The organism is Gilliamella sp. W8126, from assembly GCF_016102185.1.
In the GTDB taxonomy this organism is placed as follows: Bacteria; Pseudomonadota; Gammaproteobacteria; order Enterobacterales; family Orbaceae; genus Gilliamella; species Gilliamella apis_A.
In genome coordinates this window covers 1-57671 of record NZ_JACFPE010000006.1, presented here as the reverse complement: position 1 = coordinate 57671, position 57671 = coordinate 1, and the positions used below count along the sequence as shown (strand labels likewise).

Genomic DNA, 57671 nt, shown 5'->3' with positions numbered 1-57671 from the left:
AGGACGCCAAAAGAAAGAAAGTTGTTTTTCAATTAACTTTTCGAACATTTCATATTTTTGTTGATCGTAACGAGCAACATTTACCGGTTGACCAAGAAACATTGGCTCTTTAAGTTGATCATTATGGACGTGTGAGAAGGTGCTGTAATTCATGCTCATAATCGAACTCCTAACAGAAATTTGTTAAGCTTTTTACTGTGCAGATAAGTAAAAAGTCGGAATAGTAGGGATAACTCAGTTGTTATCCGCTACTTTTATTTTTAGGGCTAAGCAGAACAATTAAATTTTGCATGCTCCGCCTTCACAACCATCATCACTTGATGAGACTTCAATATCACCTTGAATATCTTCAGCACCATCTCGTGTATTATGATAATAAAGGGTTTTTACACCATATTTATAAGCTGTTAATAAATCAGCTAATAGCTGTTTCATTGGTACTTTATCATTAGGGAATTTAGTTGGATCATAATTAGTATTGGCTGAAATTGATTGATCAATAAACTTCTGCATAATACCGACTAAATGCAAATAACCTGTATTATTTGGGATTTGCCAAAGTAACTCATATAAATCTTTTAATTTTTTATATTCAGGTACCACTTGTTTTAAAATACCATCTTTTGACGCCTTTATGCTGACATATCCTCGTGGTGGCTCAATACCATTAGTGGCATTTGATATTTGTGAGGAAGTTTCAGATGGCATCAATGCTGATAAAGTAGAATTACGTAAACCATAAGTTTTGATTGATTGACGTAAAGATTCCCAATCATAATGTAATGGTTCTTTAGTAAGTGTATCGATATCTTGTTTATAAGTATCGATAGGTAAGATACCTTGAGCATAGGTTGTTTCACTAAATAGTGGGCAGGCACCTTTTTCTTTAGCTAAATTATTTGATGCTTTTAATAAATAATATTGCATTGCTTCAAATGTGCGATGGGTTAAGTTATTGGCACTACCATCAGAATATTTAACTCCATGTTTAGCTAAATAATAGGCATAGTTAATTACACCAATACCTAATGTGCGGCGGTTTATTGATGACGTTTTAGCTGCCGGAACCGGATAATCTTGATAATCAAGCAATGCGTCTAGTGCACGAACGGTTAAATCAGCTAGCTCTTCAAAATCGTCAAGAGATTCAATTTTACCTAAATTAAAAGCAGATAACGTACAAAGTGCAATTTCACCTTTATCATCATTAACATTATTAAGTGGTTTAGTTGGTAGGGCAATTTCCATACATAAATTGGATTGATGTACTGGTGCCAGTTGAGCATTAAATGGGCTATGAGTATTACAATGATCAACATTTTGAATATAAATTCGGCCAGTTGATGCTCGTTCTTGCATTAATAATGAAAATAATTCAACTGCTTTAACTACGCGTTTACGAATATTAACATCTTGTTCATATTGATGATAAAGTGCTTCAAATTTGTTTTGGTCGGCAAAGAAAGCATCGTAAAGACCCGGCACATCTGATGGACTGAATAAAGAGATGTTTTCATTTTTAATTAGACGTTGGTACATTAATTTATTGATTTGTACACCATAATCTAAATGTCTTACTCGGTTTTCTTCAACGCCACGGTTATTACGTAGGACTAATAAACTTTCAACTTCTAAATGCCAGAGTGGATAAAATACTGTAGCTGCGCCACCACGAACACCACCTTGTGAACATGATTTAACTGCAGTTTGGAAATATTTATAAAAAGGGATACAGCCGGTATGAAATGCTTCACCACCACGAATGGAGCTACCTAATGCTCGTATACGACCCGCATTAACACCAATTCCAGCTCGTTGTGAAACATATTTTACAATCGCACCAGCTGTGGCATTGATAGAATCTAAGCTGTCATCACATTCAATTAATACACACGAGCTAAACTGGCGAGTTGGTGTACGAACCCCAGCCATTATTGGTGTCGGCAATGAAATTTTAAATGTCGAAACGGCATCATAGAAACGTTTGATATAATCTAAACGACTCTCTTTTGGATAGTTAGCAAATAAACACGCGGCAACTAAGATATATAAGAATTGAGCACTTTCATAAATTTCACCGGTTACGCGATTTTGAACCAAATATTTACCTTCAAGTTGTTTGACGGCTGCATAGGAAAAATTCATATCGCGCCAGTGGTCGATCATTTTATCCATTTGTTCAAATTCTTCTTGAGTATAATCTTCAAGAAGGTGTTTGTCATAGCGTTCGCTGGCAACAAGTTTTTTTACATGTTCATAAAGTGACGGAGGTGTAAATTGATTGTAGGCTTTTTTACGTAAATGAAAGATAGCTAAACGGGCTGCTAAATATTGATAATCAGGCGCATCTTGAGAGATAAGATCAGCTGCTGCACGGATAATAGTTTCATGAATGTCCGAAGTACGAATACCATCATAAAATTGAATATGTGAACGTAATTCAACTTGAGAAACAGATACATTATCTAATCCTTCCGCTGCCCAAGTGATTACTTTGTGGATTTTATCAAGATCGATAGGTTCTTTTTTTCCATCACGTTTAGTTACTAGCATTGATTTGTTCATTATTCATTTATCATCCATTTTTATGTTTTAATGGAGCGTATGATAATTGATAATTGTCAAAATATACAATATATAGTACCTATTAATCATTTTATTACTATATGTAGTATGCTTAATAAACAGTGATTGGTAATTTATTAACGAAAATCAATGATTACGGATAATATTTTTTGAATTGGTTTTTAATAGTAAAAACGATAATGATAGGTGCTATCAAAGAAAAATAAAAATTGCCAATGATAAGCTCTACCTATGAATAGATAGAGCTCTAAATATAAAATGACAAATTTAATTAGTATCGACCGCTATACATAAGCCATTTTTATCTTGGCTCTCTTTTTTGCAGTGATATTTACCATCATATGGATGTAAGTCACAAAATTTGTTCATTGTCGGATCATAGACCCAAATTCTTTTTCGTTTATTATTTTCTTTTAATGCAGGAGCCCATGAGTCTGGGTAGGATTCTTGTGTTGGATAACCCCATTCACTCATTAATGAACCTATTTCACGAGTAAATATTGCTTCTTTTCCTGCATTGAAATCTGCGTTACTCAGTTCATCTGCATTAGCAATACGATAATTACCTGGTAACTGCTCACATGCTTCGGCAATTTGTAATGCTTTTCCTATTGAACTAACACCCGTTCCTATGGTAGCTAGATCCCATCCAGAATACCATTGTGTTATAGTGAATCCATAACGGATTTTGTAACCATTAGTTTTATGAGTGCCTTCTAAAATGACTTCATAACCGGTATTGTTACCCATGATGTAATTCCAAGCTATCAAGGTATTTTTTGCATTATCAGTACCAAATCTTAGTGTGACAAAGTCGTTGCTCGCACTGATTATTGGTTCACTGACAAGTTCTTTCCCTTTTAACAGTTGCCAATCATATTGGTCGGCCATGCCTTTTTGAGCAAGCGTTAGGTCAAATTGCGCACCATAAAAAGCAGTAGTTGGAAAATTGCTTGATTCTGTATTTGATTGAATTAAGAAACCATAATTTTTATTCCATTGGTTTTTTTTGCCACTTTGGGCTTCATTTGGTTGTAACGAAGGTCGTGCATAACAAAATCCATTATCTTCCAATAAGGTATACATTTTAGATGGGCTATCAATAATGTTTTCATTAGGGTATTGATTTGAATTAGGTAGTCCATATTGAGTATATAATAGTACACCATCTGCTTCTAGTTTGATCTTATAAGGCGCATACCACCCTTTTTCTGATAATGAGCAAAATGTATCGCTATCTTCTGGTTCAAATTCAATAAGTTGATTTTTAGCATTGGTATAATACCATTTCATGGTAATTGCACTACTGGTATCGATTGCAGATAGTTGATCACCATCCTCATCAACAAATTGGCTATTATCAGGAAGTTTTATAGGAGCGACTTTGATGTTATTTTTAAATGGATAACTTGTTGAATATGGCATTTTTTTGACTTCATCACCGTAATAGTTCTTACCATCGGTATTTAGGCCAAAAAGATCAAAGTCTTTCATATTACTTTCTAATTTTGCTGATAATAATGGCTTATTACCATGAATAGCTTCAACGGTTTTTGAATCGAGCGAACCATAGCTAGAGGAAGATACTAGTAATAAAAGTAGCATTGACGATATTATCTTTACAGACATCTCGATAATTTGATTCACTGTTAAATTCCTTTTTATTCATGTTTTATCATTCTAATTTAGTAATTTATAAGTATTTGATAAAATGATATTTTTATTTTTTTTATGTTTTTGTGGCGCTGATTATAAAGCAAACAATCTCTTTAGTCGATCTCAAAGACAACTAATCATTATTTTACTTATAAATAAATATTCATGTTTTTAACATATATTTGATAAATAACAATATTTAAGATTTTGTCTTTCAATATTTGATAATTTATACAATTTAGTGATAATAATTACATGAACAATAAATAACCTTCATCTTATTGAGGTTATTTTCACCAATAGATTGCAAACTAATAAGTTATTTGTTAGTACTAATTATCCAAAATCATAAAAAACTATTATTGGATAGTTGGTTAATAGTTATTAAGCAGTCGTATCAAAAATTGCTAGTTATATTCAGCTACTGCTGTGCATAAGCCATTTTTTAAATCACTTTCAGCGACACAGTGATAAACTGCTTGATAAGTATGTAAATCACAGTATTTTTTTTGGTCCGGATCATATAACCAAATTCTTTTGTGTCTAAGATCTTGTTTATCATTGGCCGCCCAAGAGTTTGGGTATGCTTTTTGACTAGGGTCTCCCCATTCACTGAAAAGCGTGCCTATCTCTCGAGTATATTTAGCTTTAGCCGCCTGTAAGCTGGAATTAACCACTTCGTTAGTATAACTTATGCGATATTTTCCTCCACCAGCTAAGGCGCTACAGCTTTCATCCACTTTAGGCCCCGTTGTAACAGAGGCACCAGGTTCACCAATTTTATTTTCATCCCAACCGGTAAACCATTTAACGAGGGTAAATGAATATTGAATAGTGGTATTTTTTTGGGGATTTTTTCCTTCTACAATAACCGTATATCCATCACCAGATCCCATTATATATTGCCAAGCTTTTGCTGGATCTTTAGCATCTGGCATATCAAATGACACTGTGACCTCTTGAGTTTTATCGTCTTTGTTAACTTGTACCAACTCACTACCTTGTTTAATTGACCACTCATAATCTTTAGCCAATTGTGCATTAGTCAAATTTAACTGAAATCGCGCACCATAAAAACCGGTTGTAGGAAAGTTTTTGCTAGGATCATTTCTCGATTGTGGTAAAAAGCCATTATCTCGATCCCATTGTGATATTCCATTAGCTTTGGATTCTTTTGGTTTTATTTCTGGTTTAGCATAACAAATTCCGACATCATCCATAATGGTATAAGTTTTTGACGGTGGTGTTGTTACATCGTCATTAGGATAGACAAAGTAGTCAGGATGCCCATGAGTAGTTACTAATAATAAAGAATCAGCTGTCAATTTTACTTTGAACGGAGCATTTATATTTTTTTTGGCTAAAGAACAAAATGTGTCATTATCTTTTGGAACAAACGAAACTAATTTATTTTTTGAATTGGTATAAAACCATTCCATTTTAATATTGCCGTTTGCTTCAAATCCAATTAATTCATCACCATCAGCATCATGGAACTCATTTTCATTTGGATATTTCATTGGAGCAATTGCAACTTTATCTTTGAAAGGATAGTTACTCATGAGAGGTAAATGATCGACCTCCTCACCATAATAATTTTGATTGTAGACTTTTAAACCAAATAAGTCTAAATCGTCCATATTCATCTCTAACGGTAGTGATAAATGTGGTGGTGATCCTACTATCGTTTTAACCGTCGTTTGCGAAAGGCTAGCTTCTGAGGACTGGATTGATTGGAATAACAATACTAAATAAAACCATAGTGCTAAATATCTACTGCTCGTTAAGTAACTCACGGTATATTTCCTATATTTCATTTTTCTTTAATTATTTCTTAGAAAGGCTTTTTTTGCGTGCAAGATTTCACGAATGATTATAGGTTAAACGATAGTTTATAGCGAATGATTTATTGTAAATGATTGTTAATTTCTAAAATTAATATTGATTTTTTTTGCATTAACACTTTGTTAAATAATATTTTTTGTTTTTTATTTCTATCAATTCTACTTTAATTGTTGTTTGTTCTTTATGTGGATTAATACGCTTCGATTATTGCTAATTTAGGTTTTGACGAATAATCAATGCAATTTTATTTGGTAAAATATATTAAATTACATGTTAATTTTATTTCGATTTATAGCGTTGAATGCTACTCGCTTTATTTTGATCTTCTAACCACGCTAATTTTTCAGCGTAATTTTTTTCAGCCCCTCGTTGGCTGGGATAATAGTATTTAGTTGCCGCCATTTCTGGTGGAAAATAGTTTTCACCGGCAGCAAAGGCATTAGGTTCATCATGGGCATAACGATATTGAGCTCCATAACCTAAATTCTTCATTAATTGGGTTGGTGCGTTGCGTAGATGTTCTGGTACATCATAATCTGGCTGAGATGCTGCATCTTTCATTGCTTGGTTAAATGCAAGATAAACAGCATTACTTTTTGGTGCACAAGCAAGATAAACGATTGCTTGGGCGATAGCGCGTTCGCCTTCAGCTGGCCCCACTCGGGTAAAACAGTCCCATGCAGCTAGTGCTACTTGCATTGCTCTTGGATCGGCATTACCAACATCTTCTGAAGCTATTGCTAATAATCGACGGGCAACATAGAGTGGATCACCACCAGCCGAAATGATTCTGGCATACCAATAAAGTGCGGCATCAGGTGCAGAGCCTCTAATTGATTTATGTACTGCGGATATCAGATCATAAAAACGATCGCCTTGATTATCAAATCTTGCACTACGCTCGCCAATGACTTCTTTTAGTAATTCTGGTGTAAGGGCTTGGCCATCGGACATATCGACCAATAATTCAAGTGTATTTAGTGCTCGCCTTGCATCACCACCAACAAATTCGGCAATCTGTTGTTTAGTTTGTTCCGGTAATTTGATATTTAAGTTACCATAACCCCGATCAGTATCATCCATAGCTTGTTGTAAAATTTGCTCAATATCATTATTGGTCAGTGATTTTAGTAGATATACTCTTGCACGAGATAAGAGTGCTGAATTTAATTCGAATGATGGGTTTTCAGTTGTTGCGCCGATAAAGGTTACCGTACCATTTTCGACATAAGGTAGGAATGCATCTTGTTGACTTTTATTAAAACGATGGACTTCATCAACAAATAAGATGGTTCTAACACCAGATTGCTGGTTTATTTTTGCCCTCTCTATTGCCTCTCGAATATCTTTTATACCAGAAGTAACCGCTGAAATACGTTCAACTTTAGCGTTGGCATGATGGGCAATAATTTCTGCTAAGGTGGTTTTACCTGTACCAGGCGGTCCCCACAAAATCATTGAGTGCAGATGACCCGCCTCAATAGCTTTGGGTAGCGGTTTATCTTTACCCAGTAGCTGGCTTTGACCAATGTATTCCGATAAATTGCGTGGACGCATCCTTGCAGCTAAAGGTTTAAATTCATCTGAACCAAATTCAAAAGAGAGACTAGGCATGGTGTACTATATACCCGTAATTACAAAATATGGTTATTATATACCGCTTCACTAATAATAGTGAAAAAGAAAAGAAAATATCTTCCACAGCTAACGGAAAAACGGTAATATTTTGAACTAAATTAGTTATTAAAATAAATGATTATTGAATATATTTTATTACACAAAATACATAAGGATTGGTAATGAAGAAGTTTTTAATGTTAATTGGGTTACTTACAAGTCTTTCTGCATGGGCAGGCGATAAAGAGGTGTTACAAGAACGATTAGCTAAAATTGATGGATTTTATGCACGATTTTCACAAGATGTCAAAACAGCTGATAAGCAACCAGTTCAACAAGGAAAAGGTGATTTATGGGTGACAAGACCCTATTATTTTAATTGGACAATGACTGAACCTGATGAAACTTCGATTATTTCTGATGGCACTAATATGTGGGTCTACACTCCAGCCGTTGAACAAGTGAGTGTAATGAGTTTGAAAAAAGCGGTAGATAATCGTTTAATGTTGCTAATTACTGATAGCCATAATCCAATTTGGAATGCCTATAATGTTACACGTAAACAAGATTCTTTTACCTTAAAACCGACTGATGGCTCTAATCAAGATTTTGTTATTTCGGTTTTACCAACCGGCATGATTTCGAATTTTACGATTATTGAAGAAGATGGTCAGCGCAGCTTTTATGATTTATCTCGTCAAACTTTAGGCAAAGTTGCGATGGATAAGTTCAAGTTTACACCACCTGCTGGGGTGACAATTGACGATCAACGCTAATTATTTTAGCAATATCTAATTTTTTTCGATTCACGAATTGATACACTTTGCCTACTAATGCAAAGTGTTTTAATTTGCTTTTAAGCTATTTTTGAGTTTTTCTGTTAAATTGGCTATTTACTCTCTCTCAATGCTCCATTTCATTAATACTGATAACTGGGTTATCAGAAAAGAGGTAGTGATCGCGTTTGGTTTCGAAATCTTCGCTAGCTGCATCAAATAACATTTTTTTTGTATTTTCTAAATGTTGCCACATGGCTAATTTAGCTGCTTTGGGATCTCGATTAATTAACGCTTCTAAAATTTTATCATGTTCATCCCACCAACTTTCAATATCTTGTTGTTGTACATGTTCATGAAGTTTGTTCCATAAAGGATTTAATGTCCGTTGCTGCCATGCTTCTTGAACAATGGTGATCAAAGCAGTATTGCGGGTAATCATTGCAATTTGAGTATGGAATTTTAAATCCCAATCAGAATCTCGATGATGATCTTCTTTTTTGGCGTTATGCTGAATTTCTAAAAGTTTAACAATATCATCTTTAGTAATTTGAGTGGCGGCAAATTCAGCGATATTACTTTCAATAAGTTGCCGAGCTTGTAGTAATTCAAAGGGGCCTGTAGTCGAAAAATTTAAACCTTGTGAGGTAGTAATAATATTATTTTGCAAACTATTAGCAATTACATGGATGCCAGACCCTTTACGTGCATCAACATAACCTTCAACTTCAAGCATGATAATGGCTTCTCTGACAACTGATCGGCTAACTTTTAACTCTTCACAAATTAATCTTTCGGAAGGTAATTTACTGCCAACTGGATAAATACCATTAATAATTCGATTCTTAAGTTCAGTTGCGATGACTTGATAAAGTCGTTGATATTCGTTCTGTTCTTGGGTCATGGTGAAGTTGGCATAAATCCTTTAAGTTTTCTCAGACTTTTAAAATAACATCTAATTGCTTTAAGTTAAATAATATTGCTGTAATTTTTTCAAATAAACATACTTGTCAGCTAACTTTTAATGAAAAATATCCCTTTATATATTACGGTATGAACTAATTCTGTGATGTATGTCAACTTTTTAAGTTGTCTTATATGTTAATATAAGACAAAATATTGACATCTAAACCTACTAGTTAATCACTGCTTTTTGGAGAATAAAATGAGTTTTTTAACTGAAAACTTTTTGCTTGATACTGAATTTTCTCGTCAACTTTATCATGATTATGCTGCTGAACAACCAATTTTTGATTATCACTGCCATTTACCACCAGAACAAATTGCCAACGATTATCAATTTAAAAATTTGTATGACATATGGCTAAAAGGGGATCATTATAAATGGCGGGCAATGCGTACCAATGGTGTTGCTGAAAAATTCTGTACTGGTACTGATGTTAATGATTTTGAAAAATTCCAAGCTTGGGCTGAAACTGTACCTCATACTATTGGTAACCCTTTATATCATTGGACTCATTTAGAACTTCGTCGTCCTTTCGGAATTGATAATATTTTATTATCACCATCAACCGCCGAGAAAATTTGGAATAGTTGTAATGAGATGTTAGCCACTCCGGAATTTTCAGCTCGCAGTATTATGAAAAAAATGAAAGTTAAAATGGTAGGAACGACAGATGATCCAATCGATGATTTAACGCATCATAAAACTATTGCTCAAGACAGTTCATTTGACGTTAAAGTTTTACCAAGCTGGCGTCCAGATAAAGCATTCAATATTGATTCTGAATTTTTTGCTGATTATATGCAAAAACTAGCTATGGTTGCCGATCTTGAAATTTCTAATTTCCAGACTCTTTGTCAAGCTTTATCAAAACGTATGGACCATTTTGCTGCTCATGGCTGTAAGATTTCCGATCATGCATTAGATACAGTGGTTTATGAAGAAGCAACAGAAAAAGAATTAGATACTATTTTCAGTAAACGATTATCTGGTCAAGCCTTGAACGCTAAAGAAATTGCTCAATTTAAAACTGCGGTACTTATCTTTTTAGGTGTTGAATACAACAAACGTCAATGGGTTCAACAATACCATATTGGCGCATTACGTAATAATAATTCCAGAATGTTTAATTTAATGGGGCCTGATGTCGGATTCGATTCTATTAATGATTCACCGATTGCCCAGCCTCTATCTCGATTATTAGATGCACAAGCTAAACAAGATGCGCTACCTAAAACGATTTTATACTGTTTAAATCCTTCTGATAATGAAATTCTAGGCACGATGATTGGTAACTTCCAAGGTGCAGGTATTCAAGGAAAAATGCAATTTGGTTCAGGTTGGTGGTTTAATGATCAAAAAGACGGCATGATTCGTCAAATGACACAGCTTGCCCAACTTGGCTTATTAAGTCGTTTTGTTGGCATGTTAACTGATAGCCGTAGCTTCTTATCTTATACTCGTCATGAATATTTTAGACGTATTTTATGTCGCATGATTGGACGTTGGGTTGAAGATGGTGAAGCACCTCGTGATATCCAATTATTGGGACAAATGGTTAAAAATATTAGTTTTGATAATGCTAAAAACTATTTTGGCATTGAATTAAGTTAAGATTATTAAGTCGTTGTAATTAGAGTAATTAAATAAGAGTTAAAGTAATGAAAACATTAAATAGAAATGATTTTCCGGGAGCAAAATATACAACGCGTGTTGTTCAGTTTGGTGAAGGTAATTTTTTACGTGCATTTTTAGATTGGCAATTAGATATTCTTAACGAGAAGACTGATCTTGATGCCGGTGTGGTTGTGGTGCGTCCATTAAATACTGATTTTCCACCATCATTGAGTATTCAAGATGGTTTATATACCACATTAGTTCGTGGATTAAATGAACAAAATGAAGCCGTAAAAGAGTTTAGACTGATTCGTTCAGTGAATAATGAAATCAATGTGTATACTCAATATGATGAGTATCTTGAGTTAGCAAAAGATCCAAATATTCAATTTATCTTTTCAAATACGACTGAAGCAGGAATTAGTTATGTTGAAAGTGACAAATTAACCGATAAACCTGCAACTAGTTATCCAGCTAAATTAACCGCTTTTTTATATGAAAGATTTGTTCATTTTGCTGGTAGTAAAGAGAGTGGTTTAATCATTATTCCTTGTGAATTAATTGATTATAACGGTGATGCACTCAAACAATTAGTACTTAAGTATGCTAATCAATGGAACTTGTCTGACAAATTTGTTGATTGGCTGGAGAATGATAATTTATTTTGTTCAACTTTAGTCGATAGAATAGTTCCTGGATATCCGAAAGCACAAATTGCCGAACTTGAAACAGAATTAGGTTATAAAGATAACTTTATTGATTCAGCTGAATATTTTTATCTGTTTGTTATTCAAGGACCACAATGGTTAGCAGAAAAGCTATGCCTTGATAAATGCGATATGAATATCAAAATTGTTGATGATATTAAACCATATAAAGAGCGTAAAGTGGCGATTTTAAATGGAGCACATACCGCTCTGGTGCCAGTTGCTTATTTAGCTGGTATTGATACTGTTGGTGAATCAATGAATGATGCACAGATCTTATCTTATATAAAAGAGACTATCTTCGATGAAATTATCCCTGTTTTGGATCTACCTCATCAAGAGTTGGTTGATTTTGCTGACTCAGTGATTAGCCGTTTTAAAAATCCATTTATTGAACATCAACTAATGTCGATTGCCTTAAATAGTATGACAAAGTTTAAAACCCGTATTCTTCCTCAATTAATCAATTATCAAAAAGCGAACGGGGTATTACCTAAACATTTAGTATTCTCTTTTGCGGCATTAATTGCTTTTTATCGTGGAGTGCGTAATGAGCAAAGTTACCCATTACAAGATGATGCAATTTGGTTACAACGCTTTAATAGTAGTTGGACAACGATTGCTGAGGGTAAAAGTTCATTAGAAGATTTAGTTCATGTTGTATTAGGTGATATAGCCCATTGGCAGCACGATCTACTAAGTATCCCACAATTAGCACAAACATTAACACAGTATTTAACGATCATAATTGACGATGGTATGCGTCAAGCAATTGAAAAATGTATTGCTGGCAGCAAATAGTATGAGTGATTCAATGATTAAATTTATAAAAATTAATAATAAAGATAATGTTGGGGTAGCATTATCTGATTTAGAAGCACATGAAGAAAATATTGTCGTAGATGGTTTGGTCATTGACCTAAAAGAACCAGTTAAACAAGGGCATAAATTTGCCCTTAACGATATTGAGCAAAATGAAAATATTATTAAATATGGCTTACCAATTGGTCACGCTACTCGCTTTATTAAGGCTGGTGAGCATATTCATTCACATAATTTGAAAACCAATTTAAGTGATATTAATGATTATCAATATCAACCTCGTTTATCTAAAAACGATCTGTTACATGAGATAGCTGATAAAGAAGTGCAGATCTATCGACGTAACAATGGTGAAGTAGGTATCCGTAATGAACTTTGGATTATTCCAACTGTCACTTGTATTAATGGTATCGCCGAACAAATTGTTAAACAATTTTGTGATGAGTTAAATAATCAATTAGATATCGACGGTATTACAGTCCTTGAACATCCTTATGGTTGCTCTCAATTAGGACAAGATCATCAAAATACTAAAACTATATTACAAAATTTAGTTAAACATCCTAATGCGGGCGCTGTATTGGTAATAGGGCTTGGTTGTGAAAATAACCAAGTTTCTGAGTTTAAGGCAGATTTAGGTGAGTATGATGAATCTCGAGTTAGATTTTTAATTGCTCAGCAAGAAACCGATGAAGTGGAAGCTGCATTGGTTCACTTAAGAGATCTTTATGCGATTATGAAACAAGATAAACGCCAAATAGGGCGCTTAAGTGAATTGAAATTTGGTTTGGAGTGCGGTGGTTCAGATGGTTTTTCTGGCATTACAGCCAATCCAATGCTCGGTCTTTTTTCTGACTATATTGTTGCTCATGGTGGTACTAGTGTACTAACGGAAGTGCCAGAAATGTTTGGTGCTGAAAATATCTTGATGTCACATTGTGTTGATGAATCTACTTTCGATAAAACCGTCGATATGATAAATGACTTTAAACAGTATTTTATTTCAAATAATCAACCTATCTATGAAAATCCTTCGCCTGGTAACAAGGCTGGTGGGATTACAACCTTAGAAGAAAAGTCTCTGGGATGTACCCAAAAAGCGGGCGGCAGTGAAGTTATAGATGTCCTTAAATATGGTCAAATGTTAACTAAACATGGACTGAATTTACTAAGTGCACCAGGTAATGACGCTGTAGCTACTGGGGCTTTATCGGCTGCTGGATGTCACATGGTTCTTTTCACTACAGGAAGAGGTACGCCTTATGGTGGAATTGTGCCAACAGTGAAAATTGCAACTAATACGCAATTGGCCGACAAGAAAGCCAATTGGATCGATTTTAATGCCGGTAAGCTTATACAAGGTGTGTCCATGCAATCTTTGTTGCTAGAGTTTATTGAGCATATTGCTTTGATCGCTAGTGGCGAAAAAACTCGAAACGAAATCAATAATTTCAGGAATTTAGCCATCTTAAAAAGCGGCGTAACTCTCTAGGCATAAATTCAATAGTTAATACCTATGACATTAAGTCCTTCGGGACTTAATGCGGGGACCCTTTTTTTTAAAATAATATAGGTATCTTTTATGAACAAAAAAAAAGAGAATAAAATTACATGGTTAGTAAGATTCTCATATGGTAGTGGTAATTTAATAGGCAGTGGAGCATTAGCGATTAGCGGTGCTTGGTTACTCTATTTTTATACCACTTTTTGTGGATTAAGTGTGGTACAAGCTGCACTAATCTTTTCAATTGCCACTTATCTTGATGTCATACTCAATCCATTGATGGGCTTTATTACTGATAATTTTTATCAAACTAAAATAGGTCAACGATTTGGACGACGTCGATTCTTTATTTTAATTGGCATCCCTCTAATGGTTATTTATCCTATGCTATGGATCGATGGTATGGGATTTTGCTATTACCTCATAACATATATTTTATTTGAGATTATTTATACCAGTATTATGATTCCATTTAATACATTACCGGTAGAAATGACCTCTAACTTTTCGGAGCGCACTTATTTAACTGGTTCGAAAGCGATGTTTGGTAAAGTAGCGAACTTCTTGGGGGCGGCAATTCCCGGTGTATTTTTTTATTTTTATAGTAAAGAATCGGCAACCCCATTTTTATTAACCGGAATCACCTATGCAACTATTATGATGTTAGCGTTAATTTTGTTGTATTGTAATAGCTGGGAAAAACCTAAAGATGAAGTAAAAGATGAGTCAGTTCATAGTTTTTTTGAGGCTATCAAAAAGCTGTTTATTGATATTCTATCCACCTTCCGTATTAAAACATTTAGAACGCATTTAGGCATGTATTTATTTGGTTTTGGTGCTGAATGGTTATTTACAGCGGTATTTACCTATTTCATTGTTTTTAGTCTCGGTGAACCACGTTCATTTGTTGCTTCAATGAATTCATTAAGTAGTATTTGCCAGTTATTTTCCACTGCCTTTTTTATGATGTATTGTGCAAAAAAAGGCTTTAAAAAACCTTTTATTATCGCTCTATTAATTGTTGTCTCATCAATGATTGGTTATGTTGGTATCTATTACTTTAATCTACCGCATATTACTTGGCTTGTAGTGGGTATTACCATTTGGTTTGGTTTAGGAACCGGCGGTGTTTACTATATTCCTTGGAGTGTATATGTATTTTTGGCGGATGTAGATGAGGTTGTAACCAATAGACGTCGAGAAGGGGTTTATGCTGGAGCGATGACCATGGCGGGTAAATTAGTTAGAGCTTCAATTGTGTTTGTTCTTGGCGTGATATTAAGTGCATATGGCTTTGAATCGAAATCTCATATTCAGCCACAAAGTGCGATTGATGCAATCAATGGCATTATTTTATATGGTGTTATTGGCATGGCTTTGATTGGTGCATTCTTTGCATGGCGAATGAAACTTGATCATGCTACTCATTCTATCATTATTAATGAAGTTGCCCGTATCCGACAAGGAGGCAAAATGAAAGATGTTAGCCCTGAAACTCGCAAAGTGGTTGAGGAATTATCTGGCATCAATTATGAAAAATGTTTTGGTAATAATAATATTGGTTTCAAACAAAAAACGACTAAAACGAAATAAATTCTTAATCAGGATCAGCTGTGCTGATCCTAAAGTTTAAAGTAACATAGCAAATATTTAAGCCATATTAAATGGGGTATATTTGCCAAAATATCTAGGACAAACTTATGACGATTCTCTCTATAACAGATTTTGGTGCTATTGGTGATGGAAAATCAATAAATACCTTAGCGTTTGAAAAAGCAATTCAACATATTGACCAATTAGGCGGTGGAACATTAGTTATTCCAGTTGGTATCTATTTTACTGGAGCAATCAGACTTTGTAGTAACTTAACCTTAGTTGTTGAACAAGGAGCAACTTTATTATTTTCTGATGATGAAAAAGATTATCCAGTGGTTAATTCTCGTTGGGAAGGGGTTAAGCAAGATGTGTATATGCCTTGTATTTACGGACATAATATCAAAAATGTGGTTATCACCGGAAATGGTAAGATCGATGGTAATGGACAAAAATGGTGGCATACATTCCGTCATGAACGAAGCAATCTCAAATATCCACGACCTTATTTAATTGGTTTTGATTTTTGTGAACGAGTGACTATTGAGAAAGTATTTCTGACTCAATCACCTAGTTGGACCGTTCATCCAATGGAATCGAATAATGTTGTTGTCGATAATATTTCGATTCTTAACCCTGCTGATTCACCTAATACCGATGGAATTAATCCTGAATCTTGTCGTAATGTGAGAATTTCTAATTGTTATATTGATGTTGGCGATGATTGTATTGCGATAAAGGCTGGTACCGAAGAAACAGCAGAAAAAAGTCCATGTGAAAATATTTTAATTACTAATTGTAATATGATTCATGGTCATGGTGCGGTGGTTCTTGGCAGTGAAATGAGTGGTTGTATTCGTAATGTTACGATTACCAATTGTGTATTCCAAAAAACAGATCGTGGAGTAAGGTTTAAAACTCGACGAGGTCGAGGTGGAACTATTTCTGACATCACATTTAGTAATATCGTCATGGACGAAGTTCTCTCTGCGTTTGTGATGAACTATTACTATTATTGTGGCCCTAAAGGGAATGACCCAATTGTCTGGAATAAACAAGCTCTACCTGTCGATGTATCAACGCCGGCATGTCACAATATTAGTTTCTCAAACATTATTGCTAAAAATGTTCGTGCCTACGCCGGTTTTTTATATGGCATCCCTGAATCGCCAATTTCTAATATCTCTTTTGATAATATTCGGGTTTCAATGCAATTAAATGCACAAGCTGGTGAAGTCGATATGTTTAAAGATGTAAAACCTGAAGCGGGCAAAGGATTCTTTATTGAGAACGCCCAAAGTGTTTTGTTTAATAACGTTATTATTGATAATGTAGTCAGTGAGCCACTATGTGTTAAAAATAGTCAAGACGTTCATGTTAATCAATCTTTTGTTAAGCAAGATGGTAAATTAATTAGCTTAAATGCTTAACCATGATATTTGAAATAACCGCTAGTTTATTATTAGCGGTTATTTTTTTATTTATTGGCTAATTGCATTTTTAGCTATTTTTTTAAGTCTTAAATCGAGATGTTTGACTGTTTTAATTAAATTGTAATTTTTATTCACCTCTCAGTAATTTAAATAACATACTGTTTATTAATGTTATTTATACTTATTGCCAATTAAACCGTTTACTAAAAATAAAATTACTTTGAAGTTGATCACATTTATCCAATAAAGCCGTTAAAGCTAAATTTTTAGCTATTCATACTCAAATTAGTGCTTAACTCTTTATAGGATAAATTATGACAAGTGCATTTTATAAAAAACCAACTTATTGGTTTGCTTCGTTTTATAGCATTATGTATTACGCAGCTGGTAGTTTTGTTTTTTCTTTTTATGCAATATGGCTTAGTAAAGAGATTGGTTTAACTGCAAAGCAAACCGGTATCATCTATTCATTTAACTATTTTATTTCATTGATCATCATGATCATTTATGGTGTTTATCAAGACAAACTTGTGCTTAAGAAACACCTTATTTGGTTTCAAAGTATCATTATAACTTGTGCTGCACCTGCGCTAATTTATGTTTATGAACCACTATTGCGACATAATTTTTATGCTGGTGTTATTTTTGGTAGTTTCTTTCTTGGCTTTGGTTGGATTGCTGGTATGGGGTTAATCGACTCATACTGTGAAAAAATAAGCCGAGCATTTGATTTTGAATTTGGTCAATGTCGTACATGGGGATGTATTGCTTATGCAGCTGGTACGTTTGTTGCTGGTATTTTAATTAGTATTAATCCTCATCTTAATTTTTGGGCCGCCTCAGTTGTAGGTATCTGTTTTATGATACTCAATCTTAATTTCAAACCTGATTTAAGCAAATCATCTTCGCTAGTATTTCAAAAGAAAGAAAAGTTAAGTTTTAACGAAATTGTTTCAGTATTTGCATTGAAAAAGTTTTGGATATTTGTTGTTTATGTTCTCGGAACTTATAGCTTGTACAACATTTACGATCAACAGTTATTCCCGGTCTATTTTACTCAGCAATTTGAAGATGTGAATGATGGTTATCGCTTATACGGTATTTTAAATTCATTTCAGGTCTTTTTAGAAGCTGCGGTTATGTTTTGTGTGCCATTTGTGGTTAACAAAGTAGGTGCGAAAAATGCGTTAATCTTTGCTGCTTTTATTTCCGCTACGCGAATCTTCTTAACTGGGCATGTCGAAAGTATTGCTATTATTTCAGTAATAAAATTGATGCACTGCTTAGAAATCTCAACCATTTTAGTGTCAGTGTTTAAATATATTGATAATAATTTTAACGCTCGTCTCTCTGCTACCGTATTTTTAATAGGTTATCAAGTTGCTGGTTCTGTCGGCGTGATTTTGTTCTCTACCTTCGTTGGTAATTTCTATGATACTCATGGTTCAGCAACCACCTTTAATAACTTAGGTTTGGTGGTTTTAGCCTTTATGATTTTTGCAGTGTTCTTCTTAAGCCGTGATAAAAAGTCAGATAGTCCTAAGCTTGAAGACAACATTAAATCATAAAACAGGTTTTAGTAATTTAATAAATAGTATTTGATAAAAAATATTGAGGATACAAAATGAATATATTTAATTCAGTAACACAGTTTAACTTTGAACAAACCAGAACAATTTCTCCAGAAAATATGACTGGTGAAAAGGGTAAATCGTGTATGAAAGCGAGTGCTTTAGGGCCAGGTCGAAAAGGACAAGGCTGTATTTCAATTGCAGCTGGTGAAAGAGTAACTATTGCTGAAATTACTGGTCCTGCTGAGATTCGTCATATGTGGTTTACTTTAACCGATAGAACGCATCGAGGTAGTTTTGTATTGCGTGATGTGGTTATTCGTATTTATTGGGATGACGAAACAGTTCCTTCAGTAGAAAGTCCAATTGGTGACTTTTTCTGTAATGGTTTTGGTGCTAGATGTGATATAAATTCAATGCCAATCGTGGTTAATCCAACCGGTGGTTTTAATAGTTACTTTAGAATGCCATTTAATAAAAAAGCGCGAATTGAAATTCATAATGAACATGAAGCTGATTTACAGCATTTCTTCTTTACCATTAACTATGCGTTAATGCCAAAACCGTTTGAAAATCCACTTTATTTCCATGCACAATGGCGTCGTCAACGTGTAACTAATTATGCACAAGATTATGTTATATTAGATAATGTTCAAGGTTACGGTTATTATGTCGGTACCTACTTAGCACTGACAGCATTAGAGCGTTATTGGTGGGGTGAAGGTGAATTTAAATTCTATCTTGATAATGACAGTGAATATCCAACCCAACATTCAACCGGTTCAGAAGACTACTTTGGTGGTGCATGGGCATTTCATAATCGAGATAGCCAAGGGCGTCCAAAAGCAAAATGTTTCCAAACGATGTTTATGGGTTACCCTTATCAAACAAACCGTGATGCGACGCGTGACTTTTTCCAAACAGGTGATTCCAATCCTGTACATGGCTTTGGTGACGATGGTTTACCAATGCATGGTTTATACCGTTGGCATCTTCCAGATCCAATTGCATTTCACAAAAATATCAAACTGGCGTTTCAACAAATAGGTAATGATGATATAAGATTGTATGAACGTTGTGATGATATCGCCAGTGTTGCTTATTGGTATCAAAGTCCATCGGTGAATAACAACCCAGTATTCCCAAATAAACAACAACGCACCCCACGTTAATATTAAGGTGATTAGTATATGGCGAGTAATAAACTGAAAATTAATGATATTGCTCGTTTGGCTGGCGTGTCGGCAACGACCGTCAGTCATATATTTAATAAACGAGATAAAAAATATCGCATTTCTCCGCAAACTCGACAAAGAGTTTTATCTATTGCGGAAAAATACCGGGATCAATCGCATATTCATCAATATTTAGTTAAAGCTAACAGTACCAATACTATTGGTGTTATTGTTCCGGATATGTCAAATTCATTTTTTTCAATGTTTTTACATCATTTAGAAGGTTGCTTTCGGCAAAAGAATATTCAATTATTGATCACTTGTAGTCATTATAATAAAGAAGTTGAACTTAAAGTTGCGCAAAATTTAGTTGAACGTAAAGTTGATGCAATGATAGTGGTAACGTCATTAGATAGTGACCAATTTTATGTCGATATTAATCAAAATACACCAGTATTGCTTTTTGACCGTTATCTAAAAGATACGACATTACCTTTTATTACTAGTGAAGCATTGCAATCTGTCGCTGATTTAATCAAACCTTATGCCGAAAAGTTAGATGAATTTTATTTTATTGGTTGTGATATTCAGTTAACATCAATTCAAGCTAGACTTAAGGGATTTAAGCAAGGTTTAGAAAGTGTTGGATTAAAAGTTGATAGTGATTGGCTGGTGAGTGATGATTATTGTCCAAATAAAGGTTACCAATTGTTGAAAAATGTTCATCAAAAATTGGGTAGGGTACCAAAAGCTATTTTTACGCCATCAGGTAACTTACTGCAAGAGGTACTGAGTTATTTGGTCGAAGCTAAAATTGATCCAAAGCAGATCTATTTATGCTCTTATGATTACAATAGTTATCTTGATTATTGTTACTATCCAATAGATGCAATTGAGCAGGATTTTGAGAAGATGGCGTTGACTTGTGTGAATGTCATTGATGATTTATTAAGTTTTAAAGAATTAAAACATCAGGCATTTTTTATTCAGCCAAAAATTATACGCCATCGTTAATTTAAGATTTGCTACTGTTGTAAGTAAGATTAGCGGTTAGCATTTTTCATTATGCGAGCTTTGTCAACTTGCCACTGTCTTTCTTTTATATCGGTGCGTTTGTCGTAATCTTTTTTACCTTTTGCGACACCAATTTTGACTTTAGCCCAAGCATTTTTCCAATACAATGATAATGCCACAACGGTATAACCTTGGCGGTTAATTTGGCCAAATAACGAGTTCAATTCCCGTTCATTAAGCAATAATTTTCGAGTACGCATAGGCTCGCATACGACATGTGTAGACGCAACGTTTAATGGGGTTATTGTTGCACCAAATAGCCATGCTTCACCATTTTTTAGTAACACATAACTGTCACTAATATTCGCTTTACCTGCTCGCAGAGATTTTACTTCCCAACCTTGAAGTGATAACCCTGCTTCAATTTCCTCTTCAATAAAGTACTCATGGCGTGCACGTTTATTTAATGCAATAGTCGCCGAACCCGGCTTATGTGATTTTTTCTTAGTCATAATGTGCGTTATTATAGAGTTACATGATACTATATGCCACTAATTTTAACTTTTAATTTTATTATTATGGCACATGTTTTTCATGAGGTGATCGAGCCTTATTCAACCGAGCAAATGTTTGCATTGGTTAACGATATAGCGAGATACCCCGAGTTTGTCCCTGATTGTATCGCAACTGGGATTATTAGCAAGCAAGATAACATTTTAACTGCTTTTATTGAAGTTGAAAAATTAGGCTTTAAAAAATCATTTACTACCATAAATAAGATTAATGAACCTAATTCAATTGATATGGCATTGTTAGATGGTCCATTTAAACATTTAAAAGGACGATGGCAATTTACTCAACTGGATAACCAAAACAGTAAAATTAGCTTTAGTTTAGATTTTGAATTTAATAACAAATTAATGGGCGCTGTTTTTTCTCCAATTTTTAAAGAAGTGATGACCAATATGGTTAAAGCATTTTCGCAAAGAGCAAGGCAGATATATTAAGATGATAAATATTCAAGTTGTATATGCTCTACCTAATCAGCCGACTATTATTGATTGTGCGGTTGATGAACAAACGAATGTCTTGCAAGCAATTGCAAAATCCAATATCTTATCATTATGCAATATTCAATTAGATGGTCATTTTGTTGGTATTTATGGCAAACGTTGTGAGCTTACTGAACAAGTAAAGGATGGTGATCGTATTGAAATATACCGAGCTTTAATCAATGATCCGAAAGAGATACGACGAAAGAAAGCGGCATTGAAATCGAAATAAATAGAATGAAGGGAACTGAATGCATAACTTGCTGATTGAAAAAGTTGAAACTTTATGCAAAAAACGCGGTATTAAGCTGACCACTCAGCGTAAAACCGTTTTAAATATTATGCTTAAAGCCAATAGAGCAATGAGCGCATATGATCTTTTAGATCTTTTAAAAGTCAGTGAACCACAAGCTAAACCACCAACAATTTATCGTGCTCTGGAATTTTTACTTGAGCAAGGTTTTATTCATAAGGTGGAGTCAACTAACTGTTATATTATTTGTCCGCATTTTCATGAACCGCAACATATATCAATTTTATTTATTTGTGATAATTGTCATCAGATTATTGAAAAGCATTCTGAAAATATTGAAAGTCAACTGAAGTTATTAGCAACACAAAGTGAATTTTTAATAAAACATAGTGTGCTTGAAATTCATGGAATTTGTCATTCATGTCAACCTTAATTATTTTATTATGGTTAGTTAATATTATTTGTGACACAGTAGGGCAAATTGCTTTTAAATATGCCGCTGTGACCTCTAATGATAAAGACGGCCGTTATTGGCAGAAATTATTCGGTAACATATGGCTGTGGTTAGGATTCGGTTCTTATTTCATTGGTTTTGTGTTTTGGTTAGCATTTTTAAGTGAAGTTCCATTATCACAAGGGATCTTATTAGGCTCTTTTAATATGATAACCGTGATGCTTGCTGGGCGCATCTTATTTAAAGAACATCTAACCCCCTTTCGATTACTAGGAATATTTTTTATAACTACCGGCGTGATATTAGTAGGATTAACTTAATGAAAAAGTTTTATATCATCGGTTTTGTCTTGTTACTCTTTTTTGATACTTTTGGGCAAACTTTTTTTAAACTCACGGCTATTTCGGCCTTGCCATTTGAAGCAAATATAAGTTGGTTGTTAAGGATTTTTAGTCATGGGTGGGCATATTTAGTTATGGTTGGATATGCTGGAGCATTTATCACTTGGATGGTATTATTAAAAAAAGCGCCAGTTGGCCCAGCTTTTGCTGCATCGCATTTGCAACTTGTTACTGTGATGTTAGTGTCTGTTGTTGCATTTAATGAGCAAATTACACTTACGCGCCTACTAGGGGCATTGTCTATTATTGTTGGGATTGTTTTTCTCGCCTTGGCTGAGCAGAGGTTACATCGTAAATCAGTAAAATAAACAGTATTGAGATAATCACCTTTTTAATAGGAACCAATATAATTAATTTACATTGATTCCTAATAGTAAAATAGAAAAGATTTTATTCTATTTTAATTAGCTACGATCTCGTTCCATTACAACTAAGTAAGCTTCTCGTCGCCAGAATAAAAATAAACGGCGCATATCTTTTTGCATTGTTATAACGCGCCAACCTTGTTGTGCATTATCATTTAAAAAAGCACCAAATTTTTCAGGATTTGAATTAGCTGCGCCTAAGAGCATTGAAGACAAAGCGCCTTCTTGATAAATTACTACTTTATATTCTTTCATTGTTTCTATACCTTCTTAAAATAAACACGATAATCTCTAATAATTGTCAAAATTAAGAGAAAATCGTGTTAATAATACGCATATTGGCGATTTTATTCTAGTGGCAATAAAGCGAGAGGTTAAATTTTAAACAGCATGGGTGAGGGATAGTAGATAACATCACAACAAAATTTTTAGAAAAGCTTTAGTTAAGAATAGCTGATAAGCCAAATTCTTAACTAATATTAGTGATAAATTAAATTTGCTTATCTAAATTTTTAAGCATTTCAATAATTAGTCTATTAGCATCAGGAAATTCATCTGCATTCAGATCTTCTTGATCAATCCAACGGCTTGGTTGTCCTTCTTTCGCAAAAGGTACGCCATCCCATTCTTCTACTAAGTAGGCATGAATGGTGATATCGCGATCTTCATAACTGTGTTCAAAGGTTTTTAAAAATTGAGCCTGATGAATGTGAATGTCGACTTCTTCGGCTATTTCACGTTCTAATGTTTGATAAGGTGTTTCACCAGTTTCGATTTTTCCGCCAGGGAACTCCCAAAAACCAGCAAGATGAGAATCTTCACCGCGTTGGGTGATAAAAATTTGACAATCTTGTGAACGAATTATACCTACAGCAATTTCAGTATGTTTTTTCATGATCCTGTCTGTTTATGATTAAAGTTAGGGAAAGCCAATGCTTTCCCTTTTGATTTTTAAGTAACAAAATTCGTTGATTTAAACATCAATATTGTTTAATCATACTAAATTTTTGGCTTAATTAACAGCTCCATGGCAATGTTTATATTTTTTGCCTGATCCACATGGACAAGGATCATTACGTCCTACTTTTGCTTGCGTGCGGACAATCGGTTGTGGTGAATTTGATGATTGCCCATCATTCTCACCATCAATAGCCGTCATTGAATCATGGTTAGCTTGTTGTTTTGCCATCAATCTTTCGATTTCAGCTTGACGTTGGCGTTCAGCTTCATCAACTTCTTCTTGTGAACGAATTTGCACGCGGCTTAAAATACCAATTACATCATATTTTAATGATTCTAACATATTGGCAAACATATTGAATGATTCACGTTTGTATTCTTGTTTAGGATCTTTTTGTGCATATCCTCGTAAATGAATGCCTTGACGTAAATAATCCATAGCGGCTAAATGCTCTTTCCATAATGTATCAAGCGTTTGTAACATAACGCTTTTTTCGAATTGTCTAAAGGCATCAGCACCAGCTGCATTTTCTTTTTCAAGATATTTATCTTGAGCAAGTTGTAAGATACGTTCACGTAAATTTTCTTCATGAAGATTTTGCTCTTCATCAAGCCATTTAGCGATAGGTAAATCTAAATCAAAATCATTTTTTAAGGCGGCTTCTAATCCAGCAACATCCCACATTTCTTCAATCGATTGTGGTGGAATATATTGATCAATAACCGTTGTAAATACATCCCCACGTATTGAATCAATTGTCTCTTTGATATCTACGTTATCTAATAAATCATTACGTTGGCTATAAATAGCTTTACGTTGATCATTGGCGACATCATCATATTCGAGTAATTGTTTACGAATATCAAAATTGCGACTTTCAACTTTTTTCTGAGCATTAGCGATAGCTTTAGTAATCCATGGGTGTTCAATTGCTTCACCTTCTTTCATACCAAATTTACGCATCATATTACCGACACGATCTGATGCGAAAATACGCATTAATGGATCTTCTAATGATAGATAAAAGCGAGAAGCACCAGGATCCCCCTGACGACCAGCACGACCACGTAATTGATTATCAATTCGACGTGATTCATGACGTTCAGTACCAAGAATATATAATCCACCAAGTGCAATCACTTCTTCATGTTTAGCTTGCCATGCTTGTTTCGCTTTTTCGATATCTGCTTCAGTTGGATTTTCTAATTTTGCAACTTCACTTTGCCAGTTACCACCAAGCATAATATCTGTACCACGACCAGCCATATTAGTTGCGATTGTCACGGCTCCTTTACTACCTGCATCAGCGATAATTTCGGCTTCTTGCGCATGGAATTTGGCGTTAAGAACATTATGTTTGATACCTGCTTTTTTAAAGGCATGTGAGACAAGCTCTGATTTTTCGATAGATGCAGTACCGACTAATACCGGTTGTCCTCGTTTAACACAAGCTTGTACATCAGCCACGATAGCATCAATTTTTTCTTTTTCAGTCATATAGACAAGATCAGGCTGATCTTTTCTTACCATCGGTCGGTTGGTTGGAATAACAATGGTATCCAAACCATAAATTTGGTTAAATTCGAAAGCTTCGGTATCAGCAGTACCTGTCATACCGGCTAATTTTTCATAGAGACGGAAATAGTTTTGGAAAGTAATAGAGGCTAATGTTTGATTCTCATTTTGAATTTTAACATGTTCTTTAGCTTCCACTGCTTGGTGTAAACCGTCAGACCAACGACGACCATCCATCGTACGGCCTGTATGTTCATCAACAATAACGATTTCATTGTCTCTAACAATATAATCAACGTCACGATGGAATAAGTGATGAGCACGAAGTGCAGCATTAACATGGTGCATTAGTACAATATTACTAGGTGCATAAAGGGATTCATCACCTTTCATAATGCCTTGTTTTATTAGTAGTTCTTCAACCTTAATTAAACCTCGTTCGGTTAAGTTAACTTGACGTGATTTTTCATCAATCGAAAAGTCACCATCGCCTTGGAACTGATCCGAATCTTCTTTTTCCTGACGGGTTAAGTGTGGAATGATTTTATCGATACTAACATATCTATCTGAGCTGTCTTCTGCTTGACCAGAAATAATTAGTGGTGTTCTTGCTTCATCAATTAAAATTGAATCGACCTCATCCACTAAAGCATAATGAAGTGGGCGTTGCACTCTGGCCTCTTTACTAAAGACCATATTGTCACGCAAATAGTCAAACCCATATTCGTTGTTAGTACCATAAGTGATATCAGCATTGTAAGCATCACGTTTTAAATGCGGTGGCATATTAGGTAAGTTAATGCCCACTGTTAAGCCTAAAAATTCAAATAAAGGACGATTATTTTCAGCATCACGTTGCGCTAAATAATCATTAACGGTGACAACATGTACCCCTTTACCGGTTAACGCATTTAAATAAGCAGGCAACGTTGCGGTTAATGTTTTACCTTCACCGGTACGCATTTCAGCTATGCAACGTTCATTTAGAACCATACCGCCAATTAATTGCACATCAAAATGACGCATACCAAATACACGCTTACTTGCTTCACGGACTACGGCAAAAGCTTCTTCTAATATATCGTCTAATTTTGTACCGTCGGCAATTTTTTGTTTAAATTCGTTAGTTTTTGCCTTAAGTTCTTCATCGCTTAATGCTTCCATTGCTGGCTCAAGGGCATTGATCGTTTCAACACGCTTACGCATAGATTTTAATACGCGTTCATTACGGCTACCGAATACTTTAGTTAATAATTTTAATAACATAAATTTTCTCTTATTGTTTTTTATAATGGGAGATATAAGGATTAAACCTTATTAAATAAATTAATTAATTTGATTATGTAAAATCTATTAGGCGGTAGCGTTTGGACCGGCTCTTATTCCATTATAGGGAGATAATCGAATAACAGTATTTGGATTAACTTCGTCATAATTTCGCGCGATAATTTGCTTATTGTAATGCTGCTTTGGTGACAAAGATAAGATTTGCGAGGTTTTTTTAGTTGGAATTTGCTGATCTTGAACTATTTCAGTAATCGCAATAATACCAACTTGACTTGTAAATGATTGAACTGGTAACGCATTTTGTTGGTAAAAACCGAACCCAGTAGCAATTACACCTAATAATAAGTGCGATAATGCAGTTTTAATAATAAGGCGTTTACTTATATGTTGCCAGTAATTAATCGTAGTCATAACCGCAGTATCTTAGCATTTTTTGCCAAAATGAAAAACTATTATTATTGATTAATAAACTGTCTGAATATTCGAATTTTTATGATAATAGTAATTAAAAATACCCACCATTTTTTATAGTGGGTATATAGTTATCTAATCCTTAACCATTAATTGTCCCATCATACCGAGTGTTTCATGTTCAACAATATGGCAATGGTACATGCGCAATCCTGGCATATTTTGTTGAATTTTTATGGTGATTTTTTCGTGAGGACGTAAATTGATGGTATCTTTTAATGCTACATATTCTGGTGGATATTTTTTACCATCAAATTCATGCGATACAACCGTGAATTGTGTACCATGAATATGGAAATTATGATCCATATGTGAATTATTAAATATTGTCCATTCTTCAACATCATGGATTTTACTTTCTAGATCAATTCGTTTCATATCATGGCGTTTGCCATTAATTAAAAACAGCATGCCACCTCTTAGTTCGCTCTTGTCCATGACCTCTGTATATTCAAGTGTTTTATGCGCTTTTGCTTCACCAATTTTAGGTAGAGTTCGTAATGGCGAAGGTAAAACAATTGAATTCGCTTGTTGTAGCTCTAATTCAGCAAGTATTATATCTTGTTCTGGTGGTACATTTCCCATCTTACCGCGATCATAACCAATTGATTGTAAGTAAACCGTACCGGTTTGTTTGGGTAAAATTACCAATTCTGCGCGTTCGGCAGGTGATAATAATAGTGGCTTTTCAAGGGAAATTGGTTCAGGCATCAATCCACCATCACTACCCACTAAAAAGACATCACAACCTGGAATTGAAAGATTAAGATAACGTCCAGAACAGGCATTCCAAACTCGAACACGTGTTGCAGTATTAACTTTCATTTTTGGACGATAACCACCATTAATTAATACAAATTGTCCTTCTCGACCATTCATCCAATCAGTCATTGAGTTATCGGCAATTTCTCCTTTGTCTGTCAGTTTTAGATCTGAGAAAAACCAATTTAGTTCTGGTAAAGATTCTAAAGGGTCTTTTTTGCTACGAACAATAAATACCCCCGCTAATCCTCTCGCTATTTGTTCGGCAACGGTGTTGTGACCATGAGGATGATACCAATAGGTACCAGCACTGCCTTCGGGGATGGTAAATTCGTAAATACGTTCACTGCCAGCCGGTATTTCATCTTGTGGATTGCCATCTTGATTTGATGGCACAAGTAAACCATGCCAGTGCACCGTTGTTGATTGTGACAGTCTATTTTTTACTGTCAATTTGACTTTATCACCTTCATAAACTTCAATAAGTGGCCCAGGTATTGAATCATTGTAAGCCCAAAATTCTGTAGTGATATCAGGCGTTAATGCAATTTTTACTGGTTTGGCTTCAATAGTAGCTTCAAATATACCTGATTGATGACTACTATTTTTTAACAGTTGGAATTTGGGTAAATCATGACCTTTTGGTAATACTGAAGTAGATAATAGTTTTTGTGGTTGTTTGTTGTTCATATTCATATTCATATGATCGTGCATGTTGTCCCCCTTATCACAATTATCAGATTTAACATCACAAACCATGTCAGACATTGATGAATGATCTAATTTGGCAATGGCTTTTGTTGCAATTAAACCACCAACGGCAGCAGTAATATTCATTATAAAATTTCGGCGTTTCATAGTATTCCTATAATCATTTATTTAGTTAAATAATAACCAGCAGTTTGCTTTCCAAACTCGTCTAGTCGTTTAGCAAGCTAATGTGTTATTGATTTCCAGTATTTATTACTAATATTTAACAGAGCGTAAATTAGCTAATTTTTGGTGGTTTTAACTCAGGAATAAATTCTTTATATTCAGGAATAAAATTTGTTGGTAGATATTGTTCACGGTAAATCGGATAATCAATATTAACGCTATAATTAGCAATAGCCATGCCACAAGCAAAACAATGATTAACTGATTCACTAATAAAAGGTTTTGTTGATTTAGAAGTCGACAAATCAATTACTGGAGAGTGATGATTTGCGTTCACCCTTAAAGATTGTAAGCTAGGTGAATGATGAACAGTACAAGGTTTGGAAATAATGAGTGGAACATGCCAAATAGAAGAAAAAAACAAAAAGATTGTTGATATAATTAAAATATTCACTCGCTTTTTGTTTATGGCTAATGACATTGTTTATCACGCAATTAATCTAACAAACCTTGTAGTTATTTTACTAGAGAAAACATTAAATTTATACCACTTTAACAGATGGAAGTTTTATTCAATTTCAATTGCTAATAATCACTAATTTTTCAATCTGTAACATCAAAATTAATTGGTCTATTAATGGTTACCTAGTACAAGATAATCATAAAAATATATAAGCCAAATATAATTGGTTCTGGTATCATATTCACATAAAAAACATTATGAATAATAACGATATGAAAATTCTTTTTGGAGTACAAGGAACAGGAAATGGCCATATCAGTCGTTGTCGAACATTAGCCAAAGCTTTAAAAAAGGTTGGAGCGGATGTTGACTATATTTTAAGTGGTCGTGATCCTAAAGATTATTTTGATATGCAAGCTTTTGGCAACTACCGAACGTTTGGTGGTCTTTCATTTGCTACGCTTAATGGCAAAATCAATTTTCGCAAAACCATCCAAAGAATTAGGGCTTTTAGATTAATTAAAGACGTTCGTGATTTAGATTTATCTGCATATGACTGTATTATTAGTGATTTTGAACCAGTTAGTGCTTGGGCTGCACATCATCAGAATCGCGAATGTTTAGGTATCAGTAATCAGTCTGTTTGCCAATATCTCAAGCCTAAAGAATATGGCACGATAGCAAATGTGATTATGAAATACTATGCTCCTGTTACACAACCTATTGGTTTACATTGGTTCCATTTTGGTCATAAACTGATTCCGCCAATGATTGATTCATTTCCTACACCACCAACTGAAGATGGTAAAATTATCGTTTATTTGCCTTTTGAAGATTTAACGGAAATAACCGAATTATTAAGCCAATTTCCGCAATATCAATTTAATTGTTTTCACCCTGAAATAAAACAATCTTCTGCACGCGGTAATATTTTATTACAACCGCTAAGTCGAGATAATTTTACTCAAGCTCTACTCAGTTGTTCTGGTATTATTTCAAATACTGGATTTGCTTTAATTTCAGAAGCGTTATCTTTGGGTAAAAAGATTTTAACTAAACCAGTCGCGGGTCAATTTGAACAAGTTTACAATGCCCAATGTTTGCAGTCTTTGGATATGGCAACCGTTATGGAACATTTAAATAGTATGAAGTTGAAATATTGGTTAGGTCTACCGTCACCTAAACCTACTATTTATCCTGATGTGGCGACTGAATTAGCGAATTGGATAGTTTCAGGTCAAAAAGAGACATTACTTTCTTTAAGCCAAAGACTGTGGTCGCAGACCAAATTTCCGAGTAATGTAAGTGAGCGCATCAAATCTTTAGGTTATGTATAAAGGAACTACAATGATATTAAGTATAATTGTTGCAATGGCGGATAATCGTGTAATTGGTATGAACAATCAAATGCCATGGCACATGCCTGCAGATTTAGCGTGGTTTAAAAAGAACACATTAAATAAACCTGTGATTATGGGGCGTAAAACGTTTGAATCTATTGGTAGACCATTGCCTAATCGCCACAATATTGTCATCAGTCGACAGGCTGAAAGTAATACGTCAATTAATCCTAATGTTAGTTGGGTTAAATCGATTGATGAGGCAATATCAATGATTAATCAGCAACAAGTAGAAGAAGCCTTTATTATAGGCGGTGGTAATATTTATCAACAGGTATTACCTTTAGTTAATCGACTTTATTTAACTCATATTGATGCCAAACTGACTGGCGATACTTATTTTCCTGATTATTTGCAAACATCATGGCAACAAATTTATTTAGAAAATCATAAAGCGGATGATAAAAATTGTTATGATTACCAATTTGAGATTTTACAGCGAAGTTAATCAATAGATAAGGTTGCCACTCACATACTAGTGGCAACCGAATTATTATCCTTGTAAGCGTTTTGCTTCCAGCACGTCAGAAAGTTGTTTTATTTTATTCATAACTCGTTCAAGAGAGTCCTGATCAAAAATTTGCATATCCATATCAATCGTTGCAATTTGTTGTTTCATATCTATGCGACTCGAAACTCCTAAGACGTTTACTTTCTCATTAGCTAAAATTGTTGTTATGTCACGCAATAATCCACTTCTATCACTAGCTATGATGCGAATGACCATGGTATAACTTGCGTTATGATTACCACTCCACACTGCACTGGTGATTCGTTCTGGTGCGTGATTTTTTAGCTCTTGCAGCTGTTCACAGTCTGAGCGATGGATTGAAATACCACGTCCTTGGGTAACAAAACCGACAATTGGATCACCGGGGATAGGGCGACAACAATTAGCAATGGTATAGAGTAAATTATCTACTCCTTCAATAATAATTTCACCACCTTTTATCGATGATGTTTTATTGGTATTTTTGGCTTGAGAGGTTGATTTTTGGGTGATCTGTTTAAGAACAGCTTCATCTTCCTCTTCAGCAGTTGGTTTATTAAATTGGGCATTAATAAAATTAACTAGTTGGTTAATTCTAACATCCCCACTACCTATCCCAGCTAATACTTCGTCAAACGAATGAGCGTTATATTTACTAATCAGAATCTTTTCGACACTTTTTAGACTAATATTTAACGGTTCTAATTCATTGTCTAAAATTTGTTGACCAGCAGCTATATTTTTATCTCGATCTTGTTTTTTAAACCAAGCTTGTATTTTTGCTCGTGCTCGGCTGCTATTTACAAATCCAGTATTTGGATTTAGCCAATCGCGACTTGGATTAGGTTGTTTTTGGGTAATAATTTCAACTTGATCACCCGTTTTTAATATATAGGTAAACGGTACTATGCGCCCCGCAACTTTAGCACCGATACAACGGTGACCAACATCACTATGAATATGATAAGCAAAATCTAATGGGGTTGAACCAGCAGGCAAGTCAACAACATCACCTTTTGGTGTAAATACATAAACGCGATCATCAAAAATTTGACTACGGACAGTTTCCTGAATTTCACCACTTTCTGACATCTCTTGTTGCCAAGTTAATAATTTACGTAGCCAAGAAATACGCTGATCGTAGGCAGTCATTTTATCTGTACTGCCTTCTTTGTATTTCCAATGTGCTGCTACACCTAATTCAGCATCATTGTGCATTTGTTCGGTACGTATTTGAATTTCAATAGTTTTATCATTTGGGCCATAAACCACAGTATGAATTGATTGATATCCATTGGGTTTTGGATTGGCGACATAATCATCAAATTCTTTTGCAATATGTTTATAATGGCTATGTACGATACCTAAGGCATTATAGCAGTCTTCGATTCGATCACAGATGATGCGTACCGCTCGAATATCATATAAATCTTCAAATTGTAGATGTTTACGTTCCATTTTTCGCCATATGCTATAGATATGTTTAGGGCGACCGTAAACTTCGGCACGAATATGATCTTTATTCATCATATCCTGTAAATTTTTAACAAATTGATTGATATATGATTCGCGATCTAGACGTTTCTCATGTAATTTATGGGCAATAAAACGATATTGGTCAGGATGTAAATAGCGGAAACAAAAATCTTCAAGCTCCCATTTTAATTGACCAATACCGAGTCGATTAGCTAAGGGAGCATAGATATTAAAGCACTCTTTAGCAGCTAGCACTTGATCTTCTTTTGGCGCATGCATCAAATTTCGTAAATAAGTAATACGCTCAGCTAGTTTAATGACTACACTACGGAAATCATTAACCATCGCAAGTAACATACGACGAATACTATCAATTTGTTCGTTTGTTGCATGACCATTACGGATAGCACGTAGTTGCCTAATGTCTTTCATTTTGACAACACTAGAAAGAATATGAATTATTTCTCGATCAAAATTTTCCGGTAGATCTTCACGGCAGATAATTTTAGTATCAAAGAAAGGTAGTAAAAGAGCGGTTGCTAAACTATTAATATCCATATTTAAGGTTGATAAAATTTCAACCATTTCAATGGCATTTTCGAAGCAATAGATTTGCTCTGGTTCACCAGCACTATGCTCAAAACAAAAATCCCAAATATCTTTAAATTTTTGATAAGATTCAATATTGGTTAATAACAGTTCTTGTTTTGCCCATCGTTCAACATCAAATTGTGCGAGCGTGTAATGTTCGTCATTTTGTTGATGGGCGCCTCTAATTGATACCATAATTATTATCCTGATTTAGTTAACATCAACATTGATTCAATGTGCTTAGTTTGTGGAAACATATCCAAAATAGCTACTTTTACAATGTTGTATCCTTCCTCAATAAATAGCTTGCAGTCCCTAGCCAATGTAGCAGGATTGCATGAAATATAAACTATTTTTGTCGGTGATATCTTAACAATTTCTGCTGTAGCATTATAAGCACCGGCTCTAGCTGGATCTAATAATACTTTGTCAAATTTTGACTGATTCCATATTGAAAATTGCTGTTTATCTTCTAAATTACAGGTGAAAAACTGAGTTTTAGCACCAATTTTATCTTTATTTAGTTTAGCATTGATCTTGGCTTTTTCAACCAGAGCATCTACACCTTCAATACCTGTGACTGATTGACTTTTTATTGCCATAGGTAATGAGAAATTACCCATACCACAAAATAGGTCGAGTATTTTATCATCTGAAGTTATATCTAACCATTCTAAGGCTTTATCAATCATCTTTTGATTAATTTGACTATTAACTTGTATAAAATCGAGTGGACTGAAAGTTAATTTTAGATGATTAATCAGATAATAATGTTCAGTGGTGCCACTGATATGAATCAGGTCATGACCATGAAAATAGAGTGAAATATTGTGAGTTTCAGCGAATTGTTTTAATAAAATGCTATCTTGCTCTGTGAGTGGCATGGTGTGTCTTAACACAAGGATAATGCCACTATCGACGGCAATTAATTCAATATGTCCAAGCGATTTTTTTTGTTTAATTTGTCTTAAACAAGACTGTAATGGCATTAATAATTTATCTAATTGTTCAACTAATACCGGACAGTGTTCTATATTTATAATTTGGTTTGATTCTGCCTGCCTAAAGCCGATTAATAATTCACCTTTAACTAAATTAATTGATAATCTAGCTCTCCTACGATAATGATATGGTTGGTCGGCAATGATATTAGGTGAATTGTCTTTATAGTCCAACTCCGCCCCAGCTTCTTTCTGTAAAAGTTTGATCAAGGCTTCATATTTAGCTTGTTGCTGTAAATTTGATGAAATATGTTGTAATTCACAGCCTCCACATTTTGTATAGTATTTACATTTTGGTGTGACCCGCTGTTGGCTATGATTGTGGTATTTTATAACTTTTGCTTTAGCATAATTTTTTTTATCATCAGTTAATTGGATATCAACTGTTTCATTAGGTAAAGCTGATTTTACAAAAATTGTTTTACCTTTATGATTTGCCACGCCTTGACCAAAGGCATCTAAATTAGTGATAGTAACTGTCAATTTTTGTGCAGTAAGCTTCTTTTTTGTAGGGGTGTAAAAATTAACCATATTAATAAATTGAAGTTATGTTAACCGTTTTAGTAACTCTGTTTTGACATGTAAAGGTACTAAATTAGAGATGTCTCCACCATGCAAAGCAACATCTTTAACAATGGTTGATGAAATAAATCCCATCGCAATCGATGGCATTAAAAAGATAGTATCTAAATCAGGGTTTAATGCTCGGTTCATTTCAGCTAATTGTCTTTCGTATTCAAAATCGTGAGTTGTTCTCACTCCTCTGACTATCACTGTCGCCGCATGTTTTTGGGCAAAATCAGCCATAAGATTGTCAAAGCCAATCACTTCCACATTCAATAAGTGTTCAACCGATGTTGAGGCTAAGTTTACTCGTTCTTCTAAAGTAAACAGCGTTTTTTTATTTGGATTTTGCGCTATAGCTACAATTAAACGGGGAAACAATTGCGATGCGCGGGTAATTAGGTCGATATGACCATTGGTGATTGGATCAAATGTTCCTGGGAAAATCGCTGTGAGCGCTTTGCTTTTCATTTATCTTAATATCCATTAGTGAATAGGGGAATATCATACCTAATTTTAACTTGGATTGTTAGGTTAACTATGTAAAATCTTCGATTTTTTATCCTTAAAAAATCCCTTTCCTCAATATTTTTTATAGTGATAAAAAATATTGAGGATAACGTAAATGTTAGCTGTTCTATGTCCAATTTTTAACTATAAAATATTCGTTATTCGTTAGATTTATTTTTATAGTGTACATCACTAAGATTGCGCAATCTTTCTGCAGCTTGTTCTGGCGTTAGATCTCGTTGCGCTTCTGCAAGCATCTCATAACCGACCATAAATTTTTTAATACTGGCTGAACGTAATAATGGGGGATAAAAATGAGCATGTACTTGCCAATAATCTGTATTATCATTACTAAATGGTGCACTATGCCACCCCATAGAATAAGGAAAAGAGCAATTAAACAAATTATCGTAGCGACAAGTTAATTTTTTTAAGGCTATAGCTAAATCTTTTTGTTCTGATTGAGTTAAATCAGTCAATCTAGGAATATGTTTTTTCGGTAACAATAGTGTTTCAAATGGCCAGACAGCCCAAAATGGAACTACAGCTAACCAATGTTCAGTTTCAACAACAATACGCTGTTGATTGATTAACTCTTTTTGTACATAATCAACTAACAAATTTCGCCCATACTTTTGAAAATAGTTACACATATTAAAATCTTCTCGAGCAATCTCATTCGGGATAAAACTATTTGCCCAAATTTGCCCGTGAGGATGCGGATTGGAACAGCCCATAGCTGCCCCTTTATTTTCAAAAATTTGTACCCATGGATAATTTTTCCCTAATTCTTGTTGTAAGGTGATCCAAGTTTTTATCACTTCTTCAATGGCAGATAAATTTAGTTCGGGTAACGTTTTACTATGGTCGGGAGAAAAACAGATAACTCGGCTTGTACCTTTGGCACTTTGCATTTGGAATAACGGGTCATGACTAATAGGGGAGTCAGGTGTATCTTGCATTAACGCGGCAAAATCATTAGTAAAGACAAAGGTTCCCGTATAATTAGGATTGATATCATCGGTTACACGTTTATTTCCCGGACATAAAAAACAATTTGCATCATAACAAGGTTTTTGTTCATCATTTATTGTCTCTTGTTGACCTTGCCAAGGGCGTTTTGCCCTATGTGGCGAAACTAATACCCATTGATCGGTTAATGGGTTATATCGACGGTGTGGATGGTCTACTGGGTTAAAAATATCCATTTATGTCTCTTATTGGTTATTTTCCTATTATTTGCCAAACATTAATTAATCAGGATAGCCTTGAGGATTGCTAGATTGCCAATTCCATGAATCTTTGACCATATCATCAAGGTTTAATTTAGTTTTCCAGCCCAATTGTTGTTCTGCTTTCTTTGTATCTGCCCAAAACGCAGCTAAATCACCAGCACGTCTTGGTGCAAAATGCCAATTAAGTGGTTTTCCTGAAGCTTTTTCAAAGGCTTTTATTACTTGTAGGACACTAAAACCAATTCCTGAACCTAAATTATAGATATGTACTCCAGCTTTATTTTGATCGGTTTTGAGTGCTGCAATATGACCATCAGCCAAATCGACGACATGAATAAAGTCACGAACACAGGTTCCATCCGCTGTGGGATAATCATCACCAAAAACAGATAAAGAGTCTCGTTTTCCAATCGCAACTTGGGTAATATATGGCATTAAATTATTAGGGATACCGAGTGGATCTTCCCCCATTAAACCACTAGGGTGAGCACCAACAGGATTAAAATAACGCAATAAGGTAAGAGACCAATCAGGTTCAGCAACCGCTAAATCCATTATACATTGTTCGACCATCAGCTTACTTTTACCATATGGGCTAGTCGGTAATCCTTGTGGTAATGTTTCGACATAAGGGACGGGAGCTAATTCACCATAAACGGTAGCTGATGAGCTAAACACTAATTGTTTAACTCCAGCCTCACGCATCGCTTTCATTAATACAATAGTGCCATAGACATTATTTTCATAGTATTCAAGAGGTTTATATACTGATTCGCCCACGGCTTTTAAGCCAGCGAAGTGAATAACGGCTTTAATGTCATGTTCATTAAAGATTTTTGTCAGTAACTTAGCATCACAAACATCGCCATGATAGAACTCAACTGATTGTCCAGTGATAGTTTTTATTCTTTCTAAAACCGAAGCTTTACTATTGAATAAATTATCAACCACAATCGGAGTATAACCAGAAAGAATTAATTGAACGCAAGTATGACTGCCAATATATCCACAACCACCAGTGACTAATATTTTCATCTTGATACCTTAATTTATGCTAATTACGTTTATTGAATTTAGATTAATTATCGAATTTATTAATTATATTCAGTTTAAAAAGCACCTAATGACCTTAACCATATTATTAAGGATGATTTCAATGCAAAACTAAAGTTGATTTAGCTTAGTACTAATTAAGCTCCTTCTAGACCAATATTAACAAAATACTAAAATTAGTCGAATTAAACATCATAGACATTTGTTTTGCAATAAAAATTTTATCAAATATACAGTTATTGATAAGTGTAAAGAGAAAAGATAAATGAGTAATTATGTATTTTGATGTCCAGAAACGTAATAATAAATAATCATAATTTTTTTACCATAGGTATTTTTTACTATAATGACTTCTATGACGAACTTGACAAAGTAGGCATGTTATTTTGATGAAGCTAATAGCTTTAGCAAGTGATAAGCATATTTGCTATCAATTAACATAAAACTAACTGAAGAAAAAACTAATAGCAATACTAAGAGTGATACTTAGTTTTAATAACAAGTTGATAGATAAAATAGATGAAATAATCAAATAAAAGTGAATGATATCCAAATTTATTTTATGAAATTAATTAAAATGTATGACTAATATAGAGGATATATTTAGATTGTCTAAAAGTTTAAACTTTTAGACAATCTAATTTATTTATTTTTTGAATTCTTTTAGGCGAGTTTCAAAGTCTTGCCACTGATAAAAACCGTCACTATTTGCTACGGCATTTTTTAGCTGAAGTTGGTAATGTTGTGGTGGATGATTGATATCAAGTGGTTGTGCGGTGTAAAGTTGTTCAAAGCTTTGATAAACGTATTCAGCTTTAAACAAGTATTCCCCCGATGCTTTATTACGATAACGTTGTAATATAACCATACCACCAATTGGTGTATTTTCACATTGATTAGGAAGTTGGTATTCGGCGAAATCCAAGGCACCAAGTAGTGCAGCAATGGTACTATCATGGCCAACGAGTAAATTTATCTTGTTATTCTTTTGGTGTAACAGATCATCTATCATATTAATTAATAATGCACTATTTTTTCGAGCTATAGATTTGGAATGAAAAACTAAATTGATATAGTGGTTACGAATTTGTATAAGTTGTTGCCATTGTTCGTGGCTGGTTATTTTTCCCCATGCAATTTGTTCTTTAGGAAAAGCTGAATAGTACTGTAATAAGAAAGCATCAACAGCACAAATACCAATTGCTAGAGGCCCTAATAATTCTGGCTCTTCATCTTTTACAAAATGAAGATCATAAGGAATATCAGCAAAATCACATTGATATTCAGCATATAATTGTGAATTTTTATAGTCCAAAATATCCGATAGCATCGCATAAGCTGGCGCTAAATTTTTGAAAATTGATTCAGCTTTATCTGCATCATCAATATCTTTTAATAATGCTTGTTTAGATTCTGGTGAATCATCTTGTACACTTGGATCAAATATAGGGTCCATTTTTTCAATGGTATATTTGTGGTTAACCGGGATATCATAACCCGCAAAAGCCCCTGTAACTAAGAATTGCGCGGTGGCAACTGTTCTTTGAAGACTATTAGCATAAACATATATATCAGGATTTTCCGGTGTAAGGCGAATGTTTTGTTGTTCAAGCCATTGCGATAGATAATGTCCAAAATAAGATTCTAAAACCCCTCCTCTGGTAGTTAAATAACCATAAGCATGATCCCAACTTGGCCATTTTAATGGGCTAGCTTTTTCTAAAAACTCTATGGTGTTTGCTAATGGAGTGCGTATTCCATGACGACTTAGTATTACAACTTTATCTAATTGGTATTGATCTTTTTTCATTTAGTTATCCATCCTTGTTTATGCAAATAATTTAAAACGAAATCTCGTTGCCCTTTGCTAATTGTTTCTGCAATTTTATCACTCCAACCATTTGTTTTTTGATTAATTTCTCTGTGACCATAATAGTCACGCATTTGGCTATCATATTGTGCTAATAATTGATGATTAATTGGTTGATAATGATTTTCAAAGAAAACCAATTGTTTTGGTAATCGTGGTTTAATATCAGGATTTTGGTCAGGATAACCGATACAAAGTCCAAATAAAGGAAGAACATATTTAGGTAGCGCAAGTAACTCGGTCACTTTAGCAATATTATTGCGTAAACCGCCAATGTACACCGTACCTAAACCTAATGACTGTGCTGCAATAACCGCGTTTTGAGCCATAAGTGTGGTATCAATACAACCCACTAAAAGTTGCTCGGCTTTTTCAAGTGGAATAGTAGCATCAATTTGAAAGTGGCGGTTAAAATCGGCACAAAATACCCAAAACTCTGGCGCTTGAACGATATAACTCTGATCGCCTGAATAATGAGCTAATTCTGATCTTTTCTCACTATCAGTGATTCTAATGATGGTTGCGCATTGTAAAAAGTTTGAACTTGGAGCCGATTGTGCTGCTTGAATAATTTCATTAATCTGTTCACTTGTTAATGGTGTTGATTTATAAGATCGAATTGAACGACGCTGGCAAATTAAATCAATTGTCTTATTTGGCATAACGGCTCCTTAATATCACTGTTTTTTTATAAATTGCAAATCCCAAACACCATGCCCCAGATTTTGACCGCGTTTTTCGAATTTGGTAATAGGGCGATCTTCAGGTCTTGGAATATAGTCATTAGTGGCAGATAAATTTTTAAATCCCTCCGCTTGATTTAATACTTCAAGCATATGCTCTGCATAGTGTTGCCAATCGGTAGCTAAATGTAAAATACCATCAGTCTTTAATTTTCTATGAATTAAAGCAACAAAATTAGGTTGAATGATTCGACGTTTATTGTGTCTTGCTTTATGCCATGGATCGGGGAAGAAAATTTGCACCTTATCTAATGAGTTATCAGGTATCATGTTTTCTAACACTTCAACGGCATCATGGCACATAACTTTTAAATTAGATAATTGATTTTCCTCAATTGCCATTAAACAAGCTCCAACGCCCGGTTTATGGACTTCAATACCTAAAAAGTTCTTGGATGGGGCATTTTTTGCCATTTCAATTAATGAAGCGCCCATACCAAAACCGATTTCAAACACCACTGGTTTATTATCTTCAAAAACAATTGGTGAGATAGCATTGTACTCAACACCATAGATAGGCCATAAATGCGTTAAAGCCTGTTGTTGTCCTTTAGTTAAACGGCCTTGTCTTAATACAAAACTTCGTATTGTTCGTTTAGATTCTATTACTTGGTTATTTGTGTCTAATTGTTCACTCATTGCGTATCTGCTGTTAGGTTAAATAGGTTATTAGGATAATTGAGCATCTTAGCTATATAGTAGTTTACCTGATTTTTTATTCACTTCAAAAAAACATCTTATTAACTTAGTTTTTTATATATTAATGTGATGAATGTAAAATATTTTTAATAAATTTTTATAATGTGGTTGAGCATAATCTGTAAATGATTATATAATTGTGATCCCGATTTAACCGATTACGTTTTATGTAATCATGATTACATGCTTGAGGATTTCTCGTGCCTGATATGAAGCTTTTTGCTGGTAACGCCACACCCGAACTAGCAAAACGTATAGCTAATCGTCTTTATACTTCTCTTGGTGATATTATTGTTAGCCGTTTTAGTGACGGTGAAGTAAATGTCCAAATTAATGAAAATGTCCGTGGTGAAGATGTTTTTATTATCCAATCAACTTGTGCGCCTACCAATGACAATTTAATGGAATTATTAGTGATGATTGATGCGATGCGTCGAGCATCTGCTGGTCGTATTACTGCTGTTATTCCTTATTTTGGTTATGCAAGACAAGATCGTCGCGTACGTTCAGCCCGTGTGCCTATTACAGCCAAAGTTGTTGCTGACTTTTTATCGACTGTAGGTGTTGATAGGGTTTTAACCGTTGATCTTCATGCTGAACAGATTCAAGGTTTCTTTGATGTACCCGTTGATAATGTGTTTGGTAGCCCTGTTATTTTAGAAGATATGTTGCAACGTGATTTTGAACGCCCAATCGTGGTATCTCCAGATATTGGTGGTGTGGTTCGTGCTCGTGCTATTGCTAAACTTTTAAATGACACTGATATGGCTATTATCGATAAACGTCGTCAACGAGCTAACGAAGCAGAAGTGATGAATATTATCGGTGATGTTGCTGATAGAGATTGTATTTTAGTTGATGACATGATCGATACGGCAGGAACACTTTGTAAAGCGGCTGATGCATTAAAAGCTCGTGGCGCAAAACGTGTCTTTGCTTATGCAACTCACCCAATTTTCTCAGGAAAAGCTGTAAGTAACATTAAAGACTCTGCTATTGATGAAATTGTAGTTTGTGACACAATTCCATTAACAGCGGAAGTTAAAGCATTGAAAAATGTGCGTCAACTTACATTATCAGGTATGCTTGCTGAAGCAATTCGACGTATTAGTAACGAAGAATCGATTTCAGCAATGTTCCATCAATAATCTTTTCTTCTGAATTAGATAAATGCCCCTATTAGGGGCTTTTTTGTAATAACAGGATAATTAACGATTAAACTATTATGTCAACAATCAAACTAATTGTAGGGTTAGCCAATCCAGGTAATGAATATGCCGCAACTCGCCATAATGCGGGAGCTTGGTATGTTGATTTACTTGCTGAACGTTATCATCAACCATTAAAAAATGATCCTAAATTTTTTGGATATAGTTCTCGAATTAACATCAATGGGCATGATGTTCGTTTGTTAGTACCAACTACCTTTATGAATTTAAGTGGTAAAGCAGTGCAAGCAATGGCTTCTTTTTATCAAATTAAGCCTGATGAGATATTAGTAGCTCATGATGAGTTAGATCTTAATCCAGGGATTGCCAAATTAAAATTTGGCGGTAGTCATGGTGGCCATAATGGCTTAAAAGACATTGCCAGTAAACTTGGCAATAATCTGAATTTCTATAGATTAAGAATTGGAATTGGCCATCCAGGCGATAAAAATAAAGTAGTTGGTTATGTCTTAAATAAACCCTCTAAACCAGAACAAGAATTAATTGATAAAGCTATTGATGAATCAGTCTATTGTACTAATATTTTATTAACTGATGGAATAGAAAGTGCGATGAATCGTCTGCATGCATTTAAAGCTTAAAGTTGTTATCAATAGCGTGTTTTAATTAATTGACTATAAAAAAATCCACCTGATAAACAGGTGGATAACAAATCACGTATTAATTCTGATTAAGAAAACAAATGAGAAACATTACCACCTTTTTCAGCTATTTTCTTCAGTACTTCTTTTATTAACCATGTATTCATAGATGCGGTATCGTCAGTACTGCCGGTATAATTAAGTTCTGTTGCGAGTTTTTTACGTGCGTCTAAACTACTATCGATACCTAATAGTTTCAATAAATCAACAATAGATGTTTTCCAATTAAGTTTTTCTGGGAATTTTTTAGCTAAATTATCCAAAATTGACATGACATCGATCTCAGATATCGGCGCTTTGTTGTCCGATGTATTTTGTTGATTTTGAACGGAATTACTATTATTTGTGTTATTACTTAAAGTATTATCTGAAGTTTTGTCTTTTACTGTGTCAGTGATTTTATCAACTTGCTCTTTTACTGCATCTTTAGCATGACCTACAGCGGCTTGTGCGCTTGGAAATATTTTTGAAAAAATATTATTTAAGATACCCATATTACACCCCTTATGTTTAAACTGCTTATTAAAAAACTGCTTAACGATATAGATGTAGAAAATATCCCCTTAAGTATAGCGGTTAAGTATAAATTATGTCAAAACCACAATCATTTAATAGCATTTTTTGTAATATTAGTATTTTCTGCTTCATTGTAACCATAACTATCTTACCTACCATTTTCGATTAATTGTTTTTTTACTCAATGGTCGTGCATAAATTAATAGTCTTTAGTCTTGATTCATGTCATAAAAACACACCAAGATGTTGTACCAATTTTGTCGTTATGTGATCCAAATCACGATTTTGACTAATTTTGGAATACTACAACGAAAAATAACGGTAATATTTGGTTCACCAATTTTGGTGACACTAATTATATTTTAGAAATTTACATTAAAACTAGAGGTTATTATGAGTGCCATATTGAAGTCAGGAGGATATGTCCGTTGGCTTATGATTATTTTATTTGCGACGGGTGTTATCCTCAATTATGTTGATAGAAATGCTTTAGGCATTATGGCTCAGGAAATTATTCGAGATCTAAATATTACACCTAAAGAATACTCTTATATTACAGGGGCTTTCCAATTAGCTTATACCATATTTCAACCTATTGTTGGATGGTTTGTTGATGTAATAGGCCTACGTATTGGATTTGCAATTATGGTTGTAATATGGTCTGTTATGTGTGTACTACATGCTGGTGCTGGCGCATGGATCCATTTGGCTATTTTACGTTTTGTTATGGGTGGTGCTGAATCAGTCGTTGCTCCTGCTAATGCAAAAGTAATTAGTTTATGGTTTCCGAAAAAAGAGCGAGCTATAGCTAATGGCTGGAGTATGGTCGGTTTTTCTTTAGGTGCAATGATTGCTCCTCCTTTGATTTATACAATTCATCAATTTGGCGGATGGCAACTAGCATTTTTAATTCCTGGTTCTTTAGGAATAATATGGGCTGGAATTTGGCTTTTCTTCTTTAGCGAACCGTCCAAAAGTCGTTTTATTTCTGAAGCTGAAAAGAAATATATTCTTTCTGAACAGGATGATAGCGAAAGCCAGCAAAATAAAAACATTTGGGTTGCTCTTAAACAAGTGGTTAGTAAAAAGAAATTTTATGGTATTGCTATTCCTGCATTTTTAGCTGAACCTGCGTGGGCAGCAGTTAACTTCTGGGTACCATATTATTTATTAACCGAACGAGGCATGCAATTGAAAGAAATGGCAATGTTTGTCTGGATTCCATTTCTTGCTGCCGATTTTGGTGGATTATCATCTGGATATTTTTCTAGAATGTTAAATAAACATTTTGGTCTTTCTCGAATAAATGCTGCATGTACAACTTATTTAGGTGCAGCGTTCTTCATGTTATCAATGGCTTTTGCTAGTTTAACTGAAAGCCCTTATACGGCTATTGCATTAATTGCAATTGGCGCATGGGGGCATCAAATGTTATCGGCGATGTTAACTATTCAAGTTATTGAAAACTTTTCTGGTAAAGAAGTCTCAACGGTGAATGGATTAAGAGGTAGTTCTGCGTGGATAGCGAGTTTCTTATTTACTATAGTTGTTGGACAGTTTGTTGAAACTATTGGTTTTAAACCATTCTTTATTACCATGGGCTTTTTAGATATCATTGGCGCTATCATAATGTGTTCTTTGTTATATCAACGTAGCCAAAAAAATAACAAGTAATTTGCAAATTATTTATAGACACACATCCTAACTATATAAGGAAAATAGCGTGTATATTACGCTATTTTTATATGTAAATTATGGAAAATAAAAGCCCATAATCATGGGCTTTCAATACAGATAAATTGTTTTTTATTTGAAAAATGCACGTTTAATTGCGTATTCAACACCCCGGATTTCAGCTAAACCTCTTAAGCGTCCTATTGCCGAATAACCTGGATTAGTTTTCTTTTTAAGATCATCAAGCATCTGGTGACCATGATCAGGACGAACAGGTATTAAACGGTTTATGCCAGCCTTTTTGCGACGTTCTTCTTCGGCAATAAGTACTTTTATTACGCCATACATATCAACGTCTCCAGCTAGGTGATCGCCTTCGTGGAAAGATAATGGATTGTCTTCACGTACTGTTGCGCGTAGATGAATAAAATAAACTCGATCGGCAAATTTTTCAGCCATAGTAACTAAATCATTATCGCTACGGACACCATAAGAGCCAGTACAAAAGCAAAAACCATTATGGATACTATCAACAGTCTCTTTTATCCATTGCATATCTTCAATCGTTGAAACAATGCGAGGTAAACCTAAAATCGGTCTAGGAGGATCATCTGGATGAACAGTTAACACAACGCCAACTTCTTCTGCAACAGGTACAATAGCTTTTAAAAAATGAGCATAGTTTTCGCGTAATTTAGCTTTATCAATACCATCATAAGTTGCAAGATGTGCTCGAAACTGATCAAGTGAATAACCTTCTTCAGCGCCAGGTAAACCAGCAATAATGTTTGCGACCAGTTTATCTTTATCGGCTTGTGTCATTTGTTCGAAGTAAGTTTTTGCTGAAAGGATATCTTCTTGACTATAATCTTTTTCGGCATTAGGTCGTTGTAAAATATGGATATCAAATGCTGCAAAAGCAATTTGATCAAAACGTAGTGCTCTTGAACCATCAGGTAATTGATAACCAAGATCGGTGCGGGTCCAGTCTAATACCGGCATAAAATTGTAACAAACAGTATCAATACCACAAGCGGCTAAATTACGAATAGATTGTTGATAATTAGCAATATGTTGTTCGACTTTACCTGAATGGGTTTTTATCTCTTCATGAACAGGAATACTTTCGACAACAGACCAAGTGAGGCCTTTATCTTCGATTATTTTTTTTCGTTTTTGAATTTCATCAATAGTCCATACTTCACCATTAGGTATATGGTGCAATGCTGTAACAATTCCGGTTGCTCCGGATTGTCTAATATCATCCAATGATACTGGGTCACTAGGGCCAAACCAACGCATTGTTTGTTCCATCTAAAATCTCCTCAATGATTCTTTATTTAATAAGTCATTCCTAAAGGAAGATCCATTAACAATGCATATTTTCAGCTATTGGTTAACAATAGTGACCGGAATAGAGTCAAATAAATAACCATCAAAATTTGGATCTTCACTGTCAGAAACAGTCATTAATGTTTGTTTAACATTTTCTAAGTGTTGCCACATAGCATGGCGTGCAGCCATAGCATCTTTTAACTGTAATGCTTGTAGAATTCTTTCGTGATCATATAGCCACTTTTTACGGTAACTATGATCGGTGATTCTACTTTGTAGCTGGTCCCACATTTTACTTGTAGATCGTTTAGCCCATAGATCTGCCAATAAACGTTCAAGTACTGAATTTTTGGTAGCTCGTGCTATAGCAATGTGAAACATTTCATCAGCACTATAGTCATCAAGAACTTCTTGTTCTAATATTTGCCGTTCTTGTTCCAATATTGTTCTTAATTCAACAATATCTGCTTTGACAATTTGTGAGGCTGCAAAAGCGGCAATATTGCTTTCAATTAATTGTCTAGCTTGTAATAATTCAAATGGACCTAAATCTTCTTCTTCAATTTTCCTATCTTTTTCAGATAAGACTTCATCAGGTAAACCAATTACATAAACGCCGGAGCCTTTTTTTACTGCAACTAAATTTTCAAGCTCTAACATAATCAATGCTTCACGAACTACTGTCCTACTGACATTAAAAGTTTCAGCAATGTCTCTTTCTGGTGGAAGCCGATCACCAATTTTGAAGGTTCCACTTTTTAATAATGATTTCAATTCATTACCAATTTCTTGATAAAGTCGATTGACCCTTGGCATAATCTATAGTCCTTAGAATACTTTTAAGTTTAATGTAAATAATTATACGCTAATTATTACAACTCCTCTAAGCCTATAATAACAGAAAGTCGTTTTAGTTTTATATTGGTTTACCAATATTGTTCGGTATTATAGTGTTTTTTGCAATAATCCTCATAATATAAACCAAAAAATGTGATATATATCACAAAAATAAAAAAATAAAGGTGAAAATTTTATCAACAAATGAAAACATGTCTAACCAATAAATACTGTCAACTAGTTAATAATGGTGTGTTACATGTTAAATTTATCAAATACTCCCCAATCAATCGAACACAAGCCTTTATATGATCGAGAAAAAATGGTCGCGCGGATTATACATATAGGTTTTGGGGCTTTTCATCGAGCTCATCAGGCATTATTTACTGATCGTCTGTTAAATAAAGGTAACAGTGATTGGGCCATTTGTGAGGTAAATATTGTTGGCGGTGAAGAGCTTATTAATGATATTCGAAAACAAGATCATCTCTATACGGTTTTAGAAAAAGGTGCAACGTCTAAACAAGCCTATATTATTGGCAGTGTGAAAGAATCATTATTAGCGCCAATAGATGGTATTGAAGCTATTTTAGCAAAAATGGCTGATCCGGTAGTCGAGATTGTTTCATTGACGGTAACCGAAAAAGGTTATTGTATGTTACCAGGTGGTGCTGGCTTGGATTTAAATAATCAATTAATTAAATCTGATCTGAGTTCGCCAACTAAACCTATGTCAGCTCCTGGCGTGATTGTTGAGGCCTTATATAGACGTATGCAACGAGGTTTAAAATCATTTACTGCTTTATCATGTGATAATATGCCTGAAAATGGTTTGGTATTAAAAAAAGCGATTTTAGATTTAGCAAATGCACGTGATCCAGAGTTAGCTAAATGGATTGAAACTAACACCACTTTCCCTTGTACCATGGTCGATCGTATTGTACCCGCTGCCACAGCCGAAACATTAACAGAAATTCAAGATGTACTAGGTGGTATGTTTGATCCTTGTGGTATAGCTTGTGAACCATTTATTCAATGGGTTATTGAAGATAATTTTGTTACTGCTCGACCTAATTGGAATGAAGTTGGTGCTGAATTTGTTGATAATGTTGTCCCATATGAAGAGATGAAACTTCGAATGTTAAATGGTAGCCATTCATTTTTAGCGTATTTAGGCTATTTAGCTGGTTATGAGCATATTAATGATTGTATGAATGATGAGGCTTATAAACAGGCAACTTTATCATTAATGCTACAACAACAAGCTCCAACTTTAAATGTTCCACCACAGGTTAATTTACAGCAATATGCTGAAAAATTGATTGAAAGATTTAGTAATCCATCACTAAAACATCGAACATGGCAAATAGCCATGGATGGAACGCAAAAACTACCACAACGTTTGCTTGATTCAATCCGTTGGCATATCACTCATAATTCTGATTTTTCTTTACTTGCTTTAGGTGTGGCTGGCTGGATGCGTTATGTTGGTGGTATTGATGATCATAAACAAATAATTGATGTTCGTGACCCAATGGTGGATGAGTTAAAAAAACTAGTAACCGCGAGTGATGATGGTATTGAGCGAGTCAATGCTTTATTAACTTTAAACGCTGTTTTTGGAACTGATCTACCAAATAATTCATTATTTAAAGATAAAGTAACTCAACATTATCTTTGCTTAATGGAGAAAGGTGCAAAACAAACTATTCAGGATTTATTTTTTTAAATTGGACTTTAGAGTATGAAAAAATTTTTAGATGATAACTTTTTGTTACAAACTGATGCAGCACAAAAGCTTTATTTTGATTATGCTAAAGATCAACCTATATATGATTATCATTGTCATTTACCACCAAAAGATATCGCTGAGAATAAAAATTTCGGTAATTTAACTGAAATTTGGTTAGCTGGTGACCATTATAAATGGCGAGTATTGCGAACTGCTGGTGTCGATGAAAAATTTATAACTGGTACCGCATCTGATTATGAAAAATATCTTACATGGGCAAAAGTTGTTCCTTTAACACTAGGAAACCCTATTTATCATTGGACCCATTTAGAGTTAAAAAGACCATTTGGTATAAAAAATATTATTCTTAATGAAAAAACAGCTGATCAAATATGGGCTGAAGCTAATGCTAAATTAGCAACAGCTGAGTTTTCTACTCGCGGTATTTTAACTCAAATGAATGTTAAAGCTGTTGGCACAACTGATGATCCCATCGATTCACTTGAATATCATAAACAAATTGCATTAGATACCTCATTTCAGACTAAAGTAAGGCCTAGCTGGAGGCCAGATAAAGTCTTCAAAATAGAATTGGCTGGTTTTGTTGAGTACATTACTGAATTAGGCAAAGTTACGGATATTGAAATTGATAATTTTGACAAACTACTTTGTGCATTAACCAAACGCCTAGATCATTTTGAACAGCATGGCTGTGAAGCATCAGATCACGGTATAGAAATTTTACGTTATGCCGACATTCCTACCGGAAAACAGCTTGATCAAATAATAACAAAACGCCTTGCTAATAAATCCCTTTCTGAATTAGAAATTGCTCAATTTAGTACCGCGGTATTGGTTTGGTTAGGTAAGCAATATCATAAACGCAATTGGGTAATGCAATTACACTTAGGTGCGCTACGTAATAATAATCAAAGAATGTTTAAATTACTTGGCCCTGATGCTGGATTTGATTCGATTGGCGATAGACCAATTGCCGAACCACTCTCTTCATTATTAGGTATTTTAGACTTAACTGACGAATTACCGAAAACTATTTTATATTGCCTAAACCCTCGTGACAATGAAGTGTTAGCTACTATGGCTGGTAACTTTCAAGGTTCAGGCATTGCAGGAAAAATTCAATTTGGATCTGGTTGGTGGTTCAATGACCAGAAAGATGGCATGGAACGCCAAATTATGCAACTTTCTCAAATGGGATTATTAAGTCAATTTGTTGGTATGTTAACTGATTCTCGTAGTTTCTTATCCTTTACCAGACATGAATATTTTAGGCGAATTCTTTGCAATATGGTGGGACATTGGATGGAAAATGGCGAAATTCCTGCTGATTTTGATTTAGTTGGCAATATGATTAGAAATATTTGTTTTAACAATGCAAATCGTTACTTTGGTTCTCATTAATTAAGTTTATTTTTGTCTAAAAAATGGAAATATTAGAATCAGATGACTCGTATTGGAAAATAGTTATTAATTTTTTAGGATAGTTATATGAAAACATTAAAGACATGGATTTTTAAGAATGACCAAAACAATTGCATTGAATTATTAGTAGATAATCGATTTAACTTTTGCCTTTATGTGCTTGAAGAAAAGATGTTTCGTGTTTTAATTAAACGAAATAATAGTTTATCACTTGATAGAACATGGAGTATTGCTCCCAATCAAGATACGCCATTAGAAGGTCGAGATCGATTAAGCACTGAAGGTTTTTCTTTACCAAAATATGAGTTTTTACAACAAGGCAATAAACTTATTATTAGTACAAAACAATTGAGAGTAATTATTGATCAACCATTATCATTAAAATGGGAATTTAAGAATGAATTTGGTGAATGGCAATTGCTCGTTGAGGATAGAAGTACTAGTGCTTATTTAATTAATCCTCATGGTGATGGTATTGCTCATTATCAACGAAGATATAAAGATGAACACTATTATGGTTTGGGCGAGAAAGCTGGTGATCTTAATCGTGCTGGTCGCCGTTTTGAAATGCGTAATCTTGATTCAATGGGCTATAATGCTAAGGAGACTGATCCGCTTTATAAACATATACCGTTTACTATTACCCATCGAAATGATGTTAGTTTCGGACTATTTTATGATAATTTAACCAGTTGCTGGTTAGATTTGGGCACAGAACATGATAATTATCATCTAGCATATCGTCGTTACCAAGCAGAAGCCGGGGACATTGATTTCTATTTCTTCTTAGGTCCGAAAATTATTGATGTCACCAAGTCTTTTATTAAATTAACCGGTAAAACTTTTTTTGGACCTAAGTGGAGTTTAGGTTATAGCGGTTCAACAATGTTTTATACCGATGCGCCCAATGCCCAAGAACAGATGCAAAATTTTATTGATTTGTGTCAAAAGCACGGTATTCCATGTGATTCATTTCAATTGTCATCAGGGTATACCTCGATTAATGGTAAAAGGTATGTCTTTAATTGGAATTATGATAAATTCCCAGAACCAAAAGCTTTCACAAAATCTTACCATGAAGCCGGTTTAAGAATTGCTGCTAATATAAAACCATGTTTGTTACAAAATCATCCTAAATATCAGGAAGTAGCAGAAAAAGGTCTTTTTATCAAAGATTCAGAAAGTGATAATCCAGAACGTTCAATGTTTTGGGATGACGAGGGTTCTCATTTAGATCTTACTAATCCAGCAACATTCAATTGGTGGAAAAATAATGTAACTAAACAGCTTCTTGAAATGGGTATTGATTCTACATGGAATGATAATAATGAATTTGAAGTTTGGGATGGAGAAGCCCGTTGTTATGGTTTTGGTAAGGAAATAGCTATTAAACATATCCGACCAGTAATGCCATTACTAATGTGTAGAGCATCAATGGAAGCGCAACAAAGTTATAATCCAAATATTCGCCCTTATTTAATTTCACGTTCAGGTTGCGCAGGAATTCAACGTTATGTGCAAACATGGTCAGGAGACAATCGAACAAGTTGGCAAACTCTGCGATATAATATTCGTATGGGATTAGGAATGAGTCTATCCGGATTGTACAATGTTGGTCATGATGTAGGTGGTTTTTCTGGTGATAAACCAGAACCAGAACTTTTCGTGCGTTGGGTGCAAAATGGTATTATGCATCCTCGTTTTACTATTCACTCATGGAATGATGATCATACTGTTAATGAACCTTGGATGTATCCAGAAGTTACACCAATAATTCGCGATACTATTTGCTTTCGTTATCAGTTACTTCCTTATTTCTATAATTTATTATGGCAAGCACATCATGATGATGAACCAATGCTAAGACCAACTTTTTTGGATCATGAACACGATGCAAATACTTTTATAGAAACTGACGATTTTATGATTGGTAAAGATCTGTTAGTTGCGAGCATTGTTGAACCAGGTCAACGAGAGCGTGAAGTTTATTTACCAAACAATAGAACTGGTTGGTATTGTTATCATTCACAGCAATGGTTTAGTGGTAAACAATCGATAACTTTACCAGCTCCACTTGAATCATTTCCTTTACTAGTTAGAGCCGGTGCTATTATTCCTATGTCTAAACGCATGGCTTATGTTAATCATCAATTAGATGATTACCGAGAATTTAAAGTTTTTCCTGCTAAAGGTGTTTATTCAACAAAAGGCAGTTTCTTTGAAGATGATGGTGAAAGTTACGATTACCAAAAAGGGAAAGGCTTATGGATTGATTGGGATTTAACCTCGGATAATCAACGTATTGATCTTCATATACAAGCAAGAGGTGAATATCAACCTGCTTGGGATGAAATTAATATTTCGTTACCAAAAGGTGAATTACGTTCATTATTCATTAATGGTCATTCAATAAATAAAGTTTCTTTAAAGTCTATCAAATAATTTATTAATCTCTCAACCTAATATGAATTGGGTTGAGAGATTGACCTAAATTGATATTGAAGCATATCTTTTTCAAAAAAATTGGGGATTAAGTTAAATTATCGGTATGTTAACTGAATCTCGTAGTTTCTTATCCTTTACCTGACATGAGTTTTTTAGGCAATCCTTTGCAAAATGGTGTGACATTGGATGCAAAATAGCCAAATTCCTGCTGATTTTGATTTACTTAGCAATATGATTAGAAATATATGTTTTAACAATACAAGTCATTATTTTTCTAAATAGCAATAATTCAAATTAACATTAAATAGGATGAAGGAAATAAAATGAGAAAAATACCAAAATTTAGATGGTGCATGATTTTACTTGTTTGTGCTATTACTATTATCAATTATCTAGATCGAACTGCATTAGGTGTTGCTGCACCGACAATTTTAGAAACCACTGGTATTACTAAAGAGCAATATTCTTGGATAGTGAGTGCATTCCAGTTGGCCTATACTATTGGTCAACCTATTATGGGCTTTTTTATTGATACAATTGGTCTAAGACTTGGATTTGCTATCTGCGCAGTAATTTGGGGACTAGCAACTATGGGCCATGCATTAACTGGTACATGGCAAGGTTTAGCTTTCATGCGTGGAGTAATGGGCTTTAGTGAAGCATCAGCTATTCCTGCAGGAATAAAAACCGCATCTATATGGTTTCCAGCAAAAGAAAGAGGAATCGCGTCAGGTGTGTTTAATATGGGGACCTCATTTGGTGCGATGCTTGCTCCACCTCTGATTGCTTGGTGTATTTTATTCCAAGGTTGGGGATTTGCTTTTGTTGTTTCAGGATCATTAGCATTAATTGCTGCTCTTGCATGGTTTATTTTCTATCGTGATCCTAAAGATTCAAAAAGACTATCTGCAGAAGAAAGAGAGTATATTGAAGCTGGACAAGAGAAATATTTAGATAGTGATAACAAACAAGAAAAAGCATCCCTTAAAACAATCCTTACTCAGCGTAATTTCTGGGGTATTGGTATTGCTCGTTTTCTTGCTGATCCAGCGTGGGGAACAATCAATTTTTGGGTACCAATCTTCTTTGTTGAAACATTGCATTTTAGTTTAAAAGAAATTGCCATGTTTGTTTGGTTACCATTTTTAATGGCTGATCTCGGCTGTTTAGCTAGTGGTTTTGTTGCGAAGTTTTTTAATGATCGTGGAATATCATTAATCAATTCGAGATTGATTACCTTTACGATCGGTGCAGTATTAATGATGACAATCGGTTTTGTTAGTATTGTTGAAAATCCATACTTAGCTGTATTCTTAATTAGTCTTGGTGGTTTCTCTCATCAATTATTATCTACTGTTGCATCAACTTTAGGTGGCGATTTATTTAAGAAAAATCAAGTTGCTACAGCAGTTGGAATGGCTGGCGCTTGTGCTTGGACAGGACAGTTAATATTTAACCTTTTCATCGGTGCATTTGTAGGCATAATTGGTTTTGGTCCATTCTTTATTGCGTTAGCTTTCTTTGATGTAATTGGAGCAATTGTGCTTTGGATATTTATTCGAGAAAATAAAGTTTATAATTAATTATTAATTAGATAATTAATCAATAATCAGTAAACTAGAATAGGTAGAATCAAAATTTTTGATTCTACCTATTTATTATTCGAGCGAGTTCAATTATTTGGTTTAGTCTTTCTAATGTTTTGTGATAATACAAAAAAACTGTAAATATTATTTTTTTACAGGACATTTTTAATTAGATAAGGTAAATTATTTGGCATAAAAATGTTTATGGTTGAGTTAGTTGCTATTAATTTTAGCAAGAAGTAAGGATAGCCTGAATTATGCGTGATAATGAACCAAAAGTGTTGACCTCTTTGTTGTCACAAGGGGCATTATTATCAAAATTAAAGGAAAGAGCTGTCGCTTTAAGTCAATTGACCAAAGTTATTGATGAATTACTTCCAACGCCATTAAATCAGCAATATCGGGTTGCTAATTATCGTCAAGGTGTGCTTATTCTTGAAGTCAGTTCGGCCAGTTGGTTAACAAGACTGAAGTACGAACAAGGTAACTTATTATCTGGGATACGCCAAAAAATTTTACCATCTTTATCTTCTATCCAATATAAAATTAATCCGACTATAGCAACTAATTATTCGCAATCAGTAATTTTGTCAGCCAAGAATGTTAAAATTAGTAATGTGATTAGTAAGCAAACAGCAATATATTTAAATGCAGTTGCAGAACAAGCACCAGATAAATTGAAAAAACAATTGATTAAACTTGCGAACCATGCAAAATAAACCAAATAATATGTTTAAGTTATATAATTAAAAGCTATAAGGAGTGAAATATGGATAATAACATGATGACTTATATCATCATTGGCCTAGTAATTGGATTTATTTTAGGCATGATTTTCATGAATTTTATTTCGCCAAAAGGGCGTAAATATATCAAAGCTCAACGCGAATTAGAGCAAGCTCAAGAAGAGTTAGCTTCACAGAAACAAATGATGGTTAAGCATTTTTCACATAGTGCTGAGATTTTAGATAATATGGCTAAAGAATTTCGTCGATTATATCAACACATTGCTGAAAGTTCAGGTCAATTTGTAAATAACGAGAATATGCCTATTATTGATTTAGAGTCAAATAATGACATCAGCGTTAAACAAGAATTAACGCTTGAAAAACAGCCCAAAGATTATTCAGATAACCCATCTGGATTATTCAAAAGTGAAGATATTAAACCATGATTAATTTTAAATACTTTTTGATAAGATAATATTAATCAGATTTATATTGTAAATATTAAATCCGTTAAATAAGAGAGTTTTATAATGAGTCATTCTTTATGTAAACCAAAAAATTTATTAAGTATTATTGCCTTAAGTTTAGGTTTAAGTTTAGCTACATTACCGAATGCTTATGCTGCTTTTCCATTTATTCCTACAGATAATAATTCACAACCGCAACAGCCTACATTGGCACCAATGTTAGAAACAGTATTACCTTCGGTTGTAAGTATAAAAGTTGAAGGCACAGCAAAAATGCAAAGTAATATGCCAGAAGAGTTTAGACGCTTTTTTGGTTATCCTGATAGTCAGTCTAGATCATTTTCGGGATTAGGCTCTGGTGTAATTATTGATGCCGAAAAAGGGTATATTGTTACTAATAATCATGTTATTGATAATGCAGATAAAATTACTGTTTCGTTAAATGACGGTCATGAATATCAAGCTAAATTAATCGGTAGGGATCCACAAAGTGATATTGCATTGTTAAAAGTTGATGATGCTAGCAGATTAACTGCAATTAAAATTGCTGATTCAGATAAAACTAGAGTAGGTGATTATGTTGTTGCGATTGGTAATCCATTTGGAATTGGTCAAACAGTAACATCAGGTATTATTTCAGCACTAGCTCGTAGTGGGCTAAACATGAATGGATTTGAGAACTTTATCCAAACTGATGCTTCCATTAACCAAGGTAATTCTGGTGGCGCTCTAGTTAATTTGAATGGTGAACTAGTTGGCATTAATACTGCTATTATTGCGCCAAGTGGTGGTAATGTAGGTATTGGTTTTGCGATACCGAGCAATATGGTTAAAAGTTTAACTTCTCAACTTATTGAATATGGTGAAGTCAAACGAGGGGTTTTAGGTATCAAAGGTAACGAATTAACTTCCGATATCGCTAAAGCCTTTGATCTTGAAGTACAGAAAGGTGCTTTTGTTAGTGAAGTTATTGCTGATTCAGCAGCCCAAGAAGCTGGTATAAAATCAGGTGATATAATCATCTCAATGGATGGTAAACCCGTTGAGAGCTTTGCTGAGTTACGCGCTAAAATTGCCACAACGGGCGCTGGTCGTACTGTTAAGTTAGGTATTATTCGAGATGGAAAAGAAATTTCTGTTGAGGTGAAATTAAAAAACAGTGATGAATCAACTACTCAAGCAAAATCTCTTCATCCAGCTCTAGATGGTGCAACTTTAGCTAATGGTGAGGTAAAAGGCCAAAAAGGTGTGCTGATTGAAAGTATTGCTAAGAATTCACCAGCATCTCGATTAAGTTTACAAGAAGGTGATTTAATCACTGGTGTAAATAAAGCGAGAGTGAATAGTATTTCTGATTTACGTACAATTATTGATAGCAATCCTTCTGCCATTGCTTTAAACATTGTTAGAGGCGATAGTCGTCTTTATCTCATTTTACGTTAATTATTTAGTTAGATATCGTCGGTGCTTAGCACTGATGAATCCCCTAATGATTTTGGTAAAAATCATTAAGTTAAGGTGGATACACATCTTGTCATATGATCAAATGGTTTCGCGAAAAATCAATAATCAGACAACAAGATGTGCGAACTCGATATTTTACACGACTCTCTTTACCAATTCTGCCCCGAATTACACTTAAAACGACTCAACAGCTTAACGTTGG

51 protein-coding genes (1 of these 51 running past the window's edge) are annotated in these 57671 nt (G+C 34.3%); 27 read left to right on the top strand and 24 right to left on the bottom strand.

Annotated elements, in window-relative coordinates:
* The 5 genes from nrdB to H3S74_RS10310 form a co-directional block, all read right to left on the bottom strand.
* On the bottom strand, positions 1 to 153 hold the 5' portion of the coding sequence (nrdB, locus tag H3S74_RS10330) for a class Ia ribonucleoside-diphosphate reductase subunit beta (protein WP_110448536.1). It extends 978 nt beyond the left edge of the window; only the first 153 of its 1131 coding nucleotides appear in the window; it begins with the start codon at positions 151 to 153; its stop codon lies off the left edge, out of view.
* Positions 154 to 279: 126 nt separating this feature from the next.
* Entirely contained in the window at positions 280 to 2565 is a 2286-nt protein-coding gene (gene nrdA, locus H3S74_RS10325; protein WP_110448486.1) for a class 1a ribonucleoside-diphosphate reductase subunit alpha, read from the bottom strand.
* A 288-nt stretch (positions 2566 to 2853) separates the two neighbouring features.
* Complete coding sequence (locus H3S74_RS10320; protein ID WP_146208346.1) at positions 2854 to 4233, bottom strand: hypothetical protein; 1380 nt, start codon at positions 4231 to 4233, stop codon at positions 2854 to 2856.
* Positions 4234 to 4649: 416 nt separating this feature from the next.
* Positions 4650 to 6038, bottom strand: coding sequence for a hypothetical protein (locus H3S74_RS10315; RefSeq protein ID WP_110448484.1), 1389 nt, complete (start codon positions 6036 to 6038; stop codon positions 4650 to 4652).
* Between the two features lie 328 nt (positions 6039 to 6366).
* Positions 6367 to 7701, bottom strand: a complete 1335-nt coding sequence (locus tag H3S74_RS10310) for a replication-associated recombination protein A (protein ID WP_198247828.1) — start codon at positions 7699 to 7701, stop codon at positions 6367 to 6369.
* Between the two features lie 185 nt (positions 7702 to 7886).
* Between H3S74_RS10310 and lolA the strand changes: the two genes are divergently transcribed.
* The gene (gene lolA, locus H3S74_RS10305; RefSeq protein WP_110448482.1) at positions 7887 to 8480 is read left to right on the top strand and encodes an outer membrane lipoprotein chaperone LolA; all 594 of its coding nucleotides are present in this window, start codon (positions 7887 to 7889) and stop codon (positions 8478 to 8480) included.
* Between the two features lie 127 nt (positions 8481 to 8607).
* On the opposite strand, the gene exuR is transcribed toward lolA, so the two are convergent.
* A complete protein-coding gene (gene exuR / locus H3S74_RS10300) occupies positions 8608 to 9384 on the bottom strand; it encodes a transcriptional regulator ExuR (RefSeq protein ID WP_198247827.1) in 777 nt (258 codons plus the stop codon).
* Between the two features lie 261 nt (positions 9385 to 9645).
* Between exuR and uxaC (H3S74_RS10295) the strand changes: the two genes are divergently transcribed.
* The 8 genes from uxaC (H3S74_RS10295) to H3S74_RS10260 all read left to right on the top strand — a co-directional run bounded on the left by uxaC (H3S74_RS10295) (position 9646) and on the right by H3S74_RS10260 (position 20880).
* Positions 9646 to 11058, top strand: coding sequence for a glucuronate isomerase (gene uxaC / locus H3S74_RS10295; RefSeq protein WP_198247826.1), 1413 nt, complete (start codon positions 9646 to 9648; stop codon positions 11056 to 11058).
* 47 nt (positions 11059 to 11105) lie between these two features.
* A complete protein-coding gene (locus H3S74_RS10290; RefSeq protein WP_198247825.1) occupies positions 11106 to 12569 on the top strand; it encodes a tagaturonate reductase in 1464 nt (487 codons plus the stop codon).
* Positions 12570 to 12582: 13 nt separating this feature from the next.
* A complete protein-coding gene (locus H3S74_RS10285) occupies positions 12583 to 14082 on the top strand; it encodes a UxaA family hydrolase (RefSeq protein WP_232350160.1) in 1500 nt (499 codons plus the stop codon).
* A gap of 90 nt (positions 14083 to 14172) precedes the next feature.
* Positions 14173 to 15687, top strand: coding sequence for an MFS transporter (locus H3S74_RS10280; protein ID WP_198247824.1), 1515 nt, complete (start codon positions 14173 to 14175; stop codon positions 15685 to 15687).
* 107 nt (positions 15688 to 15794) lie between these two features.
* Positions 15795 to 17117 (top strand): glycoside hydrolase family 28 protein, encoded by a 1323-nt coding sequence (locus H3S74_RS10275; RefSeq protein WP_198247823.1) that lies wholly within the window; start codon positions 15795 to 15797, stop codon positions 17115 to 17117.
* A gap of 317 nt (positions 17118 to 17434) precedes the next feature.
* Positions 17435 to 18688 (top strand): oligosaccharide MFS transporter, encoded by a 1254-nt coding sequence (locus H3S74_RS10270; protein WP_198201334.1) that lies wholly within the window; start codon positions 17435 to 17437, stop codon positions 18686 to 18688.
* A gap of 56 nt (positions 18689 to 18744) precedes the next feature.
* The gene (locus H3S74_RS10265; protein WP_110448476.1) at positions 18745 to 19863 is read left to right on the top strand and encodes a glycoside hydrolase family 172 protein; all 1119 of its coding nucleotides are present in this window, start codon (positions 18745 to 18747) and stop codon (positions 19861 to 19863) included.
* A gap of 18 nt (positions 19864 to 19881) precedes the next feature.
* Positions 19882 to 20880, top strand: coding sequence for a substrate-binding domain-containing protein (locus H3S74_RS10260; RefSeq protein ID WP_198222185.1), 999 nt, complete (start codon positions 19882 to 19884; stop codon positions 20878 to 20880).
* Positions 20881 to 20909: 29 nt separating this feature from the next.
* Here H3S74_RS10260 and smpB read toward each other — a convergent pair whose 3' ends face one another.
* Positions 20910 to 21392, bottom strand: coding sequence for an SsrA-binding protein SmpB (gene smpB / locus H3S74_RS10255; RefSeq protein ID WP_198247822.1), 483 nt, complete (start codon positions 21390 to 21392; stop codon positions 20910 to 20912).
* A 33-nt stretch (positions 21393 to 21425) separates the two neighbouring features.
* Between smpB and H3S74_RS10250 the strand changes: the two genes are divergently transcribed.
* Genes H3S74_RS10250 through H3S74_RS10230 form a run of 5 tightly spaced genes read left to right on the top strand, consistent with a single transcriptional unit; the run spans position 21426 to position 23348 of the window.
* A complete protein-coding gene (locus H3S74_RS10250; protein ID WP_198201332.1) occupies positions 21426 to 21887 on the top strand; it encodes a type II toxin-antitoxin system RatA family toxin in 462 nt (153 codons plus the stop codon).
* Between the two features lies 1 nt (position 21888).
* Entirely contained in the window at positions 21889 to 22164 is a 276-nt protein-coding gene (locus H3S74_RS10245) for an RnfH family protein (RefSeq protein ID WP_198201331.1), read from the top strand.
* Positions 22165 to 22183: 19 nt separating this feature from the next.
* Complete coding sequence (zur, locus tag H3S74_RS10240) at positions 22184 to 22618, top strand: zinc uptake transcriptional repressor Zur (RefSeq protein WP_198201329.1); 435 nt, start codon at positions 22184 to 22186, stop codon at positions 22616 to 22618.
* The gene (locus tag H3S74_RS10235; protein ID WP_110448472.1) at positions 22606 to 22959 is read left to right on the top strand and encodes an EamA family transporter; all 354 of its coding nucleotides are present in this window, start codon (positions 22606 to 22608) and stop codon (positions 22957 to 22959) included. The genes zur and H3S74_RS10235 overlap by 13 nt, the downstream gene beginning before the upstream one ends.
* Entirely contained in the window at positions 22959 to 23348 is a 390-nt protein-coding gene (locus tag H3S74_RS10230; RefSeq protein ID WP_110448471.1) for a multidrug efflux SMR transporter, read from the top strand. The genes H3S74_RS10235 and H3S74_RS10230 overlap by 1 nt, the downstream gene beginning before the upstream one ends.
* 96 nt (positions 23349 to 23444) lie before the next feature.
* On the opposite strand, the gene H3S74_RS10225 is transcribed toward H3S74_RS10230, so the two are convergent.
* From H3S74_RS10225 to H3S74_RS10200, 6 genes are all read right to left on the bottom strand, one after another.
* Complete coding sequence (locus H3S74_RS10225; RefSeq protein ID WP_110448470.1) at positions 23445 to 23660, bottom strand: DUF4177 domain-containing protein; 216 nt, start codon at positions 23658 to 23660, stop codon at positions 23445 to 23447.
* A 235-nt stretch (positions 23661 to 23895) separates the two neighbouring features.
* On the bottom strand, positions 23896 to 24300 hold the full coding sequence (gene mutT, locus H3S74_RS10220; RefSeq protein WP_065613906.1) for an 8-oxo-dGTP diphosphatase MutT: 405 nt from the start codon (positions 24298 to 24300) through the stop codon (positions 23896 to 23898).
* 117 nt (positions 24301 to 24417) lie between these two features.
* Complete coding sequence (gene secA, locus H3S74_RS10215) at positions 24418 to 27147, bottom strand: preprotein translocase subunit SecA (RefSeq protein WP_198247821.1); 2730 nt, start codon at positions 27145 to 27147, stop codon at positions 24418 to 24420.
* Positions 27148 to 27234: 87 nt separating this feature from the next.
* On the bottom strand, positions 27235 to 27579 hold the full coding sequence (locus H3S74_RS10210; protein WP_198201323.1) for a hypothetical protein: 345 nt from the start codon (positions 27577 to 27579) through the stop codon (positions 27235 to 27237).
* A 135-nt stretch (positions 27580 to 27714) separates the two neighbouring features.
* Complete coding sequence (locus tag H3S74_RS10205) at positions 27715 to 29259, bottom strand: multicopper oxidase family protein (protein WP_198247820.1); 1545 nt, start codon at positions 29257 to 29259, stop codon at positions 27715 to 27717.
* Positions 29260 to 29389: 130 nt separating this feature from the next.
* Entirely contained in the window at positions 29390 to 29758 is a 369-nt protein-coding gene (locus H3S74_RS10200) for a hypothetical protein (RefSeq protein ID WP_110448466.1), read from the bottom strand.
* A 254-nt stretch (positions 29759 to 30012) separates the two neighbouring features.
* On the opposite strand from H3S74_RS10200, the gene H3S74_RS10195 reads away from it, so the two are divergent.
* Positions 30013 to 31077 (top strand): MJ1255/VC2487 family glycosyltransferase, encoded by a 1065-nt coding sequence (locus H3S74_RS10195; protein WP_198247819.1) that lies wholly within the window; start codon positions 30013 to 30015, stop codon positions 31075 to 31077.
* A 10-nt stretch (positions 31078 to 31087) separates the two neighbouring features.
* Positions 31088 to 31588 (top strand): type 3 dihydrofolate reductase, encoded by a 501-nt coding sequence (gene folA, locus H3S74_RS10190; RefSeq protein ID WP_232354889.1) that lies wholly within the window; start codon positions 31088 to 31090, stop codon positions 31586 to 31588.
* Between the two features lie 45 nt (positions 31589 to 31633).
* Here the strand turns inward: folA and relA are convergent, their stop codons facing one another.
* The 8 genes from relA to trmB form a co-directional block, all read right to left on the bottom strand.
* Positions 31634 to 33892, bottom strand: a complete 2259-nt coding sequence (relA, locus tag H3S74_RS10185; protein ID WP_198247818.1) for a GTP diphosphokinase — start codon at positions 33890 to 33892, stop codon at positions 31634 to 31636.
* A 5-nt stretch (positions 33893 to 33897) separates the two neighbouring features.
* Positions 33898 to 35229, bottom strand: a complete 1332-nt coding sequence (rlmD, locus tag H3S74_RS10180; protein ID WP_198247817.1) for a 23S rRNA (uracil(1939)-C(5))-methyltransferase RlmD — start codon at positions 35227 to 35229, stop codon at positions 33898 to 33900.
* A 15-nt stretch (positions 35230 to 35244) separates the two neighbouring features.
* Positions 35245 to 35733 (bottom strand): pantetheine-phosphate adenylyltransferase, encoded by a 489-nt coding sequence (gene coaD / locus H3S74_RS10175; RefSeq protein WP_110448461.1) that lies wholly within the window; start codon positions 35731 to 35733, stop codon positions 35245 to 35247.
* 197 nt (positions 35734 to 35930) lie between these two features.
* Positions 35931 to 36980 carry a galactose-1-phosphate uridylyltransferase gene (galT, locus tag H3S74_RS10170; RefSeq protein ID WP_198247816.1) on the bottom strand — a complete coding sequence of 350 codons (1050 nt, stop codon included), beginning with the start codon at positions 36978 to 36980 and terminating at the stop codon, positions 35931 to 35933.
* A gap of 45 nt (positions 36981 to 37025) precedes the next feature.
* Complete coding sequence (gene galE / locus H3S74_RS10165) at positions 37026 to 38042, bottom strand: UDP-glucose 4-epimerase GalE (protein ID WP_198247815.1); 1017 nt, start codon at positions 38040 to 38042, stop codon at positions 37026 to 37028.
* 664 nt (positions 38043 to 38706) lie between these two features.
* Positions 38707 to 39870: a bifunctional glucose-1-phosphatase/inositol phosphatase gene (gene agp, locus H3S74_RS10160; protein WP_198247814.1), complete on the bottom strand. Its 1164-nt coding sequence runs from the start codon at positions 39868 to 39870 to the stop codon at positions 38707 to 38709.
* Positions 39867 to 40592, bottom strand: coding sequence for an oxygen-insensitive NADPH nitroreductase (gene nfsA / locus H3S74_RS10155; protein WP_034902029.1), 726 nt, complete (start codon positions 40590 to 40592; stop codon positions 39867 to 39869). Before nfsA ends, agp begins: the two co-directional genes overlap by 4 nt.
* A gap of 15 nt (positions 40593 to 40607) precedes the next feature.
* The gene (trmB, locus tag H3S74_RS10150) at positions 40608 to 41312 is read right to left on the bottom strand and encodes a tRNA (guanosine(46)-N7)-methyltransferase TrmB (RefSeq protein WP_110448455.1); all 705 of its coding nucleotides are present in this window, start codon (positions 41310 to 41312) and stop codon (positions 40608 to 40610) included.
* Between the two features lie 260 nt (positions 41313 to 41572).
* On the opposite strand from trmB, the gene H3S74_RS10145 reads away from it, so the two are divergent.
* Positions 41573 to 42520 (top strand): ribose-phosphate pyrophosphokinase, encoded by a 948-nt coding sequence (locus H3S74_RS10145; RefSeq protein ID WP_086319756.1) that lies wholly within the window; start codon positions 41573 to 41575, stop codon positions 42518 to 42520.
* 77 nt (positions 42521 to 42597) lie between these two features.
* The gene (pth, locus tag H3S74_RS10140) at positions 42598 to 43182 is read left to right on the top strand and encodes an aminoacyl-tRNA hydrolase (RefSeq protein WP_198247813.1); all 585 of its coding nucleotides are present in this window, start codon (positions 42598 to 42600) and stop codon (positions 43180 to 43182) included.
* 89 nt (positions 43183 to 43271) lie between these two features.
* Here pth and H3S74_RS10135 read toward each other — a convergent pair whose 3' ends face one another.
* A complete protein-coding gene (locus H3S74_RS10135) occupies positions 43272 to 43736 on the bottom strand; it encodes a DUF3597 domain-containing protein (protein WP_198247812.1) in 465 nt (154 codons plus the stop codon).
* 415 nt (positions 43737 to 44151) lie between these two features.
* Here H3S74_RS10135 and H3S74_RS10130 point away from each other — a divergent pair, with 415 nt between their 5' ends.
* Complete coding sequence (locus tag H3S74_RS10130) at positions 44152 to 45432, top strand: MFS transporter (protein ID WP_086356735.1); 1281 nt, start codon at positions 44152 to 44154, stop codon at positions 45430 to 45432.
* Between the two features lie 132 nt (positions 45433 to 45564).
* Here the strand turns inward: H3S74_RS10130 and uxuA are convergent, their stop codons facing one another.
* Positions 45565 to 46746 carry a mannonate dehydratase gene (uxuA, locus tag H3S74_RS10125; protein WP_198201288.1) on the bottom strand — a complete coding sequence of 394 codons (1182 nt, stop codon included), beginning with the start codon at positions 46744 to 46746 and terminating at the stop codon, positions 45565 to 45567.
* A 75-nt stretch (positions 46747 to 46821) separates the two neighbouring features.
* Entirely contained in the window at positions 46822 to 47583 is a 762-nt protein-coding gene (locus H3S74_RS10120) for a GntR family transcriptional regulator (protein WP_034902044.1), read from the bottom strand.
* Positions 47584 to 47863: 280 nt separating this feature from the next.
* Here H3S74_RS10120 and H3S74_RS10115 point away from each other — a divergent pair, with 280 nt between their 5' ends.
* The 8 genes from H3S74_RS10115 to H3S74_RS12485 form a co-directional block, all read left to right on the top strand.
* On the top strand, positions 47864 to 49333 hold the full coding sequence (locus H3S74_RS10115) for a mannitol dehydrogenase family protein (RefSeq protein WP_198247811.1): 1470 nt from the start codon (positions 47864 to 47866) through the stop codon (positions 49331 to 49333).
* A gap of 15 nt (positions 49334 to 49348) precedes the next feature.
* Complete coding sequence (gene uxaC / locus H3S74_RS10110) at positions 49349 to 50758, top strand: glucuronate isomerase (RefSeq protein ID WP_198247810.1); 1410 nt, start codon at positions 49349 to 49351, stop codon at positions 50756 to 50758.
* 87 nt (positions 50759 to 50845) lie between these two features.
* Positions 50846 to 53221 carry a TIM-barrel domain-containing protein gene (locus H3S74_RS10105; protein ID WP_198247809.1) on the top strand — a complete coding sequence of 792 codons (2376 nt, stop codon included), beginning with the start codon at positions 50846 to 50848 and terminating at the stop codon, positions 53219 to 53221.
* A gap of 326 nt (positions 53222 to 53547) precedes the next feature.
* Entirely contained in the window at positions 53548 to 54807 is a 1260-nt protein-coding gene (locus tag H3S74_RS10100) for an MFS transporter (protein ID WP_198247808.1), read from the top strand.
* A gap of 260 nt (positions 54808 to 55067) precedes the next feature.
* Complete coding sequence (locus H3S74_RS10095; RefSeq protein WP_110448448.1) at positions 55068 to 55529, top strand: DUF721 domain-containing protein; 462 nt, start codon at positions 55068 to 55070, stop codon at positions 55527 to 55529.
* Positions 55530 to 55579: 50 nt separating this feature from the next.
* A complete protein-coding gene (locus H3S74_RS10090; protein WP_110448447.1) occupies positions 55580 to 55984 on the top strand; it encodes a YhcB family protein in 405 nt (134 codons plus the stop codon).
* An 84-nt stretch (positions 55985 to 56068) separates the two neighbouring features.
* On the top strand, positions 56069 to 57448 hold the full coding sequence (locus tag H3S74_RS10085) for a Do family serine endopeptidase (RefSeq protein ID WP_198201272.1): 1380 nt from the start codon (positions 56069 to 56071) through the stop codon (positions 57446 to 57448).
* 138 nt (positions 57449 to 57586) lie between these two features.
* The coding region (locus H3S74_RS12485) for a transposase (protein ID WP_072075904.1) at positions 57587 to 57671 on the top strand (85 nt) is incomplete at its 3' end.

Bases quoted from the DNA above. Each gene is read 5' to 3' on its own strand.
- nrdA (WP_110448486.1), bottom strand. From the start codon at position 2,565: ATGAACAAATCAATGCTAGTAACTAAACGTGATGGAAAAAAAGAACCT.
- H3S74_RS10310 (WP_198247828.1), bottom strand. From the start codon at position 7,701: ATGCCTAGTCTCTCTTTTGAATTTGGTTCAGATGAATTTAAACCTTTA.
- lolA (WP_110448482.1), top strand. From the start codon at position 7,887: ATGAAGAAGTTTTTAATGTTAATTGGGTTACTTACAAGTCTTTCTGCA.
- exuR (WP_198247827.1), bottom strand. From the start codon at position 9,384: ATGACCCAAGAACAGAACGAATATCAACGACTTTATCAAGTCATCGCA.
- uxaC (WP_198247826.1), top strand. From the start codon at position 9,646: ATGAGTTTTTTAACTGAAAACTTTTTGCTTGATACTGAATTTTCTCGT.
- H3S74_RS10290 (WP_198247825.1), top strand. From the start codon at position 11,106: ATGAAAACATTAAATAGAAATGATTTTCCGGGAGCAAAATATACAACG.
- H3S74_RS10285 (WP_232350160.1), top strand. From the start codon at position 12,583: ATGATTAAATTTATAAAAATTAATAATAAAGATAATGTTGGGGTAGCA.
- H3S74_RS10280 (WP_198247824.1), top strand. From the start codon at position 14,173: ATGAACAAAAAAAAAGAGAATAAAATTACATGGTTAGTAAGATTCTCA.
- H3S74_RS10275 (WP_198247823.1), top strand. From the start codon at position 15,795: ATGACGATTCTCTCTATAACAGATTTTGGTGCTATTGGTGATGGAAAA.
- H3S74_RS10270 (WP_198201334.1), top strand. From the start codon at position 17,435: ATGACAAGTGCATTTTATAAAAAACCAACTTATTGGTTTGCTTCGTTT.
- H3S74_RS10265 (WP_110448476.1), top strand. From the start codon at position 18,745: ATGAATATATTTAATTCAGTAACACAGTTTAACTTTGAACAAACCAGA.
- H3S74_RS10260 (WP_198222185.1), top strand. From the start codon at position 19,882: ATGGCGAGTAATAAACTGAAAATTAATGATATTGCTCGTTTGGCTGGC.
- smpB (WP_198247822.1), bottom strand. From the start codon at position 21,392: ATGACTAAGAAAAAATCACATAAGCCGGGTTCGGCGACTATTGCATTA.
- H3S74_RS10250 (WP_198201332.1), top strand. From the start codon at position 21,426: ATGCCACTAATTTTAACTTTTAATTTTATTATTATGGCACATGTTTTT.
- H3S74_RS10245 (WP_198201331.1), top strand. From the start codon at position 21,889: ATGATAAATATTCAAGTTGTATATGCTCTACCTAATCAGCCGACTATT.
- zur (WP_198201329.1), top strand. From the start codon at position 22,184: ATGCATAACTTGCTGATTGAAAAAGTTGAAACTTTATGCAAAAAACGC.
- H3S74_RS10235 (WP_110448472.1), top strand. From the start codon at position 22,606: ATGTCAACCTTAATTATTTTATTATGGTTAGTTAATATTATTTGTGAC.
- H3S74_RS10230 (WP_110448471.1), top strand. From the start codon at position 22,959: ATGAAAAAGTTTTATATCATCGGTTTTGTCTTGTTACTCTTTTTTGAT.
- H3S74_RS10225 (WP_110448470.1), bottom strand. From the start codon at position 23,660: ATGAAAGAATATAAAGTAGTAATTTATCAAGAAGGCGCTTTGTCTTCA.
- mutT (WP_065613906.1), bottom strand. From the start codon at position 24,300: ATGAAAAAACATACTGAAATTGCTGTAGGTATAATTCGTTCACAAGAT.
- secA (WP_198247821.1), bottom strand. From the start codon at position 27,147: ATGTTATTAAAATTATTAACTAAAGTATTCGGTAGCCGTAATGAACGC.
- H3S74_RS10210 (WP_198201323.1), bottom strand. From the start codon at position 27,579: ATGACTACGATTAATTACTGGCAACATATAAGTAAACGCCTTATTATT.
- H3S74_RS10205 (WP_198247820.1), bottom strand. From the start codon at position 29,259: ATGAAACGCCGAAATTTTATAATGAATATTACTGCTGCCGTTGGTGGT.
- H3S74_RS10200 (WP_110448466.1), bottom strand. From the start codon at position 29,758: ATGTCATTAGCCATAAACAAAAAGCGAGTGAATATTTTAATTATATCA.
- H3S74_RS10195 (WP_198247819.1), top strand. From the start codon at position 30,013: ATGAAAATTCTTTTTGGAGTACAAGGAACAGGAAATGGCCATATCAGT.
- folA (WP_232354889.1), top strand. From the start codon at position 31,088: ATGATATTAAGTATAATTGTTGCAATGGCGGATAATCGTGTAATTGGT.
- relA (WP_198247818.1), bottom strand. From the start codon at position 33,892: ATGGTATCAATTAGAGGCGCCCATCAACAAAATGACGAACATTACACG.
- rlmD (WP_198247817.1), bottom strand. From the start codon at position 35,229: ATGGTTAATTTTTACACCCCTACAAAAAAGAAGCTTACTGCACAAAAA.
- coaD (WP_110448461.1), bottom strand. From the start codon at position 35,733: ATGAAAAGCAAAGCGCTCACAGCGATTTTCCCAGGAACATTTGATCCA.
- galT (WP_198247816.1), bottom strand. From the start codon at position 36,980: ATGGATATTTTTAACCCAGTAGACCATCCACACCGTCGATATAACCCA.
- galE (WP_198247815.1), bottom strand. From the start codon at position 38,042: ATGAAAATATTAGTCACTGGTGGTTGTGGATATATTGGCAGTCATACT.
- agp (WP_198247814.1), bottom strand. From the start codon at position 39,870: ATGAAAAAAGATCAATACCAATTAGATAAAGTTGTAATACTAAGTCGT.
- nfsA (WP_034902029.1), bottom strand. From the start codon at position 40,592: ATGCCAAATAAGACAATTGATTTAATTTGCCAGCGTCGTTCAATTCGA.
- trmB (WP_110448455.1), bottom strand. From the start codon at position 41,312: ATGAGTGAACAATTAGACACAAATAACCAAGTAATAGAATCTAAACGA.
- pth (WP_198247813.1), top strand. From the start codon at position 42,598: ATGTCAACAATCAAACTAATTGTAGGGTTAGCCAATCCAGGTAATGAA.
- H3S74_RS10135 (WP_198247812.1), bottom strand. From the start codon at position 43,736: ATGGGTATCTTAAATAATATTTTTTCAAAAATATTTCCAAGCGCACAA.
- H3S74_RS10130 (WP_086356735.1), top strand. From the start codon at position 44,152: ATGAGTGCCATATTGAAGTCAGGAGGATATGTCCGTTGGCTTATGATT.
- uxuA (WP_198201288.1), bottom strand. From the start codon at position 46,746: ATGGAACAAACAATGCGTTGGTTTGGCCCTAGTGACCCAGTATCATTG.
- H3S74_RS10120 (WP_034902044.1), bottom strand. From the start codon at position 47,583: ATGCCAAGGGTCAATCGACTTTATCAAGAAATTGGTAATGAATTGAAA.
- H3S74_RS10115 (WP_198247811.1), top strand. From the start codon at position 47,864: ATGTTAAATTTATCAAATACTCCCCAATCAATCGAACACAAGCCTTTA.
- uxaC (WP_198247810.1), top strand. From the start codon at position 49,349: ATGAAAAAATTTTTAGATGATAACTTTTTGTTACAAACTGATGCAGCA.
- H3S74_RS10105 (WP_198247809.1), top strand. From the start codon at position 50,846: ATGAAAACATTAAAGACATGGATTTTTAAGAATGACCAAAACAATTGC.
- H3S74_RS10100 (WP_198247808.1), top strand. From the start codon at position 53,548: ATGAGAAAAATACCAAAATTTAGATGGTGCATGATTTTACTTGTTTGT.
- H3S74_RS10095 (WP_110448448.1), top strand. From the start codon at position 55,068: ATGCGTGATAATGAACCAAAAGTGTTGACCTCTTTGTTGTCACAAGGG.
- H3S74_RS10090 (WP_110448447.1), top strand. From the start codon at position 55,580: ATGGATAATAACATGATGACTTATATCATCATTGGCCTAGTAATTGGA.
- H3S74_RS10085 (WP_198201272.1), top strand. From the start codon at position 56,069: ATGAGTCATTCTTTATGTAAACCAAAAAATTTATTAAGTATTATTGCC.